Genomic DNA, 57671 nt, shown 5'->3' with positions numbered 1-57671 from the left:
CTAACAACGGGTCAAGACCGGAAGAAGCCACATCCGGATACTCTTCTAAATACCATATTGATTGGAAATAAGGGTTGGGGTTCTTCCCTTCCTTAATGCCATATTGCATATAGTGCAGCAGTGGGTCAATACCGATACTGGTAACTTCTTTATACTCATCGATATACCAACACGTTTCAAAAAACGGTCCGGGATTTCTCTTCTCGATAATTCCAAACTCCATATAATGAAGGAGGGGAGGTAAACCGCTTGCCTTGACTTCCGGATATTTATTGGTATACCAATTTGCATCGAAATACGGGTTGGGATTCCTTCCCTCTGCAATACCGTACCTTATGTAATGTACCAAGGGGTTCATATCGCTATTGGCAACATCCGGATACTCAAATAGATACCAATGGGTATGAAAATACGGATTGGGATTTCTTGCTTCCTGTGCGCCATAAAGCATAAAATGCATGAGTGGATTAATTCCACTACGAGCGACATCGGAATACTGACTTAAATACCAGCGAGTGTCGAAATATGGATTAGGATTTCTCTCTTCTTCTATTCCAAAAAAAAAGTAGTGATAAACTGGCGAGATATTTGATTCCTTAACATCAGGATATTGTAGTAAATACCAGCTTGCATCAAGTAAAGGTTGTTCCTTGAGACATTGGTGAAACTTAACATACCCAATCCATTTTTGAATATTTAAAATGTGCGCAAACTTTAACAAAGAAGAATTCGAAATATATCCATACAACTTGTTTGTTTTCATCTCTTTTTCTAACAAGTTGTGTTGCAGCACAACAACCTGCCAATCCCTCTGAACAATGTCCTTCTGAAAATTGTCTATTATTTCATGGCACCGTGCAATTTCCTTCTGCTGGCTTTCTATCTGCCACGTTGATTCACGTACATAATCATTTTCACTGAGTGGCTGCTCAAAAAGCCCACCCTCGAGCAAAGGCAACTCCCCATCGGATGCGACAGCAATTAAATACAATGGACGAGAAATACCGGAAATCTTATGATCCGTTGTCGCATTAGTTTCATAACTTCTTACTCTGCTAATACTGTTTTCCTGGAAAATTGCCGATCCATATACCATCTTTTGGCCACACATGAGATGCCGCTTGAAGAATCCCGCAAGTAATCCATCAAACTCGTCGCGATATAATTCTTTTACATGATATTTATTTTGAGTTTTTGTATTGTCGGTATATTCCAATTTGTCTGGAGTAGATATAACCAGTACTCCTCCAGGAATTAAGACTCGCTTTATTTCACGCATCATTAACTCATGCTCGGCATGGTGCTCAAGAGTCTCAAAACTAACTACTATATCGACACTTTGGTCATCTAGCGGTATAGATGCGCACGAACCAATTTTGAACTCTAGATTGCTAATGCGATATTTAGAATTAGCATGTAAAACAGCTTCTGCATCGATATCTACACCAACGACAGTGCTCGACTTAACTGCTAATAATGCAGCTCCATAACCTTCTCCGCTCGCAATATCTAAGACTCTTTTTCCTTCGGTAAATTGCATTGCAAAAAGATAACGATGGAGATGCTCAGCTTCTATGTTTCCATGTACTTCTGGAAGGTATCGTTCACCGGTCCAAGATAACTGTTGGTTTAATATCATATTAGCATTACTCATTGTAAGGATACCTCTATTGCAATCCCAGCTGGATAATCAAAGCAATGGAGTTTTACATTTTTAAAACCAGCATGAGCTACATAACACCATATGTCAGCTCAAAACTCCGTATAAACAAGACAATCATACGCTTTCAAATCAGGCAACCCATGGTAGCAATTTTTTAATCCCTCACGTTGACGAGGCATTCGGCCAACCACGGTTGGAACCGTGAAAATACATTTTCCATCAAATTTTAAAACTCGCCTGTACTCAGCTAGACCGACAATTGGCTGAGGCACATGTCCAAGAGTATCTGAGTAATTACCAAATCGAATATTCTGAATTCAACTGAAAGATTTGTCGTATAATACTCTAGATATCTAGCGAATTTGTGATCCTACAATTTACCGATTATTTTTTGTAACCAACCTGCTTTATTAATTTCTACGACGTTCAAAGAATTTGCCAGCTCTTTTTGAACGAACTGATTCGGTCTCTCTTTAAACTTATAAGCAAACACTGAGTGGATCGATGAACTCCGGAACCGCCTGGCAAAAAGCGAAAAATGAATTCTCTATGTGGATCCCTAACTCCACAAATATTCTTGGCCAAACATCCTGAACAACCCAGGCCACAAAAGGGCTATACCCTATTTAAGAAATTGGAAAACTTGAAGAGTTTGGGAAGAACTATGCTATCTCAAGTTGAGCATTGTAGTTCATACCTTGCCCATTTTAATATCTTTCATCGGCACACCGACAAGCCCTGTGCTGACGCTGCTACTATGCGATTTAAAGAGGATGGCCTCATGTATCCAATGGTGCTGCACATGGTCTTGCTGTGATCCTTCCGCCAAGGCAACGGTAACCGAATAGTCCCCCATAGGCAAGATCGGCATCATAAAGTCAAAAATGGCATAGAACGAACTTCCGGATGAAATGGTCAACGGTTTCCGCTGTGAAAAGTTGCACGTATTATCACCAAACAATGTTTGCCCTAACCGATCGTTAACGGAAAAGCCAATAATTGGGCTGAACAAGTCAATTTCTGCTCGACAGAAAACCTTTAATGCCACCATTTCTCCACCCACCACCCAGGTTAATGGATTTCCGTGCCGATCCTGGAGTTGAACCGAAATTATGTGCCCTCCGCCTTTGCCAAAAGCAGGGGAGTCAGACATAAAGGAAAACAACTCAATATCGTTGCGGTATGTGGTTGAATTTATATAATCTAACCGCATATCACGCGGCTGATCCTTGATCAACACAGCACGTGTGTCATTTTCTATTTCTGGGATTATTGCACCTTCACCCTGCTGGGATTCATAAAGCTCTTCAAGATAGAACTTGGCAATTTCCTTAGGATCTCCTTGGCGTTTTGCCACGCCTTTATCGAGCCAGATAGCACTCCGGCAGAGATTAATCACTGCCCCGGTATCATGACTGACAAACAACACTGTGCCCTTCTCCATAAACTTTCTCAGAAATCGCATACATTTCTGAGTGAAGAAGGCATCCCCCACGGAGAGAGCCTCATCGATCACCAGAATATCGGCATCCACATGGGCAATTACAGCAAAGGCCAGGCGGACCATCATACCGCTGGAATAGGTTTTCACAGGCTGTTCAATAAAGTCACCGATATCGGCAAAAGAAACTATCTCATCAAAACGACGATTGATAAGTTCATGACTGAGGCCAAGTACCGAGGCATTCATATAGACGTTTTCTCGCCCGGTGAATTCCGGATTGAAACCCGAACCAAGTTCCAATAAGGCGGCAATTCGACCGTTTGTCTGAATACTGCCGCAGGTCGGATTGAGTGTCCCGCAAACCAGCTGGAGCAACGTTGACTTACCGCTACCATTACGGCCAATAATTCCTACGGTCTCACCCTTTTTGATCTCAAAGGAGACATCCTTTAGTGCCCAGAATTCCCGGTAATACTGCTTACGGCCGCGCCGCAGCATTTGCAGGAGCCTGTCGCGTGGTCTGTCATACAGTTGGTAGCACTTACTCAGTTTGTCTACCTTGATGGCAATATCAGAGGACATCCGCGAACCCTTTTCTTGTCTTCTGGAACCAGGCAAAACCAAGCCAAGCGAAAACGAGCGAGCAGCAGTAATACACAAGCAATATTTTCAGATCAGGGACCTTGCCCCAAAACAAAACATCTCTCGTCTGTTCGATAACCGGCGTCAAGGGATTGAGTTGAAAGAGTATTTGATATGTTTCCGGGAGACTTGCGGCTGAGTAAAAAATCGGCGAAAGAAAGAGAAGAGCTGTGGTAAAGATACCAATTACCTGCGAAACATCACGCAAATAGACACCGAGCGCCGCCAACCACCAAGACACCCCGGCAGTGAAAAACAACAGTGGCAGAATGACAAAAGGCAGCAACAAAACAGTCAAATGCGGCATTCCAAACAAAATGAAATAGGCGATAAGCCATACGAAAAAACTGACGATTGCATGAAATAATGCCCCGCCCAGGGTCACCAGCGGCAGTATTTCCAGCGGGAATATGACCTTTTTGACGTAATTGGTATTGGATAGAATCAAGCCCGGCGCCCTGTTGACGCATTCGGCAAAAAGGTTAAAGACCATCAATCCGGCAAAGAGGATAAGCGCGAATTCAACCTTTGAGCCACTCCCCGCATGCCACCTTGCCTTGAAGACCACGCTGAAAACAAAGGTATAAACCGTCAGCATGAACAATGGATTGAAAAACGACCAGAGAATCCCCATAAAGGACCCCCGGTAACGGCCCACAACCTCCCGTTGCACGGATGTTTTTATGAGATAACGGTTGCGCCACACACTGGCCACCATTTCTCTTGGGGCAAGAGAGAAGTACTGCATCAGAAAGATACCCCCTGCGAATACATAAAAATTGCCAGCCGCATTACCTGCCGAATCGACAGTGTTTTGACAATCAAACGGTGCTGCCTTTGCCGTTCAGAAGGCCATTGACACGGCAAATCGTCACGCCTTGGTGAAAAATCAACGATATGTCCTCAAGAAACATGATCCGGGAGAGCTCCTGGCCCGACCCTCAACGAAAAAACTCCCATGACGGGAAGACATTTCCAGGTACACCCTATACATCAAAGGACTCCCCGGCTCAAGGATATTATCAGATATTGCCCTGGGCACAATAGGGAAGTGGCTGTGTTCACCTGCAGTCCCGGCAGACCCTTTGATAATCCTGGGGAAAATCGATTTCATGCCAGGGCTGGCCGGAGGTAGGTACTACCTTGATTCACTGCAAATCGATTATCGGACCATAGGCTGCCCGGGGAAACCTGCCGATATAGCCCTGATTGACCTGAGACACTCGTTCTTCTTTGAGAATATTTGCCGATATCCTGTTTAATTTGCAGACCTGGGCACTGTCCCCTTGGGCAGCCGCGGTGGGAATATCCTTGCCCTATCCGGGCGACAAAACCCTGGCACACCTCAACGTTCATCTCGCCATCCTTACGGTCTCTTGTCCAATTCGACAAACAGGGCATTGGGGGTGGCCCTCGTCCAGAATTTTTTGCAGCAATGAATCGCCGATGATGCCATCGGAATTGAGGAGGAGGAAATCCATATCCAGGCAATGCCTTGCCATATACAGCGAATACAGGCTGTTCATGGTCAGGTAGCCGGGGTTATGAATATAGCGGACGATCGTCGTCTTCCCTTAGGGCAGCAGACATTTCAGAATCTCCCATGACAAGGGAAGCATCCTCAACCTCCTGCCTGCCGCTAAAATTATTGCTCGCATACCGCCTGCCTCTTCTGAGTGGAAATATTTGTAATTACACGGAAATAATGCAATAACCACCCGGCTCCAGTAATCCCCATGAAGGCCCGTCACATCATGCGACCATCGCCAGGGGGGCAGCCGGGATTTATCGAGACGCTGTAGGTGATGTCCCTGGCCATACCCTTTTCGGTGTTGGCGACGGAGATCATCGCCGTCACTTGCTCGGCATCGGTCTCCCACAGTGGAAGGAGCTGATCGTTCATATAGAGTATTGCAAACTCATACCTCGCGAGCATAGGTTTCGTTTGAGCAGGTATGCCGCTCAACTCGGCTTTATCAATATTCATCGGCCACGACACCGGCGGAAGCTGCAGACGGTTGTTTGCCATGCCTATCCCGGAAAATCCTGCTGAAAAAACCGGATGGCTGCATGGGCAATGATAGTGAACAACCACTATAAAAGGATAGACAACCAGCCGTAAAGATTATACTACCTTTTTTACCGACAAACGTGCCGACGGAGGAACTGACTCCGGAGGAGATTTCGGCCGCCCTTCGGGGCTGTCGAAAACAACCCAGTAATAATTCCTCAGGCTTACCGATCTATGAAGAAATTGCTCGTGCTCATCGGACTGGCGCTGCTCGCCTACACCTTCCAGGGAAATATCACCGAGGTCTGGCACAGCCTGTCGCCGGACGGCAAGCCCAGTACGACGGTTGAAACCTTACCAGCGGAGCTGCGAACGACCCTTGATCTCGTCAAAAAGGGCGGCCCCTATCCCTTCAGCCGTGACGGCGTTGTCTTCGAGAACCGGGAAAGACTCCTGCCGGAAATGTCGCGAGGCTACTACCGGGAATACACGGTGCCGACGCCAGGGGCAAACAACCGTGGCGCCCGCCGTCTGGTGTCCGGCGGTAAGCCGCCGGAGGTCTTTTATTACACCGCCGACCACTACCGGTCTTTTACCAAGCTGAGCACAGAATGACCATGCAGCCGTTTATCACCCAGCTGCGGCAGCAGGAGCCGGGCGTGTATCATTTGCCGAGCCGGCCGGACATCTCCGGTGGTGCGGCGGATGCCGGGTCTCTTCGCTATTTTGCCCTGCCGCCTCTTCCACATGTCAGCAAGGAAGGGCTGCTTGAGGCCCTGCGGCTAGGCCTCGATTTCCCAGAGTATTTTGGTGGCAACTGGGACGCTGCCTTTGATTGCCTCACCGATCGTTCCTGGCATAAAGGCACGACGGTGGTCATCGAACTGCCCATCGCCGCGAATGCGACCGTCGAGGCGGATACCCTGGCGGTCTTTGCCGAGGTCCTGCGCGACGCCTGCACCTTCTGGATCGATCAGGGGGTGCAGCTCTACTGTCTGCTGCCGGGTCTTGCGGCAAGCCAGGCGGCGCCTGCCGCAATCCCTGCCCTGTGGCCGGTGTGAACGTAGCAACCATCGGCCTCTTTTCAATCGACCTCCCGTTCCGGACATTCCGCCATGCGGCCGGGTCACCTCTTCCCGCTGCGAGCCAGCCGCGTCGTCGCCACACCGCTGCCGACAATCAGGGAGATACCCAGCCAGGCGGCAGGCGAGAGATTTTCGTTCCAGAGGATCATCCCGAAGAGGCTGGCAAAAACCACGGTACAATAGGCAAGGTTGGCGATCGTCAGGGTCTCGCCGAGTTTGTAGGCGGCGGTCATGCACAGCTGGGCAGTAGCCCCGAAGGCCCCGACGCCAATGACCAGCAGCCAGCCGGTGAGATCGTGGGCAAGGCTGCCGTCGATCAGCAACCAGGGCAGGCCGACCAGACTGGTGACGGCTGAAAACCAGAACACCGTCCGCCATTCGGGCTCGCCGAGTTCTCCCAGCTTGCGGACATTGAGGTAGGCGATAGCGGCGATCATCCCGCTGGCAAGACCCAGCACACCACCGAGCCATTGCGCCGGATTGAAGGTCGGCTTAAGGAGCAGGACGATGCCGAGAAAGCCGGTGCCGAGCGCCACATACATGCCCCGCCGCGACGGCTGGCCGACCCAGAAAACCAGCAGCAGCGCGAGAAACAGCGGCGAGGTGTAGTTGAGGGTCACCGCCGTTGCAAGGGGTATCATGGTGATCGCCAGGAAGTAGGCGAACAGCGATACCGTCCCGGCAAGGCTGCGGCTGACATGGGTGCGCAAGTGCGGGGTCCGGGGCGACAGCCGCCGCCAGGACATCCATGCGGCAACAAGGAGCAGGGAGATAAAGCCGCGATAAAAGATGATCTCCGCCGCCGAGAAGCGGCCGCTCGCCAGCTTGACGCAGACGCCCATGCAGGCGAACATCAGGCTCGCCAGAAGGATGTAGATGATGCTCATCAGTTTTCTCTTGTCACAATATGGGCAATGACTTTGCACCGTTCACCGGCGCTAGGCCAGGTTTCGCCCTTTCTCCGACAACCGGTACTTTTTGCAGTTTGCTTCTTGGTTTTTTCGGGAATGGCCATTTCGAATAAAGCCACCCTGCAAGATAGAGGTGAGATATTCTTTGCCAAAATTCACTCTGTCTTTTAATTCAAGTAGTTCCATAATGGTTCCCCGGGTCATTTCATCCTGCAGAACCACAAGAAGTCTGGCGGCATGCTGGGTAACATACAAAGTCTTGTTCGCGGATAACGGTCTTGCCTTTCAGTCCTGGGTCTCCACATAGGTTGGCCTGGGGAAATCCAAAGTAAACATGGTGTTATAACTAATGCGTACCTCCGGACAATTCTCCATGGCCAGGGCCACCAGTTCCTTAGGTAGGTCCGAGTTGGCGGCACTCTTGAATTCCAGGGTACAGCCCTCACCTTCTTCGAGGGCCAGGGCCAATTCTTCATCGGTGATAGTGCGGTATCTCATGCGGGAAGTCTCTCGCTGAATTGGAAAATCACCTCGGTTTTGGGGTTGCCATCAAGCCAAGGGCAGTTGCCTTGAGAGAGTAAAGGATTTTGCCGTCGGTGTGGTAGTGCGAACGAGGGCTTCCATCAATGATGACAAAATTGAAAAAATGGCGGGAGACAGACGGTCGGACTGGTCGAATACTCTTCAAAAATGTCCTTATCCAGGAAGAGCCATCCGATCCAATGCAACAAAGCTACCTTTTCCCAAAAGCTTTAGCAATTATTTTAAACCTGTGTTGAGCAGCTAGTCTACTCAAACGATACGCAGTCTGCGATATAAGATTGAAGCCGACAACCAACATTGCCAGCCTAGAAAAAATAAAAAAAAGCCACTTAGAAGTTTTATCAACTAAGTGGCTTTTCTGATATTCTTGGTACGCCCGGTAGGATTCGAACCTACGACCTACGGCTTAGAAGGCCGTTGCTCTATCCAACTGAGCTACGAGCGCATATTTGCTGGGAAGGGAGAGGAGAATTACGGACGACATAATACTCAAAGATGTTTAAAATGCAACTCCATTCTTGCCCTCATTCGCCGTCGTGCGCCCTTTTCCAGACCGGGCCGTTCACTGTATCGATTACCACGATGCCCTTCCTGGCCAGCTCCAGCCTGGCCTCGTCGGCGGCCTGCCAGTTTTTTTCATTCCTCGCCTGCTCGCGGCGCTGGATCAGCGCATTGACATCAGGGGCCAGCGGACAGCCCTGAAGGCGGAAGACGTTGAGCACCTCGTTCATCTTGTTGAGGGTTTCGAGAATGTAGTTCTTCTGGTCATTATCAAGATTGTTGACCTGGAGAATGGGGTAGACCTTGCGGATGAAATTATAAATCGCCCCCATACCGCTGGAGACGTTGAGATCATCGTCCATCGCCGCGAAAAACTGCTCCTCCATCGCCGTGACAAAGGCGGTGACCTCGGGGTGCGGCCTGCCGACGGGAAGGCAATTCAGTTTACAGGTGAATTCATCGAGACGCCGCAGGGCGGTACGGACATTATCCAGCCGCTTAAAGGAAAAGTTCAGCGGCTTGCGGTAATGCACCGACAGCAGCATAAAGCGAATCTCCCGGCCAGTGTAGCCGCGCGCCAGGAGCTCTTTGAGGGTGACATTGTTGCCGGCATCGGCGGACATGTTCTTGCCGTCGACCAGCACCAGTTCGGAATGCAGCCAGTAATTGGCCAGCGGCTTGCCGGTCAGCGCCTCAGCGATGGCGATCTCATTTTCGTGATGGGGAAAGATGAGGTGCCTGCTGGAGGTGTGGATGTCCATGGTCGGCCCGAGATTTCTGGTGGCCATGGCCGAACATTCCACATGCCAGCTGGGCCGGACATTGCCCCATTCGCTTTCAAAGAAGATCCCTTTTTTCAGCTCGCCGAGGGTAGAACGCTTGAGAAGGGTAAAATCGCGGGGATTGTCCTTCTCATAATCATCAAGGTCGACGGTCTTGCCGAGCTGGATCTTGCTCAGATCAATTCCCGACAACCGCCCGTATTTTTTGAACTTTGATATATCAAAATAAATCGACCCATGCTTTTCGTAGGCATAACCCTTCTGCAGCAGCTCCTTGGCGATGTCGATCATCGAACCGACATTTTCCGAGGCCTTCGGATAACCTTTGGCGCGCTTCACCCCGAGTACGTCCATATCCTCCATGAAACCGGCGATGAATTCCTCGGTATACTGCTTCAGCGGCTTGCCCGCCTTCTCCGCCCCGGAGATGGTGTTGTCGTCGATATCGGTGAAGTTCATGTAGGCGTCAACCTGCATCCCCTTGACCTGCAGGGCGCGGGTGATCAGATCGGAGACGATAAACCGGCGGCAGAGGGCCAGGTTGGCGATTTCAAAGGCAGTTGGGCCGCAGGAATAAAAGGTGACCTGTCCCTCCTTTTGGGGGACAAAGACCTCTTTTTTCTTGGACATGGTATTGAAAAACCATAACTGTTTTTTCTTTGCATCGGTCTTCTTGGGGGGCGTGAAGAGGGGGGTGCTGAGATACCGTTCGCCGCCGTCCGGAAGAATCACCACCACCAGGCCGCTCTCCAGGTCTCTTGCGTAATCGATGGCCGCGGCCATGGCTCCACCGCTGCTCATGCCCACCAGGAGACCTTCCTTGCTCGCCAGCATTCTGGCGGTACTGAAGGCGTTTTCGTCGTCAACGAGGACGATTTTATCGGGGACCGACTTATCAAAGATTCCCGGCTTATACGACTCTTTCATGTTCTTCAGGCCCTGGATCTTATGATCCAGATGCGGCTCGACGGCGATGACCTTGACATGGGGCTGAAACTCGTGGAACCAGGCGCACAGCCCCATGACTGTCCCCGAGGTGCCAAGCGTCGCCACCAGATGGGTGACCCGCCCTTCCGTCTGCTGCCAGATCTCCGGCGCGGTGTTGCGGTAGTGGGCCCGCCAGTTGGCCTCGTTATTATATTGATCGGTGAGAAAATAGCGGTCCGGAAACTCCCGGACCATGACATAGGATTTTTCGATTGCCCCATCCGTTGCCCGGGAGGCAGGAGTCAGGAGGATCTCGGCACCGTAGGCCTGCATGATCTTACGCCGTTCGATACTCGCCGACTCCGGCATCACCAATACACACCGATAACCCTTGGCGGCACAGACCATCGCCAGGCCGATCCCGGTATTGCCGCTGGTGGCCTCAAGAACGATTTTGTCCTTGGTAAGTTCGCCGCTGGCCTCCCCCGCCTCGATCATGGAAAGGGCAATACGCTCTTTCACCGAGCCGCCCGGATTGCGCGATTCTAATTTCCCATAGATCTGTACCGTTTCACTCTTGAAAAGGCGGTTGATCCGAACGAGGGGGGTGTTGCCGATAGCACTTAAGACGTTGTCGTATAACATTTCCTGGCCTGATAAATCTGAGTCACAAGCCCCTGCCCGCCATGCAACCGGACCAAGGCCTTATTTCGTTTCCCTTTTGCATGCCTCGGCAAGATACCAGAACTGCATGAGCGCTTCCCGGCATCCTTCATCGGCAATACATTCCACCTGCCGTTGAAAGGCGTCGACCTTCTCCGAATTGGGCCGGACAAAGGTCACTGCCGGACCCGGTTTTTCCTGCCTGCGGAAGATATCGCCTTTCGGCAGAACCATTTTGATGTCCTTGATGCTGTTCAGCCTCAGGCATCTATTGAGCCGTTCGACAAGCTCGATCTTGACATACTGCAGCTGCTGCAACCAGGAGGAATTTTCGACCTCCAACCACAGCACTTCCCGCTCGACCTTTTGCGGTTGGGCGTGCGCGGCAATTTCTTCGCCGACCAGCTCATCCCATCTGACGAAGATAGAATGCAGGTCGAGCTGCTTATCCCAGCCCATGTTCCTGGTGAGCCAGGGCAGAACCCCGGAGATGGTCGCCTGCTGCTTTTTCGTTCCTGGTTTTACCATGGTGTCGTTTTACTCTTTCGCGGAGATTGCTCACCCATCTTTACTGGCAAAAATCATAATTGGCAAGCTCTGCCGGAGCCAATGAAAACGAAAAAACCCGCATTCCTCAATTTGCGGAATGCGGGCTACGGGCCTAAGGCGGGCCGTCAGGCGGGTTATCAGTACACACTCAGGTACTCTTCAAGCTCCCATTCGGTGACGGCCGTGCGGAAGCGGTCCCACTCCTTTTCCTTGGCCTCGACGTACTTTTCAAAAATATGCTCGCCCAGGGTGGGAATGGCGATGGCATTGGTCTTCAGCTCCTCAATGGCCTCCTTCAGGTTAGCCGGCATAACCGCAATTCCGACCTCTTCCATCTCCATGTTGGTCATTTTGAAGATGTCGCGCTTTACCTCCGCTGGAGGGGTGAGGCCATTTTTCACCCCGTCCAGGCCGGAGTTGAGCATCATGGCGAAGGCAAGGTAGGGGTTACAGGTCGGATCCGGGCAGCGTACCTCGGTCCTGGTGGACAATCCCCGCGCCGCCGGAATGCGGATAAGTGCCGAGCGGTTAGAGGCCGACCAGGCGCAGTAAACCGGGGCTTCATAGCCGGGGACCAGGCGCTTGTAGGAGTTTACCAAGGGGTTGGTGACCGCGGAGAAGGCCCGGGCATTTTTGAGAATGCCAGCGATATACGCATAGGCGATCTTCGACAGCTTCAGCGGACCGTTTTCATCGAAGAAGGCGTTGGTGCCGTCGGCGTTGAACAGCGACTGGTTGGTGTGCATCCCCGAGCCGTTTATACCGAAAATCGGTTTCGGCATAAAGGTGGCATACAGTCCATACTTGGAGGCAATCGACTTAACAACCCATTTAAAGGTCACGGTGTTGTCGGCGGCGGTGAGGGCATCGGCATATTTGAAATTGATCTCATGCTGTCCTTCGGCTACCTCATGATGCGAGGCCTCAATCTCAAAGCCCATCTTCTCAAGGGTCTCGATGATTTCCCGGCGACAGTCCCCGCCTTTATCCTCGGGATCGAGGGAGAAGTATCCGGCAACATCACTGGTTACCGTGGTAGGCAGGCCGTCCTCGTCTTTTTCAAAGAGGAAAAACTCCGCCTCGGTACCGACATTCATGGTATAGCCGAGCTTCTTGGCCTCGGCCAGGACCCGCTTCAGGTTGACGCGCGGGCATCCGGCAAAGGGAGTTCCGTCGGATTTATAGACATCACAGATAATACGCGCCGCGGCAATGCCCGACTTGTTGCGCCACGGCATAATGGTGAAGGTATTGTAGTCCGGCTTGAGATACATGTCCGATTCATTGATGCGCACAAAGCCGTCAATGGAGGAACCGTCGAACATCATGTCCCCGTCCAGGGCTTTTTCTATCTGGCTTTTCGGAATCGCCACATTCTTCATAAATCCGAATATATCCACAAATTGGAGGCGAAAGAACTGAATGTTCTCATCCTCGATGATCTGCATAATTTCTTCTCTGGTCATCTCTACGTTCTCCTTTATCGATAAAATAGCTGCTTATGCAGCAAGGGCATGCGTTTCGTTTGAGAAGGCAAGCTGCTCAACAGAGCACTACTTGCTTGCCCGGCTGATGGAATGGAGAATTCCCTGGGTAACTTCCTGGCGGAAATCCTCGTCGATCAATTTTTGTCCTTGGGAGTCGAGTACATAAAAAACATCTATCAACTGCTCCACCTCGGTGGCGATGTAGGCCTTATGAATATTCAGGCCGAAGTCGGCCATCGACTGGGTGATATGGTAGAGCTGGCCGGGCAGATCGCCTGCGTACACCTCTATCACCGAATAGTTTTCCGAACTCTTGTTGTCGATGATCACCTTGGAGGCAATCTTCCCTACTGCCGGGGTCCGGCCGGCATGCCCCAACGACAGTTTGCGATACAGGCGGTGACTGAGGCCCATACGGTGTTCGATGGCCAGATCGAGCTGCTGGTTGAGCAGCGGCCAATCCTTTTCAGCAAAGCTGAGCCCATCCGTCGAACGGACATCGATAACGTCAACGACCGTGCCATCGGCCCAGGTAAAGATCTGCGCCCGTACCACGGTGAGGCTGTTAAGCGCCATGACTCCGCAGATCTTGGCGAGCAATCCGGGACGATCAACGGTCATGATGAGCAGCTGCCAGGCATCCTCACCCTCCTCGGCGACAATCAGGGCCCTTTGCCGCAGCAGCTGATAATTGTCCCGTTGGGTCAGGACATGCCTGGCGACATCCTCTGGCGAAAACGACAGTATATAATCGGCGCCGAGGGTGCCGATATCGACGCGCAAATCGCCGGCCCCCCGCAACAGCATCCGCACCTGATCGCGCAGCCACTCCACCCCTTGCTCCTCGTGGGCCGCCACGTCGTGCACCCCGTGCCGCCCCATATCGAGGTAGGGATAGATCTTGAGATACATCTCCTCAAGGAGGGCTCCCTTCCAATCGCTCCAGGCCGACGGCCCGGTGGCCTTCGAGTCGGCTACCGACAGCAGGTAGAGCATACTCAGCCGGTCGAGATTGCCGATAGTTTCAGCGCATCTCTTGATAAAAACCCCATCGTTGAGATCGCGGCGCAGGGCACTCTCCGGCATAAAGAGGTGGTACCGCACCAGAAATACCAGGGCCTCGCGTTCCTCCTCGGAAAGGAGAAAGCGCTCACCGATCAGTGCTACCTGGCCGGCACCCTCAAGGGAATGATCCCGGCCCGACTTCTTGCCAATATCATGAAGCAGAGCGGCAAAATAGAGTACCCGCAAGCTCTTGATATTCTGGGCGACAACGGCCTTGGTTACAACCAGCTGCTGTACCTCGGCCACCGCCTGCAGGGAATGGCGATCAACGGTGTAGATATGATAGAGATCATGCTGGGCAAGGCTTGTAATCCTTGCAAACTCCGGGATACAAGCGGTGAGCACGCCGGTTTCCAGCATCCCTTCAAGGACCAGGGCGATATCTTTTGCCTCAAGGAGGATGGCAAAGAAGGTTTTTGACAAACGCGGCGAAAGACGCACCTTCTCGGTAATACAACCAGCCAGCCCGGCGATCAGTTTGCGGGTCCGGTGATGGAGGGGCAGGCCAGTTCGCGCCATGGCCAAAAACACCCTGACAAGGGTCTGCGGTTTTGCCTCGATCTGGGTCTTGGAAGCGGTCAGGTGGACGTGCCCCAGCTTTAGCTCGATTCCCGCCTCAACCACCTTGTCGGCCACCAGCCCGCCTTTTCCGGCCAGGCCGAGGACCTCGTCGACATGGTCAAAAAACAGGTCGGTGATCAACCGCACCTTATGCAGGGCGCCGTACAAGTCGCGCATGAAATGCTCGACACCGAGGATGCCGTTTTGCGTCTTATAGCCGAAGGCCTCGGCGACATCATTTTGTTGCTCGAAATACAGTTGGTCGTTTTTTCGCTTGCTGAAATAGTGCAAGAAACTGCGGAGTCGAACAAGCAGTTCCCGGGCCTCACGAAAGTCCCGCTTCTCGTCTTCGAGGAGGAGTCCCGCCTCATTTATGCCATCAAGACCATGCAGACCGAAGACCATACTGGCGGTCCACATCATCGCCTGGATATCCCGCAGCCCGCCTCGCCCTTCCTTGATGTGAGGTTCGAGCAGGTAGCTGTGGCTGCCGAATCGTTCGCGGCGGCTTTGACGATGAACCTTCATTTTTTCGACAAAATCCTCCCGCCGACCTTCGATGAACCGCCTGCGGTAGGCGGCAAGGAGCTCATCGTATAGCGCCCGCGAGCCGTGGACCAGCCTGGCATCAAGCAAGGCGACGAGAAAGAAGAAATCCTTTTCGGCCTGGGCAAGAGATTCATCGATGGTGCGTACCCCGTGACCAATCTCCAGACCGGTATCCCACAGCGGATACAAAACGGCATCGGCGACGCGATCGATCCGGTCGTGCAATGCCGGCCGGTACAAAATCATCAGATCGATATCGGAATACGGGAACAGCTCCCGCCGGCCATAGCCACCCAGGGCGACAAGGGCCACATCCTCTGCACAATCGCTGACCTCCGACTGTTGGAAACAGCCGATGATATAGTCATCAACCACCCGGCTATGACTACGCAGTTCGACGACGCCGCTTTTCGCCCTGGCCCAGACCTCTTCAAGGGCCTTGCGCTGTTCCCGAAACGCGGCAATCATACCTTACACCGCGTCACGATTCTCCTCACCGGTTCGCACCCTGACCACCCGTTCAATCGGCATGACGAAGATCTTGCCGTCACCAATCTTGCCGGTGTTCGCCGCTGCCCGGATCTTATCGACGACCTGATTGGCCTGTTCGGCGGCAACAACGATCTCAATCTTCACCTTGGGAATGAAATCGACGACATACTCAGCACCGCGATAGATCTCCGTATGTCCCTTCTGTCGCCCATAGCCCTTCACCTCGGTTATGGTCATCCCGGTGATGCCGATGCTGTTCAAGGCATCCTTTACCTCATCGAGTTTAAATGGCTTAATTATCGCCTCTATCTTTCTCATCCTCGCCACCTCATCCTTGTCCTTTTATGTTTTCCGGCCCGGCAAAATCCTTCCTGCCACCTGTCGTTCAGTATACCCGCAGGACATGTACCTTATATCAAGTTCTCCCTACCGGCAAGCGCCACTTGGGAACCGCCGTGAAATTCATGCAGATTCCCCAAGGCAACCCTTCCATTCAAGCAGGCAAGCTCATCAACTCAGCTATAAAACCAGAGTTGAGAGATTCCAAGGTGCTGAGATTCAGCTCCTTAATTATTGTAGGCGGTCTCCGAATGTTCGGCGGAATCCAGACCCTCCACCTCCGCATCATCGGCGAGGCGCATTCCGAGAAAACTATGCACTATCTTAAAGAGGATCCAGCTGACCAGAAAGGCATAACCCACTACAACCACCACGCCAATCGCCTGAATCCCCAGTTGTGCCGCATTGCCGAACAGCAGACCGTTGACTCCGCCGGGATTGACCGCCGTCGAGGCGAAGACCCCAAGGCAGAGGGTGCCGACGATGCCGCCGACACCATGAATGCCGACGACGTCCAGGGAATCGTCAACCCCCAGTCTTGCCTTGGCGTTGACGGCGAGAAAGCAGATTACCCCAGCCAGCCCCCCAATAATCACCGCCGAATTCGGTCCAACAAAGCCGGCGGTGGGGGTGATGGTGGCAAGACCGGCGATGGCTCCGGAGGCAGCTCCGAGGGTCGTCACCTTTTTCCTGGTCAACCACTCCATGACCACCCACAGCAGCATGCCGGCCATCCCTCCCAGATGAGTGGCGACGAAGGCGGTGGCGGCAATTTCATCGGCCGCCAGAGCCGAACCGCCGTTAAAGCCAAACCAGCCGAACCACAGCAAACCGGTACCGAGCATGGTCATCGGCAGATTATGCGGCATAAAGCTGCTCCGGCCAAAACCCTTGCGCGGCCCGAGCACCATGATCCCCGCCAGGGCCGCCGCTCCGCAGGTCGCATGGACGACGAGACCGCCGGCGAAATCGAGGACGCCGATGGCGCCGAGCCACCCACCTTTCCCCCATATCCAGTGGCATACCGGGTTATAGACCAGTATCGCCCAGCACAGGGAGAACACGAGAAAGGGCACAAAGCGCACCCGCTCGGCAAAGGCCCCGGTGATAAGCGCCGGGGTGATAATCGCGAACATGCATTGGTAGATCATAAAAACGGTCTGGGGAATGGTCTTGGCGTAGTCAGGACTGGGGGCGTTGCCTACACCATTCAGGGCAAACCACGATAGATCGCCGATAACCCCACCGACATCAGGACCAAAGGACATTGAATAGCCGAGATACACCCACTCAATCGAGATAAGAGAGATGAGAATCAAACTCTGCAGTATTGTGCCAAGCACATTCTTTTTCCTGACCATGCCCCCGTAAAAAAGGGCCAAACCTGGAGTCATCAACAGCACCAATCCGGCCGAGGCCAGGATAAATGCGGTGTCTGCCTTATTCATGCTGTAATCTCCTTTCTGTGTAAGCTGCTTTTGCCGCCGGCCACCGCCGTCCACTTTGGCCGAACGAAATTTCTGGTAATGACAGTAATGTAATAAACTGCATACCGCGACCGCTCCAATTCCCATAGTGTTACAACTGCTATGCCAAGACAGCAAATCATTGAATATCATCATGATTTAATACACTATTCAGCAAACATTCAAGCTTATAGCCAATCTCAAAAAACAACATTTCTGTAATAATTTTCCGTTTATCCTACAATTCTGTGAGAACACTACGCCCGTCACCCAACATCCCGGTCCCATTCAATTTTCAGGGTGACAAGCGAGGTTTACAAGTGACAGTCAAAGAGGTATGCTGACAGGTTACAGCTCCAATATATTTAGCTGAGTTGAGCAGCTTGTCTGCTCATACGAAACTTATGCCCTTGGGGTATAATGAACACTTTTCCCCAAGCCTGCCCAACACCACAACCATGAAATACAACGGCGCACACTACCGGACCATTTGGCCTGACCCGCAAAACAACCGGCGGATCCTTATCATTGACCAGAGAAGACTCCCCCATGAATTCGCCGTTGAAGCAGTCGAATCGACCGAGGAGATGGTTACCGCCATTCGCGATATGCATGTTCGCGGCGCTGGGCTTATCGGGGCGGCTGCTGGTTTCGGCATGTATCTTGCCACCTTGCAGGCGCCTGACCCATCCTTCGACACTTTTATGGACGCCGCCGCCAGGAGCCTTGATGCCAGCCGGCCGACGGCGCGCAACCTCATGTGGGCGGTTGAGCGAATCCTCCGGGCAATGTCCCAGTCCTCGGCCCCCAGCGAGAAAAGGACCCTGGCCTATGCCACCGCCTGTGCCATAGCCGACGAAGACGCCCTTTTCTGCCGGGATATCGGCAAACACGGCCTGAAGATCATAGAGGAAATCAGCAGAAGAAAAAACGGCGCCCCGGTCAACATACTCACCCACTGCAATGCCGGATGGCTGGCCTTTGTCGACCACGGCAGTGCCACCGCCCCGATCTATGCCGCCCGTGATGCCGGCATCCCAGTGCACGTTTGGGTCGATGAGACCAGGCCATGGAACCAGGGCGCGCGGCTCACCACCTGGGAGCTGCAGCATGAAAACATAGCCAACACCCTGATTTGCGACAACACCGGCGGCCTCCTCATGCAACTCGGTCTCGTCGACATGGTTATCGTCGGCGCCGACCGGGTGACCCATACCGGCGATGTCGTCAACAAAATTGGCACATACCTTAAGGCACTTGCGGCCAAGGATAACGATATTCCGTTTTATGTCGCCCTTCCTTCATCTACTTTTGACTGGAAACTTGACAATGGCATGGAAATTCCGATAGAACAAAGGTCAGAACAAGAAATTACCACCATTACCGGCAAGGATTCTCTCGGTGAGGTGCGGACAGTGCTTCTGGCAGGCGAGGGAACGAAAGCGGCGAACTACGGTTTTGACGTGACTCCGGCCAGGCTCATCACCGGCCTCATTACCGAAAGAGGAAGGGTTAGACCGGAACGGGACGCCATTCATCGGCTCTTTCCGGAAAGGGTATCTTGAACAGCCCAGCTTCAGATTCAGGAAGCACGGCCTGAGGACATTCCATGAAACAACGAGAACACAGAAAGTTTATCCGTTACGACGCCTTACACCTTCTTGATTATCTTGTTTTGGATGAGGATGGCGAGCCGGGCGTGTATTCGATGGGCCGAACCATTGATGTCAGTATAGACGGAATCAAACTGGAAACAATCTACCCCCTCAAGCCGGGCAGCCGTTTGGTAATCACCGTTGGCTTGGAAGACGATCTCGTCGATCTCGAAGGGCAGATACCCTACACCGCCCCCTGTGATGGCCGCTTTGTCTCCGGAGTCACCTTTCTTAAAATCACCAAGGATGGCAGGCGGGTCTTTGCCAAATACGTCGAGGCCTTCCGCAGACGTAAGTTGGAACTGGCTCAGCAGCCAGGAATACCCGCCGAAGGACAATCCTGAGACCATCTTGAAAAATCTGCGTTTTTTCAAGATGGTTGCAAGTCCATCCCGCAGCATTTCTCAACCCGGGTCCTGCCTCCCATAGACATCCTCAAAGCGGACGATATCGTCTTCACCCAGATAGCTGCCGATCTGCACCTCTATCAGCTCAAGGGGAATGACCCCCGGGTTCTCCAGCCGGTGCCTGTTGCCGGCCGGGATATAGGTTGATTGGTTCTCATAATACAGGTTTTCTGCAGTGCCATTGGTGATCTTGGCGGTTCCGGAAACAACCACCCAGTGCTCATGGCGGTGGTGGTGCATCTGCAGCGACAGCTTAGCCCCGGGATTGACGGTAATCCGTTTGATCTGAAAACGCGGCAACTCCTCCAGTACCGTGTAACTCCCCCACGGCCGAAAGACCGTGGTGTGACTGCTGAATTCCTTACGGCCCTCCGCCTTCAACCGCGTCACCACCTTTTTCACATCCTGGGACCGGGAAAGCGGTGCAACAAGAATCGCATCGGCGGTCTCGACCACCAGGGTGTCCTCCATGCCAACCGCCGCCACCAGCACCGTCTCCGACTTTACCAGGCAGTTTTTGGTGTCTTCGAGAAGGACATCGCCTTGGGCAACATTGCCGTCGGCATCCTTGTCGAGAACATCCCAAAGGGCCTGCCAGGAACCGATATCGCTCCACCCCAAATCGGCGGCGACAACGGCACCAGCCCCGGTCTTCTCCATCAGTGCATAATCGATGGAATCACTTGGGCAGACAGCCATCGCCCCGGCATCAAGACGAAAGAAACGCCCATCGGCAACACCCTTGTGCACCGCCTGTCGCATGCAGGCCACCATCTCTGGGGCATGCTTGTCCATTTCCGCAGTAAAGGTTCGGGCAGAAAAAGCGAACATGCCGCTGTTCCACAGGTAGTTGCCAGCCTTTATATAGGTCTTGGCGAGATCCTTATCGGGTTTTTCCTTGAAGGAGGCTATCCGTGTTCCCTCGCCTTGCTCGATATAGCCATAGCCGGTCTCCGGCCCGGTAGGTTTGATACCAAAGGTCACCACCGCCCCGGCATCGGCCAGAACCGCCGCCTTGGCCACTGCCTCGACGAAGCCCTCCCGGCGAAGGACGATATGGTCAGCGGGCAGGACGAGAAAGATGATATCTTCACCGAGTTTTTTACAAAATTCGGCGGCGGCACAGATGGCCGGGGCGGTATTGCGGCCGATCGGCTCAAGAAGGATGGCCGCTTGCTCAAAGCCGCCCAGTTCTTCAATCTGGGTCAGGGTGATAAAGCGGTGCACCTCACCGACGACAACGAGCGGCGGTAAGACCCCGGGCAGGCCGGCGACGCGGAGGAGGGTCGTCTGCAACAGTGAGGTATGGTTGGTCAGGCGCAGCAACTGCTTGGGATACAGCTCCCGGGATAAGGGCCAGAGACGTGAGCCGGTGCCGCCGGCCAGGATAATCGGTTGTATCTTTGCCGCCATGTCTTTTCTCTCTTTGTCTGATTCCTTGGATAAATACGGCTTTGTCGAACAAAACAGTTCTCAGCGAATCATGTCCAGCAGTTCCGCAGTTTTGTCGCGCATAAGCTGAGCATCGCCCCGGCTTTCCACATTCAAGCGCAGCAGGGGTTCGGTGTTTGACTTGCGGACATTGAAGCGATAGGTATCATAGGCCACCGACAGACCATCGGTATAGTCCTTTTCACCGTCCGCGTATCTTGCCTCTATCCGGGCGATGACCGCATCGGCATCAGCAACACGGCTGTTGATCTCGCCGGAAACCGGATAAGCTGCCATTCGGTCCTCTACCAATTTCGATAAGGTCATCCCCTCCCGGCTGAGAAGTGCAGCCACCAGCAGCCAGGGAACCATCCCCGAATCACAGTAGCCAAAGTCACGGAAATAGTGATGGGCGGACATCTCGCCGCCGTAAGCGGCATCTTCCCGGCGCATCCGCTCCTTGATGAAGGCGTGGCCGGTCCTGGTCATGATCGGCATGCCCCCGGCCTCCTGTACCTGCTCGATGGTATTCCAGGTCAAGCGCGGGTCAAAGAGGATCTTCGCTCCCGGCTCTTTTTTCAAGATCTCTCGAGCCAGGAGACCAACGATGTAATATCCTTCAATAAAATTACCATTTTCATCCCAGAAGAAACACCGGTCGAAGTCGCCATCCCAGGCAAGCCCTAGATCAGCGCCGTTTTCCACGACAGCCCGCGCCGTCTCCGCCCTGTTTTCGGGAAGCAGCGGGTTCGGCACCCCATGGGGAAAGCTGCCGTCGGGCTCATGGTGTACCTTGATAAAATTTAAGGGCAGAAACCTCTCCAAACGGTCGATGACCGCCCCGGCACAGCCGTTGCCGCTGTTGACGACGACCCTCAGCGGCCGCAGTTTTTCAACATCAGCAAAGCCAAGGAGATGGCTAACATAGGCCTCCTTATTATCGAGCATATCAAGCCTGCCGGGCGCCGCTGCCGGCTTCGGCAGCAATCCACCCTGGATGAGCCTGGCCATTTCCCGTAGACCGGATTCACCGGTAACCGGCCTTGCCCCTCTGACGACGAACTTCATGCCGTTGTAGTCGGCTGGATTGTGGCTGGCGGTGACGATGACTCCACCATCAACCCCTGCCGATTCCATGCTGAAGGCGGCATGATAGATTTCTTCCGTGCCGCACAAACCGAGATCGAGGACATCAGCACCCATCATCCGCAAGCCGCTGATCAGCGCCTGGGCAAGGGCCGGGCTGCTTTGGCGGATATCTCTGCCGACCACGACCTTTTGCAGGCCGTACACTGCCACGAAGGCCCGGCCGATCTGCATCGCCAGCTCCGGATTCAACTCGTCCGGAACCCTGCCCCGGATGTCGTAGGCCTTAAATGAGGCGAGGGGGGTATTTGTCATTTTTTATTTTCCTTTTTCCTGGCCCTTCGGTATATAGCTGAGCTGAGCAGCTTATCTGCGCATGGGAATCGCATGCCCTTGCGGTAATTCTGCGGCTGCCCGGCGAAGGATTGTAAAAGAATTTCCGCCTGACAGCAACAACCAACCCCGGCGGGCCGGAAATATGTCGGTTTCTCTGCCACGCGTGGGTACCGCAATCAGCAAAAGGGATCCTTGCAACACAAACTATTCACCCCTGGGCCTTCACCGCTAATCCAGCACCTCAATCTCTGCTTCCCCGATATCCCATGAAAGGCATCATCCTCGCCGGCGGCTCCGGCACCCGGCTTTACCCGCTTACCAAGGTCGTCAGCAAACAGATGCTGCCGGTCTATGACAAACCGATGATCTACTACCCCCTGTCGGTATTGATGATCGCCGGAATCCGCGACATCCTCATCATCTCCACCCCCCACGATCTTCCCGGCTTCCGGGAACTTTTCGGTGACGGCTCGCAACTCGGGCTTGCCATCAGCTACGCCGTGCAGCCACGCCCGGAAGGTCTGGCCCAGGCCTTTCTCATCGGTAAGGAGTTTATCGGTAACGACACGGTTTCCCTGATCCTCGGCGACAACATCTTCTTCGGCCAGGGCTTCTCGAAGATTCTCCGGGAATGCGCCAAGCTCGACCACGGCGGCCTGATCTTCGGCTACCTGGTCAAGGACCCGGAGCGTTACGGAGTCGTGGAGTTCGACCGGGACAACAAGGTCATCGGCATCGTTGAAAAACCAGCAAAGCCAAAATCAAAGTATGCGGTACCCGGCCTGTATTTTTACGATAACGACGTCGTCGCCATCGCCGAGGAGGTCAAACCCTCGCCAAGAGGCGAGTTGGAGATTACCGACATCAACAACGCCTACCTGCAACGCGGCACGCTGCGGGTGGAACCGCTCGGCCGGGGTTTCTGCTGGCTCGACACCGGCACCCACGAATCCCTGCAGCAGGCCTCAAGCTATGTCCAGGCGGTTCAGGAGCGGCAGGGTCTGAAAATCGCCTGTATCGAGGAGATTGCCTACCAGCTGGGATATATCGACGCCAATCAGCTGGAACGGCTCGCCGCCGACATGCTCAAAAACCAATACGGCCAATACATCGCCGAATTTGTCGCCGTGGAAAAAAACAACCAGAGGATGCATTCATGAAAATCGTCATCATCGGCGCCGGCGGCCAGCTTGGCTCCGACTGCTGCAATCTGCTCGCCGCCGAACATCAAACCGTCGGCTGCGATCTACCACGGGTCGACATCGGCAACCAGGCGAGCGTCGACAGTTATATCAGTGAAACCCGGCCCGACGTCATCGTCAACTGCGCCGCCTACACGGCAGTTGACGCCTGTGAAACCGAACTGGAACTTTCCTGGAGAATCAACGCCCTGGGACCGAAATTCCTCGCCCAGGCAGCGGAGCGGGCCGGCAGCCGGCTCATCCATATCTCGACCGACTATGTCTTTGACGGCGCCAAACCGCCACCCCAGGCCTATTTCGAAACCGACAGCCCAAACCCGCTTTCCCAATACGGCCGGAGCAAACTGGCGGGAGAGCAGGCGGTAGCAGATCATTGCACCAACCACGTCATTCTCCGCACCGCCTGGCTGTATTCGGCCTACGGCAAGAACTTTCTCAAGACCATGCTGCGCCTGGCGGTGAGCAACCCAAGCCGCGAAATGAAGGTCGTTGACGACCAATACGGCTCGCTGACCTGGTCGTTGACCCTCACCGAGCAGATCCGCCGTCTGCTGCGCTCCGACCTCACCGGGATCATGCACGCCACCTCCGAGGGCTATTCCACCTGGTATGCCGCCGCCCGGTATTTCCTCGATGCCATGGGTGTTGCCTATGCGATGCGGCCATGCACCACCGCCGAATATCCGACCCCGGCCCATAGACCGGCCAATTCAATCCTTGAGAACAAGGTGCTGAAAGACGCCGGCCTCGCCGTCTTTGGCAGCTGGCAGGAAGACATTGATAAATTTGTCGCGCAGAACCGGGAACAACTGCTCGCCGAGGCCAGAGGCTGACACCGGCGGCATATCGAGGGGAGACGTTTCCTTTGCAGAGACCAGCTGCTCAACTCAGGTATAATTCCTCCCCTCTATATAGCCAAAATCCCGCAACAAGGTGGAGATAAGGTTCCTGGCCGGTGGCTCCAGATCGTGCATCTGAAAGCCGACCAGGTAAAAATCGGGGTTCTCGTCGCTTTTACACCACCGGCTGGTCGCGGCAAGGACAATCTCCCCACGGTCCTTCATCTGCGCCGGCAGACGCATGCGCAGACGATAGTCTTCATTGACTGGTACCGGGTGGTCGCTAATCAGCATCATCCCCTTTTCCGAAAGATCGACCAGATGGCCGATGATCTTATTGCTCATGCCATCATAGATCCGCAGATAGAAGACCAAATACCTGCGGTCCACCTGGCGCAATTCTTGTCTCCTCTCCTTCTCTTCCGTAGTGTCCATGCCAACCTCTCAGCTCAGCTTGACCAGTTCGACATCTCCCACCGCGCCAATTTTCTCTCCCCGAATGACCACCGCCCCCTGAACACCTGCAATGGTCATGGCCACCTGCAAGGCCCGTTTGATTCCTTCATCGCTATTGGTGGCGTTCCCGGCTTCATTGCCAACCCGGGTGGCCGCGGCATCGGCAAGAGAGGTCGAGCCGGCGATGACGACGACGGCATCGGCCAGGCCAAAGCTCAAGGAATGCCCCACCGTACCGGAGGAGGTACAGACCCCCACCGGCATTCTCGCCGCCGCCAGTTTGATGCCAACCTTCATGCTCAAAGGCGACTCACCGGCAAAGATCGCCGCCGTGCACTCTTTGGTCCGGCAAAAAAAAATATCTCCGCCGTTTTCGACTATCACCTCCCGGCAACCCCCTTGGAGCAGGGCCTTGCCGACATATTCGGCAATCGCCCCGGCCACCGCCGCCATTGGTCCGACATCGGCCATCCGCCCGGCCGCCAGCATATCTTTCACAATCGGCGGGGCCAGGATATCCGGAGCAAGAGGCGACAAAGCGCCAAGAAACTCCGGACGCCCCTTGATATAGTGTTCGATCTGCAAACGGTACCGCAGCACCAACTCCAGGGCCGAGGCCGACACATCCTTGTCGGCGAGGATATGCAGGTCCGAATCCTTCACCTTGGCAAAACAAGAGATCAAATCATGCTCAGCCAGGGCGCGATAGCTGCGATCTACATACGATTCAGGCTTTCTTCCCTTCGTTCGTTTCATGAATGACCAAGAATCCGCCGGAAATGGTTGGTGATGTACAAACGGCCCATGCTGCAATGAGCCTATCAGGAATCCGGGGACAAGGCAACCCGGCAAAAGCCCCGGCAAGCATGGCCGGGGAAAAGATTCAATTCCGCCGGAAGCGGCCTAAGGTTTAGCGGCCGGGGGCGGCGATTTCTTGGCCTCGTCGGGGGCGAGATATTCTTTCATCGCATTGATGGCGATGGCCGGTTTTTGCTGCATGAGGGTTTTTCTGAGTTCCTCGTTGCGGATCAGTTCCCTGGTCAGGTCAGCGGCACCGTTAAGGGCTTCGCAGGTGACGCATGATTTCAGCATCTGGCTTTCCGGGGCAAGTACCGCACCGAGGATCATATGCAGCAAAACCACGAGAATAACCGCCTTGGCAAAACCGACCAAAGCGCCGAGCAGGCTGTCAAACCACGAGGTGATTGTCAGTTTCAGGACATAGCTGAGGGCCTTGCCGCAGAGCATGACCACGACATAGGTGGCAATAAAAAGGACCACATAGCTGGCGAGAAAGATGACCTTCGGGTCCGCTGATATATCTCGCAAAACTGGTAAGATTCTGTCATGATAGCGGCTGGCGGCAAAAAAGGCGAGATAAAGGGCCAGGAGGCCTGTTACCTGTTTTATAAGACCCAGCCAAAGCCCCCGACCGACCAAAAGCACAAACAGGCCGATTACTACCAGGTCATACGCTGTCGTACCGGAAATACCTTTCATACGCTCTCGATCCGATTATCTTCAGTCACTGTTTTCTGCCGCTGTTCCTGGCAAAGTTAGCAGAAACTGTTAGAACTGCAAGCTTTTTCTGAAACGCTCCCAGCCGGCCAGCAGAATGGAACAATTCCCACGCAACCTCTTTCCATCCGACATCCTCTTGGCAGCCTCAGCTGCCTTCGGTACCTCCGCCCTGACCGCGACCCTTCTCGACCAAACTGAGGCTGCCACCGGTCCCACCGGACTTCCAGCTGACTCCCCGCTGCAAACCACCCTACTCCACCCGCGGGAAGCAGCCAGGCTCGCCACCTTCAAACTGGCAAAAAGGCGGTCGGAATTTCACTCCGGCAGGATATCGGCAAAGATGGCCATGGTAAGTTATTGGGCACGAGAGGGGTCCGGCCCCATTCCGCCTTTCGACAGAATTGCCATAGTCAACGACAACACCGGCCGGCCCTTTGTCTGCATCGATAGCCCTGTAAACATTGCGCCGCCCGAGATATCCATTACCCACGGCGGGGAATATGCCGCTGCCCTGGCCGCCGCATCGCCCTGCGGCATTGACATCCAGCTGCAAAGAGACAATCTTTTCCGGGTCCGGGAGAAATACTCTCTCCCCGACGAATTACGCCTCTTAAAAGAACTGCTGCCGGACACAGCGGCACTGGCCCGGTTGTCCATGCTCTGGACAGCCAAAGAGGCGGCTAAGAAAGCCCTCAGCTTCTGGCAAATGCCCGGATTCCTGGAATTGGCCCTCATCTCCCCAGCCGATATCCTTCCCAGCGGCATAACCCTTCGCTTTGCCGTCAGGATAGTGGACAATCTGCGCATGCCGGAGACCGTAACTGTCCTGGCCACCACCTTTGCCAATTATGGGCTGGCCATCTGTGTCATCGAAAAGGAGAAATGCCATGCCTGAACTGCCGGAAGTTGAGGTCATCTGCCGAGGAATCCGCCCCCACCTGCTCGAACGGAAAGTGACGGCGATTCACCACAGTGGCAAACAGCTCCGCCTCCCGGTACCACTGCAACTTCTGCAGAAGGAGATGGTCGGTCGACAGATCAAGGAGGTAAGTCGCCGCGCCAAGTACCTGCAGATCACCTTGGACAGCGGGGCCATGCTGATCATCCACCTCGGGATGACCGGTAACCTCGGCTTCTTTGCCCCAAACTCCGACCCGGCAAAACACGACCACCTCCGCTGGACCCTCGATAACGGTACCGAACTGCGCTACAACGACAGCCGCAGGTTCGGCTCCATCCAGATCCTTGCCGCCCGGGACACCGCCGACCTTGAAGCGACCGTCTTCAAGACCGCCGGTCCCGAGCCCTTCAGCGACGAGTTTTCCGCCGAATACCTGCTTCGCCTGGCAAAGGGCAGAGACCTGCCGGTCAAGGTCTTCATCATGACCACCCAGGTGGTGGCAGGGGTCGGCAATATCTACGCCAACGAGAGTCTGTTTCGGGCCGGCATTCTGCCGACGCGAAAGATCAGCAGCATTAGAAAGAAGGACTGGCAAAGACTGATCACGGCAATCCGTGAAATCCTCCAGCACGCCATACACTGCGGTGGCTCAACCATCAGCAACTTTATCAACGCCCGCCAGGAAAAGGGCTACTTTCAGGTCAACTTCCAGGTGTACGGCAAGGAAGGCGAGACCTGCCCAGCCTGCCGGCAGGCAAAGCTCGAAAAGGTCCGTCTGGCCGGCAGGGCCAGCTATTTCTGCCCCTGCTGTCAGAGGTGAAAGAGGAGACCATCGATGCTGGTCGGTGAGAGATGCACCTGCACCAATTCACCCTTGGCAAAGTCTCGGCGCCCGGCGGCAAAAAGGATAAAGCAGGAGGTGGGATCGAGACGACCGGCGATGCGCACCGCACAGCCCCCATCCATGGTGAGCACACCGCCCCGCACCTGGAGAAGATCGCTCTCCCGCACCCAATAATCGTGCAGCAGCCTGGCTTGCACGGCCAGCGGCCAACAGCGTTTCGCCCCCTGCATCATGAGGAGTACCGGCCCGACAAACTCGTTTATCAAAGTGCGTACGGCGTTCGGTGGTCCTGGCAGGGCAATAAAGACCGTGCCGGCCAGGGTGCCAAGGAGGATCGACCGGCCGGGGTGCATCGGCAAGGCCTCCAGGATGACCGTGCCTCCTGCGGCGCAAAAGGCATTTTTCACCAGGTCGTATTTCCCCGGCCCCATGCCGCCGGTGCTGACCACGAGATCGCAATGCCCATCGGTCAAGGTACCGAAGATCTTGGCGATGGCCTGATGATTGTCGGAGATTAACCCCTGTTCGCAGATGACGCCGCCATAGCAGGGCACGAGGTTTTGCAGCAGCAGGCTATTGAGCGACAGTTTTTGCCCAGTTTCCAGTCGTCCGCCGACGGCCACCAACTCGCTCCCCGTGCAAAAGCAGGCGACTTTTGGCCGGCGGATCACCGGCACCTGATACACACCGGCCGAGGCAAAGAGGGCAAGATGATCGACCTCCAGCCTGGTGCCCTGCGCGACAACGACCTCGCCACAGGGAATTTCACTACCGGCCATGTTGATGAATAGACGTTCCCTCCTTTGCGCGTCGGCAGCGACCCAGACTCCCTGCCCTTCTTCGCGGCATTCCTCCTGGACGACAACCCGCTCACCGCCTTCGGGGATCATGCCGCCGGTGAAAATGCGGCAGGCATTTCCTGCTGTAAGAAAGGGAACACTCCGCGTCCCGGCGGCTATCTCGCCGACCACCGGATAAAAATACCCGCCATCCCTTTCAATACCGGGCGATGCCAGCACGTACCCATCACGCAACGACTCTGAATGAGGCGGACAGGCCGACAATGCCGCGATATCCGCAGCGGCAATTCGCCCAACGGCGGCGGTCACATCGACTCGTTCACTACCCAGGACATCAATGGTAAAGGGAACATGGATCCCATTCAGCGCAAAACCCGTCATACTTTAGCCTTCTTGACAATTTCGTTACGATAAACTACTTGCTCTTCATTTCACCCAACTGACACGGTCTTTCAATCGGCGCCTCCATCGGAGACGACCTGCTCCGCTCAACCGGGCAAGGCGCATGCAGTCGGTATCGGCCGATCGCGGCACAAACCGGACAGGAGGAAAAGATCTCGCCATGCTGCAGCCCGCCATGGTATGAAAACCTGAACGGCAAAAGGCCGCTCCACCAGAAACGCAGAGACAAACCACCGCGCCGCCCGGCCCGGTGCACCCGGAACTAGCTATTAATACAATGAAACACCCATCCATTACCACAAAACTTGTTGTTCTCCTCGGCGACCCCCTGGGGCATTCGGTTTCTCCCGCCATGCACAACCGGCTATTTGAAAAGCTGGGCCTCGATTACTGCTATATGCCAGTGCAGGTGACGCCGGAAAACCTCCGGACGGTCTTTGCCGGCCTCACCAAGATGAACGTTGCCGGCTTCAATGTCACCATCCCCCATAAAATCGCCATCATCGACTATCTGGACGCCCTCGATCCTCTGGCCGCTACCATCGGCGCCGTCAACACCATCTGCATCAAAGACGGCAGAACCATCGGTTACAATACCGATGGGGAGGGATTCATCCGTTCCCTGCATGAGGCAGCCGGGACAATCGTCCATGGCAAACGGGTGCTGATCCTCGGCTGCGGCGGTGCCGTTCGCGCCATCGCCATGACCCTGGCCTTCCAGGGCGCGGAGAAAATTGTCATCGCCAATCGCACCATGGCCAAGGCGGAGGCCCTTGCCGCGGAAATAAACACCAGGATCGGCAACTGCGCAGTGGCCATTGCCGCAGAGCCAGAAAGTCAGGCAGAGGCTATAAAGTCCTGCGATATCCTCGTCAACGGCACCAGTATCGGCATGTACCCGCGCCAGGAAGATTCACCTATCGACCTCACACTTCTTGAAAGTCATCTGGTGGTCGCCGATATCGTCTACAACCCGCACACCACCAAGCTCCTGGCCGCCGCCCAGGCCAAGGGCTGCCGGATTGTCCATGGCATCGGCATGCTTATCCATCAAGGTGCGGCAGGCTTCAAACTGTGGACCGGCATCGATCCCCTCATCGAAGAAATGACCGAGGCGGCCTGCTCCCTATTGACCAGCAGACAATAGACGGGGGGTGCTTGTTGTCCTATCTGCCATTCGCTACCGCCAAGGCCCGATTCAGCTCCAGCAATTGGTAAGGCTTGGTAACGGCGTGCAAAAAGCCGTACCGGGCAAAATCCTGAGTTACAGCAGCCTCCGCGGCGTCACTGGCGGCAATTACCTTGACCTTGGGATCAACCTGGAGAAGATCGGCCATCGTCGCCAGACCACCTCCCTCGCCGGGAATAGCCAGGTCGAGGAGCACCGCGACAAACGGCCTGCCAGCTGCCATTGCCGCCCGGTACAACTCCACAGCGGCCTTGCCCTCATGAACCAAGCGGGTGGTATAACCCATATGCTGCAGCATGTCTCCTGCCTCTCCACCCCCTTCCCCGTCCCTGTCAATTACCAATACAGTGCCCTTGCCAGTTGGTAAAATGACAGATTTTTCCAACTGGGGCTTTTGGTCTATCGCCAATACCGGCAGATAGAGGGTGAAGGTCGTGCCTCGGCCGGGAACGGAGTCGACGGTAATCTTCCCTTCATGCCTGGTGATAATCGAATGGACAATGGCAAGTCCGAGGCCCGAGCCCTTGTTACTGTCTTTCTCCCTCGTGGAGAAATAGGGATCAAAGATCTTGTCGAGATAGGGGGCCTCAATGCCCTGCCCTTCATCGCTCAGACTGATCTGTACGTATTTACCGGGCGTTAAGCCGGCAATCTGGTCCGCCACCAATTCCCGGTTGGCAAGGCCGATGGTTATCGTCCCGCCCTCCGGCATGGCCTGATCGGCGTTCTGCACCAGAGAGACGATGACCTGGCCGATCTGCTCCTTATCCATGGAGACACCCCAGAGATCCTCGGGAATCTCCAATCGGCATTGCACCTTGCTCTTCCTACCCGCCAGGACCAATCCGGTAATGTCCCGGATCATCTCCGGCAGCGACACAGTTGCCTTCACCGGCTCTGCACCTCGCGCAAAATTGAGGAGCTTGGCCGTTAGTTCTTTGGCACGAATCGAGGCCTTCTGGGCGGCCAGGATGTGTTCATGCATCGGCCCCCCCGGTTCGGCCAGCCTCTCGGCAAGAGAGAGATTTCCGAGGACGGCAAAGAGAATATTATTGAAATCATGGGCAATACCACCTGCAAGGACACTGATTGATTCCTGCTTCTTGGTCTTTAGCAGTTCGTTTTCCATACGCACCCGCTGGGTGATGTCTTCGACGCTCCAGACAACGCCTTCAATGCCCTTGTCATTGGGCACCACCCGGCCGTGCAGCTGGCAGATGATCTCGGTACCGTCTTTGCGCTGCAGGGCAGCCTGTTTTTCGTAGTAGCCGTTTCGCAACAGCTGCGGCCTGACCTTCGCCATCATGGTGTTGTACGCCTCGGTAGTGGCGTAGAGAATCCTGCCGGTATTGCCGACAAGCTCAGCGAAGCTGTAGCCGGTTATCTTGGCTAGTTCCAGGTTGGCCCTTTTAATCGTGCCGTTGCTATCGAGAAACAAGATGCCCACTGGTGAATTATCCAGCAGGGCCTGCAGCTCGGCCCCGGTCACCGCCAGATGGCGGCTGGTCTCTTCGGCGGCAAGCTTTGCTTGCGACAGATCAGCGGTACGATCGCGGACCTTCTGCTCCAACTGTTCAAAGTTCTCCTGTAGACGCCTGGTCATGATCCGGAGATTCGTGGCCAGCTTGCCGATCTCGTCATTGGTATCGATATCGATTCGCGTCTCAAGGTGGCCGTCGGCGATCTGTTGCGCCGATTTCTCAAGTATCGCCAGCGGCCGGAAGACGGAATGCCGGAGTATCGCCAAAGACGTACTGAGAATGGCAATGATCAGCAGGAATAACAGACCGATGACGCTCAGGGTGGAGGCGAAAAGGTCCTTGTAGATCTCCGCCTTGGACATCACCAGCTGCAGTACCCCGACCGAATGGCCTTCGCGGTGGATAGGAGCGCCACTCACCAGGTAGGCCGCCATATCCTGAAAATCAGCAGGACCCTTGACCGGCAGATCCCGTTTCATCTGCTCGGCGACGACCTGGTCATCCACCAGAACCCTGGCAAAAACCACGGCATCGTTGGCAAGAATGGCCCGCAGGATATCGTTGATCGAGCGGTCATCAAGCTTCCACACCGCCTCTGGCAGCGAGGTCTCCGCCAGTTTCATCGCCTGACCCAGTTGCCGGTGCAATTCCGCCTCTTTGCGCGCGTAATTGTACCAACCGACCACCACCGAAAACACCACCAGGATGACCGCAACCACGCTGACCAGGGTCAATCCGAAACGGCGGCTGAGGCTTTTATCCGGGGACGATTTCAACAGTGCTTCTCTCTGTTTTGCTTGTACCATCTTACTGCCACTTCCTTTCAATCATCGACAACATCCCGTTGACTTCAATGCTATTTTTGCCGGAATCAAAGGCATCGAGGACCAGCAGGCCGTTCCGGTCATTTTTCCGGACCATCAGATACTCGGCTACCGTATCGAAATGACCTATGATTTTAAATTGATCGGTGCGTTTGGTCCGCATCAGCTCATAATCGTAGGGCAGTTGGTACCCCGCCACCCCGGCCAACCGGCCCTTCGCCAGCAGATCAAAACCCTGGGCAATGGTGTCGGTGGGCTCCTTTATAATCTTTTCCATGGCCTCCCAGTTTTTACCGTAGGACCAGCCCCGGACAAAACCGACCTGCAGACCGTCAAGAGACTCCAGACCCCGCCAGACTATCGTGCTGTCGGCTCGGGTGTAGATAACCATCTTGATCTCATCGACATAATTTTTGGAAAAGGCATAGGCCTTTTCCCGCTCAAGGGTATGGTTGGCTGGGAATATGCCGTCGACTTTGTGCCCGGCCAGGTAGTGCATTCCGCGTTCCCAGGGGACGACATAGAGGCGGATGGAATAGCCCATGGCATGAAAACTCTCCCGGACGACATCCCAGCCATAGCCTTGAAGCTGTTTGGAATCGGTGCCCGGAGGAATATCTTCGACCGCTATGTTCGGGGCATTTTCCTTGGGAAAACAAAGGGGGGCAAAATCGGTTAAGGTGGCCAGGCTTACTGTCTTTTCACCGCTGTAACATACCCCGGCGACGAGCAACAGAAGAAAGATGCTCGAAAGAATATGTCTGATCATTCTACCCTCCAGAAGCAAACAGGTTCCCAGCAGGCTCCGTGCCTTTCCAGGACAGCCGGACTCGGACAAAAGTTACAAATATGTAGCGTGACTCCTTAAGATCTAGCATGAAAAACGGCGGAAAACAAATTTTCCCCGCCGAAACTTCCCAGATGACAAAGGCATTTCAAGGTACCCCATCACCTGCGAAAACGGCAAGCCGGTACTTGCGGATCTTGCCCCGCAGCTGATCATAGGTCAAGCCCAGCTGTCCTGCCGCCTGTCGCTGATTATAGCGGCAGGCGGCAAGGGCCTGCCGCAACAGGGAAATCTCCAGATCTTCCACCAGCTGCTGCATGGTTCCGGGCGATGAAGGTCTGGAGGCAGGTGTATTTTGTCCCTTGTCTTCTTCCTGCGGACAACCAGCGGGCAGCGCCCCATATGGCGAGACAAAAGGATCGAAGGTGATATCGGCGATGCTTCCTCCCTCGGCACGGTAGACCGCCCGCTCGACGACATTTTTTAATTCGCGGATATTGCCCTTCCAGCTGTAATTGGTGAGCTGGCCGGCAGCCGTTGACGTGAAAACGGGAATACCGGTCCTGCCGAGCTCATAGGCCATCCTGGTTGCGAAGTGGTTGGCAAGGAGCATGATGTCTTCACCTCGATAGCGCAAGGGGGGCAGAAACAGCACCTCAAAGGACAGGCGATCAAGGAGATCCCTTTTAAAATCTTCCCGTTCAGCGAGCATCGCCAGGTCGACATTGGTGGCCCCAACGATGCGCACATCGACTTCAACCGGCAAAGAGCTGCCCACCCGTTCGAAGGCGCCGTACTCAACGACGCGGAGGATCTTTTCCTGGGCCTCCATAGGGATCGAGCCAATCTCATCGAGAAACAGGGTACCGCCGTCGGCCGCCTCAAATCGCCCGGTCTTGCGCTTGTCGGCGCCGGTGAAAGCGCCCCTTTCGTGACCGAAGAGTTCGGCCTCGATCAGCGAGGGAGAAAGCGTCGCGCAATTCAGGGTGACAAACGGCCCCTGCCAGCGCTTGGAAAGGAAATGCAAACGGTTGGCCGCCAGCTCCTTGCCGGTGCCCCGCTCACCAATGAGCAGCACTGGCCGGTCGACCGGAGCCACGCGCGAGAGCTTCTCCTGAAAATCGAGAAAGACCTCGGATTGCCCGAGGGCCTCGGTTCGGGTGGCACTGAAAACCTTGTCGTTATCCATCACCTCTCACATAGTTGGCTATTTTGACCGCCTATTAGTATTTTTAACTATTTTCTTGCCATATTTACCATATACACCAAGGATGTCAACGCGCCAAGGGCATGATTTTCCATTATTTTAATTTTCCGTCAATCCAGGCATGGTTCCTGCTTTAGTAATGGCAAAGACCAACAATCTACCCACATGGAGGACATCATGGGAATTTTTACCCGCTTTAGAGACATAGTCAGCGCCAACATCAATTCAATGCTCGACACCGCGGAAGATCCGGAAAAAATGATCAAGCTGATGATCCACGAGATGGAGGATACCCTCATCGAGCTGAAAACCTCTTGCGCAGGGGTCATTGCCGGCCAAAAAAAGGTTGAAAGAAAGCTGGAAGAGATCAATGCCAAGACCGAGCTGTGGAAAGATCGTGCTGCCCTGGCGGTCGCCAAAGGTCGCGATAATCTGGCCCGCGAGGCCCTTGTCGAAAAACGGCGGTTTGCCCATATCGGCGAATCCCTCGAAAGCGAACTGAGCGAGTACCGCGGCCTGATTGAGAAATACCAGGAAGACATCGTCGAGCTGGAAAATAAGCTGAACAGTGCCAAGGAGAAGAAGCGGGTGCTGGTGCAGCGGCATAAAAGTGCCACCGGCAAGAAACGCGCCCAGGAAGAGATCCGCCGAAGTACCAGCAGTGACACCATCGCCCGTTTCGACAAGCTGGAGAGCCGGATCGAACAGATGGAGGCCGAGGCGGAACTGGTCAATGCCGGCAGGAAACCGACCATCGACGAGGAGTTCGACAATCTCGCCGGTGACACCGAGATTGAAAATGAGCTTGCCAAGATGAAGGCCGCTCAATACAGTAATAAACAAGAAACCGCCTAAGCTCAATACCATACAACACAGCACCACCCAACGGAGAAACCATCATGCTGAGTATTATTACCGTCTCCATAGTCTTCGGCTCAATCGTCGCCCTGGCTGCCCTGATCTGCGGGACTGTGTTGATCATCCTCAAGGCGCGAAAAGGCTGCCAGGGAGCCGGTGACAGCGAGGAAACCCGGATCATCCAGGAAATCTACCAGAGCCTGGAACGCATGGAAGAACGGATCGAATCCCTTGAAACCATTCTGACGGAAGGTCAGAAAAAGGATGGATACACTAAATGACAGACTATTACTTTAAACAGGGCGGAATATATCGCGCCAGAGACGGGGTCTTTCTCGGGGTATGCAAAGGGGTAGCCAACTACTTTGATTTCTCGGTGTTCTGGGTACGCATGGCGCTGGTTGTGGTCTTTATCTTCAGCGGCTTCTGGCCGGTCATCGGCGTCTACCTGGTGGCGGCCTTCTTTATGCGGCCGGAACCGGTGCGACCCATCACCAGCGACGATGAGCAGGCATTTTACGACAGCTACGTCCACTCACCGCGCAGCGCCGCCCAGCGGCTGAAGAAGAAATTTCACGAACTGGACCGGCGAATCCGCCGCATGGAAGACAAGGTCACCGGCAAGGAATACGAATGGGAGCGGCGTTTTAACTCTTAGGACCGGCCGCTGCTAACCGGGAAAAAAGGGGCGCTCGCTGAAAAGCGGCCGCCCCTTTTGTCTTTCGGGAGGTTTATTCCATTTCTAAATCAAGATGAGAACGAAGCTGCAAGCGAGCAGCGACGAGACAGTACAGTTTGGTACGGCGAGAAGCCGCACAGCGCCACAGCTGAAGTAATTGCTTGATTTAGAATTGGAATTATTCCCTACTCCCCCACCCCCAACAGAATCTCGACGATACGCCGCGCGGCCTTGCCATCGCCGTATGGATTGTGCGCCTGGCTCATGTTCTCATAGGCCTGTCTGTCGGTCAGTAACAGGCTGGCTTCCTTGACTATTTTTTCTTTATCGGTGCCGACGAGCTTGACGGTGCCGGCCGTTACCGCCTCCGGCCGCTCGGTGGTTTGGCGCATCACCAGCACCGGCTTGCCAAGGGACGGCGCCTCTTCCTGCACCCCGCCTGAGTCGGTAATGATCAGATGCGACCGGCTCATCAGATACACAAAGGGCAGGTAATCGATCGGTTCAATCAGGTGAATGTTGGGTATGCGACCGGCCCCGAGATTTCTCCGCACCGGCTCCTGTACCCGGGGATTAAGGTGCACCGGATACAAAATTTCGACGTCTGGGTGCTTGCCGGCAATATCGGCCAGGGCCAGGCAGATGTTTTCAAACCCTTCACCAAAATTCTCCCGCCTATGGCCGGTGACCAGAACAAGCTTTTTATTCGGGTCAAGAAAGGCAAACTGCCCTTCAATAACGGTACGCAAGTCACCCGGACCCCGTAGCTTTTCGACCACTCCAAGAAGGGCGTCGATGACCGTGTTGCCCGTCACAAATACCGATGATTCCGGCACACCTTCAGCCAGCAGATTGTCCCTGGCGGCACCGGTCGGGGCAAAATGGAAATCTGCCAGGCCGCCGGCGATCTTCCGGTTCATCTCCTCCGGAAAAGGTGCGAATTTATCAAAGGTCCGCAATCCAGCCTCAACATGACCAACCTTGATGCGGCAATAATAGGCGGCAAGGCTTGCCGCCATGGTAGTGGTGGTGTCGCCATGAACAAGGACGATATCCGGCCGCTCTTGCTCCAGCACCGGCTTCAGTCCCTTCAGGACACTTGCGGTAACGTCAAACAGATCCTGCCCGGGCTGCATGATATCGAGATCATAATCGGGAACAATGGCAAAGAGTTCCAGCACCTGATCAAGCATCTGTCGGTGTTGTGCGGTAACACAGACACGGCTTTGTATGGCACCCGGAAACTTTTCAAGCTCCTTGACAACCGGGGCCATCTTTATGGCCTCCGGTCGCGTGCCGAAGATGGAGAGGACTTTTATTGTCAATTGAATTTCCTGTTTTTATACCGCAAGGGCATACGTTTCGTTTAAACAGACAAACTGCTCAGCTCAGCTTTAACTACACCATTGTCAAAAGCTGTATCCCTCAGACTCGCCCCGCAGGATTCGAGCCACATTTTCACACTCACCTCGAACAAGGTCGCTCAAAAATGGCCAAAAAGACCCATTCTCAATAGTCTGTTTAACGATTTGCGCAGGTAGAAATCGTCGCATCTCACCTCTAAAGTCTTCGCCGATCGCTGAGTCTTTTTCCAGAAGTGCTGCCCGTTCGTCTAAAACGTGCAGAAAATCAGCTACACTCGTCTGTCGATCCAGAATCTTTTTCTCAATTAAATCATTGGGCAAAACGACCCCCTGCTGCTTGAGCCAAGCGATATCCCAAAGATCACGATTTTTTAGACGGTTGGGCCTCAGAGCAAAGGCTATCATTTTATCCGCCAATATTTCTTCGCGACTTTCCGCCTGCAAAATAAGGCCCGATGTGCCCATTTCCACCTGATATATATTTCGCAACATCAGAGGCCGGCGATCATAACTGGGAAGTGCGCAGATATCGATATTGATCCCCTGAACCGGCAGCATTTTTCTGGCAGGCTGGGTAACAATTCTCATCTTCCAGGTATCAACATTTCCAGTTTCTTTTTCCGGCTCCTCTACCGTTACATCAAGACCATACTTTGCCTCCAAGCGCTGCACCAACACCCTACCAAGATCGCACAACATTTCACGCTTGAAGTTTTTTCCGCCGGTAAAGTCAAGGTCTTCGCTTAAACGGTTAGATCCATAACAAGCGCGCAGACACGTGTCACCAATAAAAGTCAAATTGTCTAGCAATCCACAGGATGACATCTCCCGCAAAATATCGTGATGCAGAAGTTCCTTTTCAACGACCGTGCGGAGAGCAACAAGGTCACTCTGGTTTCTCAGCGCCTCATTGACAAGCTGATCAAACAGATTCATTCACAGCCTCCCAATCTACAAGATCGGTATTCCTTCCAGTTGCCCGCATGTCTTTCATTGCAAGATTGACCGATGCCCGCCATAAGCGACAACGGGAGTCATAGATCAGGTGGTCGACTAAATCCGCCGGTTTTTTCTTGGTGTGGATATACTCGATTTGGCCAAAGGTACCACAATTGATGGTCTGACTGCGACCGGAAGACATGAGGGTGATCCAGCTAATCGGCACCTGAGAAATAACCCCGGCATCACTGAGCACAGTTTCCAGACTGAGATAATTAAAACAGTGGGCGCGTAGCCGAGCAGCCGCATGAAACAGAAGCAACCCGCCGCTCTGGCCGACCTGTGGATACAAATAGAGGCCGTAACAGACTCGCTGGAGCAAGCCTACCTGCACACAGCGGCTCAATAATGCTTTGAACGCCCCGGAACTCTGCCCCGGGATAACGCACCGCAAGTCGGCGAGAGTAAAAAGGCAGTGTTGGTCATCCGCCAGCAAGGCCAGCGTATTGGCAAGTTGTTTAATAGGTTGCATAGGGCTGTATTGGTACTCGAAAGGTTACACTTATTGTTACTTTACGAGTACCAACGACCATTACATATGTCAAATGAAAACCTGCTCAGCCGGATCAGAAACTGGTCGACAGGCCTGGCTATAGCGCTACTGCAACAATTGACATTTGCATTCAACTCCCGGCCATGCCGGCCGTTTTTACCGAGCGCCCTTTCCGCAGAGGACGGTCTTAACGGTATTGAAAACAATGACGAAATCGAGGGCGATGGAGAAATTCTTGAGGTAGTACAGGTCGTACTCAAGTTTTCTGAGGGCGTCTTCCTTCGAAGCGCCATAGGGATAGCAGATCTGTGCCCAGCCGGTGAGGCCAGGCTTGATGACATGGCGGATGCCGTAATAGGGGATCTCTTTCACCAGTTGCTCGACGAAGACCGGCCGTTCCGGCCGAGGTCCGACAAAACTCATCTCGCCCTTGATGACATTCCAGATCTGCGGCAATTCATCAATCCGCAACTTGCGGAGAATCGAACCAAAGCGGGTGACCCGGGCATCATTTTTCGAAGCCCATACCGCCCCATCCTTTTCGGCATCCTGGCGCATGGAGCGAAGTTTTATCAACTGAAACGAGGTACCGTACTGGCCAACACGCTCCTGCGTGTAAAAGGCAGGTCCCGGTGATTCAAGCTTGATGATCATTGCCGAAAGCAACAGGATAGGAATACTCAGCGGCAACAGCAGGCAGGAGAGGCAGATATCCGCCACCCGTTTCAGCGAACGCTTCAACCGCGAAAGGCCAAACCCGCCGGAGAAGATAATCCAGCTTGGATCAACACGCTCAACCAGGATCTTGCCGGCAATACGTTCGTAAAAGCTTACCCCCTGTTCAACAATTATCCCTCGTAATTTACATTGCAAAAGTGTCTGCACGGGCGTCGAACCTCGTCTATCCTCCGGTGCCACAACGATTCGATCCAGACTTTTTAAAGATAAAGCATCACTCATGTCTTCAAGCTCTGGAAAGACAGGAACCTTATTAGGATTATACTGCGGCTCCTCCTTGCCGACAAAGCCGAGGATTTTATAGCCGGAATCCCTCCTGCCCTCGACCTCTCTGGCAATAGCACAGGCCAGTTTGCCGGTCCCGATGACAATAGTAGTTTGGACAAAAAGTCTTTTGCGCAAGATGTAGTAATAGAATGACCGCCAGAGGAAGACCGTCACGCAAATCATCAAATAGCCGGTCCAAAATACCCGGGTGGATATCAATAAATCCGGCAGAAAATAATACAGAACAGCGAGAACGATGCATCCAACACCGAAAGCTTGGGTGATTCTTGTCACCGTCTCCGGCATTGATATGCCTGAGTTCAAGTCATAGAGATCAAAAAAATACAGACAGAGCTGAAAGATAATGGTGACCGCCATGGCCTGCCTGAAACAGTCAAACAGGTCGATCCAAAAGATGACGTTGCCTTTGAAAACCCAGTTGACCAACATGATCGACAGGAAGATGAGACAACCTTCACCTAAGAAAAAGCTCAGGTTTCTATTGGAGTAATATCTATTAAAAAGAGTCGGCATTGCAGGATCTCAAGTTCCTCATCGGTAAATACGGCCCTGATGAGAAGGCCAGCACACATCTAGGAACAATACGTACCCGGATAAAGGCGGCATCATTCTCCCTCCACCCCACTTCGGCTATTCCCAAACTCATGCTGCAAAAATTTCTCAAACCCCTCCGCCAGCGGCACCGGTGGATGAAAATCATAGCTCAGCAATGCCTCGATGGGAATGACTGTGTCGGCGCAAAATTTTTTCACTCGAATAGAACTTATCGGAAATTTCCTGCCGGTAATCCGCCCCAACAAATCAAAACATGCGCCACCGGCCAAGCCAGCCAGATACGGAATGCGCACAGGCAGGGAAGCATCCTTGCCCAGATAGGTACGAACCAATCCGACAAGCTGGTTCATCGAGAGATCAGGTTTATCGGCGTAGTTGAATACATGCAGGCCATTGCTCGCCTCCTCTCCGACCTGCTGCAAGAACGATGAAATATTGGCAATATACGCCATTGATTTTTTATTCTTGCCATCGCCGACCATAATGAAGCGGCCAGAGGTGATCTGCTTTACCAGATTGTAGACATTACCACGATTTCCTTCACCAAAGACGACCGTAGGGCGCACGATCGTCAGGGAACATGCAGGATTCCCTTCAAGCCATGTCTGCAAAGCCTTTTCGCCCTGGAGCTTGCTGTGACCATAGTCATTGAACGGCCTGGGCGGTGAGGTTTCACTGGGTTGCCCGGCGTTCAGGCCATAGATGGCGACACTGCTGGTAAAAACCAATCGGCAAACGCCGTGAGCCTGGCAAGCTGCCGCAAGATTTTCCGTCCCTCCGACATTTACATCGTAATAGAGTGACACTGGTCGCACATCATCACGATGCTCGGCTGCTAGATGATATACCAATTCGACTCCCTGAACTGCTGACAGCAGCGCCTGGCGATCACGAATATCGCCAACAAGGCATAACTCAGGGTATTTTGTACTCGGAACCTTATCAAAAATGCGCACCTGATGGCCACTCTTGAGCAGATCGCCTACAAGATGTGTTCCGATAAAGCCGCTACCGCCAACAACTAAAATTCTCATAACCAATAAACCTTCGTCAACATATCTGCCATCCGTTGCCACACGCACCAGCAGCCACTATTGAACCCCTTGTACTAAGTCAATGCTTCCTGATGGGTTCCCATCGGGAAAAATCCTCACCTCTGATAATTTCCATAGCTGCCAGCATGGGTGAAAACACTGCGAATACCAGCCGGGAAAACCTCTTCTTCCCGAGACCAACTATGAGCAGGGCTGCTACGCCGAGATAAACAGCGGCAAACCAAGGCCAGATCCAGGCAAAGGCAGCCATAATCATAACGATCCAGAGAGGCAGCGCCCAGCGATTAACCTTGTGCGCAAACACTAGAACAAATAAGGAGGGCGATTTGACAAGCCTCGGCAGCAGACGCTTGACGACATCCATGCCACCGACAATAACACGCTTCCGACGCAATATTTCGGTCTCTTCGTCAGTCTTCTCAGAAGAAACCAAAAGAGTATCCACCTGCATAGACTTCGATCCCTGCAAGAGGATATTCAGCGGAATCCACAGGTCATCAGCCATGACTCCCTCTGGAATCTTTGTATATAGTTCTTTTCTAAAGGCGTACAACATACCGGTAACGACAATCAGCTTGCCAAGACTGGACTCAGCTCGCCGGATCTGATCCTCAAGGTTCCAGTAATACTTCTGGTTGCCTATCTCCTGTCCATAGAAGTTTGGGACACATGACAAACAACCGAGCTGACTATCGAACCGAAAGGCCTCGACAACAAGATTAATGGCATTCTCAGGAAGCAGGATATCAGCATCGGTGGAAATGATGACCTCACCGCGAGCAAGGGCAACGAGCTTATTAAGTGTCTGACACTTGCCTTCGTTGGCAAAGGTGACCATGCGCCAACGCGGATCGCCGATTGCCCGCAACGCTACCTCGGCAATTTCCACCGTTCTGTCAGTACTGCCGTCTGCGCCGATGATTACTTCGTAATCAACCTTGATATGTTGCAGGGCCTGGCGTAGATTCTCGATTTTTTCGGCAATATTCTTTTCCTCATTATATGCCGAAACGATGACCGAGATGCTCAGATTCGGTAATACTTCCCCGGTTTTCTTAGTTCTGGAAAGGTACGATAACACCCGGAGAAGCGGTGCCAAGAAGAAATTCCCGGAAAGAGAAAATATCCCTAAAAAAATCAAAATGATGCAAACAATTGTCAACAGCTTGGCTTCCAAACGTGTCCCCTAATCATTTTTTCACCCTACAAGCAATATACACCTTCTTGATTCTTTCTAATTCAATAACAAAAAATCCCCGTTCAGGACAATAATTTACTGAAATACCCAAGCATTTTCTCTCCAATACGGCGCCATCCATACAAGCTTCCAGCAAGTTGAACGGCATTCTCACCCAATTCCCGACGCAACGATTCGTTGCGCAACAGGCAAATGACTTTTTCGGCAAAATCGCTTGCTTCATCGGCAACCAGCAATTCCTTGCCATGCCTGCAGATAATCCCCTCACATCCCAATGTCGTCGAAACCACGGCTTTTCTCATAGCGAACGCCTCAAGAATTTTCAGTCGAGTTCCACCGCCAAATCGCAGGGGAACAACATAAACCTGAGCGTCCCAAACATATGGCCGCACGTCATCTACCGTGCCAGTGACACGTACCCCGGGTCTTTCCTTTAATCTTATCACATCAGCGGGAGGATTCTTACCAACAATATCAAGGCAGATTGACGGAAACTCATTTTGTATTTGCGGAAAGATTTCAGTGACAAAATACAAAATCCCATCACTATTCGGTTTCCAGCCCATCATGCCGACAAATACCAGCCGTAACTTTTCCAAGTGCTCTGCCGGAGCCATATGGAAATACTCAAGATCAACGCCATTTTCCAAAACCACGGCGTTCTTTGCCCTATACTTGTCGGTATAAAAAGCCCTATCCTGCTCTGAGACGGCCAGGATTAAATCAAACTTTCGCGTAATTCTCCCCTCATACCGAAGCATTTGGCGAAAATTCCAGAACAGCAGGAGCTTCTTTAGCCGATGACTTTCGACATTCATCAGCCGTTCAGCAATCTGAGCCTCGACATTGTGCGCGTCAAGTACCTTGGGTTTTCGCTGTCCGGATGAAACACACTGGGCCATATGCATATGCTCGCAGTAAATGACATCATGTTCCGGCACCAAGGAATCGATCGCCCTGCGCATTCTCCTGTCTCGATACTTAGCGACCGTCACCGGCAAACCAAACAAGACGCCAAGGATAAAATCCCGCAAGCCAACGGAATTATCAATACGAGGTAAAAGGATAGGAACGAGCTTAACTCCCAGATCGGTTATACACTTGAAGTACTGCTCTTCACCCTCAGCACCATAGAAGGTGGCAAGCGTAACCTCATGTTTTTCCGCCAAAGCCCGCATCAATTGAAACGCCCTGATTTTGGCGCCGGTATCCTGGGGGTACGGCAGCCTTGTCGAAAGAATCAGGATCTTCATACCCGCAAACCCTTTTCCCGGCAGAGGTCCATGTACAGTTCTTCGGTCTCCCGAATTTGACGTTCGATGGAAAACCTCTCAAGCATCAGACGACGGCCATTTTCTCCCATCCGGCGCATTGTATCCCTATTCTCGATAGCAAAGAGCATGGCATTCGCAAGCTCTTCAGGATTTTTGGCCCTTACCAGCAGGCCAGTACTTCCAGGAATCACCAATTCCGGAGTCCCGTCAACCGCTGTGGCAATGACCGGCTTTTCCATTGCCAAGGATTCGATAACGCACAGCGGCAGCCCTTCGTACAATGAAGGCAGAACCATAACATCTACCATGGACAAATACCCCGGCATGTCCTTCTGAAAACCGACAAAAAAGACCTGATCGGCAATAGCATAGTCATGGCACTGGCGGCAAAGTGGTTCTTGCAACTCCCCATCACCGACGCATACAATTATTGTCCTTACCCCCCGATCCTTGAGAAGCTTAACAGCCTGTATCAGATACACATGGCCTTTCTGATGGTTGAGCCTGGCAAAAACACCGAATACATATTCCTCCGCCCCAATGCCTATTGCTTGCCGTATCTCGCCCCTTCGGTTTATCTTTGCAGGCTTGAAATTGGCGAGATCCCTTCCGTTCTGCACGACTACAATCTTTTCCGGAGTAATGCTCTTTATGGAGACGAGGTCACGTTTGCAGGCATTCGATACGGCAAGTACCTTATTGAGCAATCTATAGAAGATCCTGTCTATGATAAAAGAATGCCTGCGCAAAAACCCCTTGCCTAAGCGCCATTTTTCGAGAAGATGCGTGGTTTCGAGCAGGACCGGCACCCCTGCCAATTTCCCGAGCGGCGCATAGTAGAACGTGGCGATAAACATATGGGTGTTAACGATATGGATCTGAAACCTTTTCAGGAACCGATAAAAGTCAACTGCCCCGCGCCAATCGCGCATATTGTGAATTCGTAATGGAATCTTTGTTGTATCAACCGATTGCAGATCATCTTCGAGGGCGGCAAGTAGCTTTGGAGGGGCAACGATGAATGTCTGAAACCTTCTCGCATCGACGCCTTTCACCAATGACAACACATGCTCTTCAACGCCGCCTCGCACTTCAGTAGGAAGTATATAGGCGATACGAATCCGTTCCGGCATATGCTTTGAGAACATAGCCATTCTACCGCGACCTTACTCGATCAACTTCACTCCGCATGACATGATATAGATCGACAATCGATTCGGGTTGGTAATCGGCCACCGAGGCAAGGTAGGAACCGTTGGAATGCCTGTCATCAGGATGGAAGCCATGCATACCAGCAGGGCAGTGCGAGCCAAATAAATTCGGGAAAATCAGTGTCCCCGGATGCATGAGAAAGATTAACTGTCCATACCGGCCATCCGGGAAGTACGTTCGCATCGCCTGGAGTTCTTCCCTGCTGAGGAGTTTTCCCTCGGGACAGTCCTTCAGGGTCGCGGCGATCTTTTCCAGGGCGAGCGGATTGTCACTCCAGAATCGTGCCATGGTGGAATCAAAGACTGCGAGGCAATCATTTTCCAGATCGATTTCATTGTTTCGCAGTATTCCTATGAGATCAAATTGCTTAACAATGGGAGCCATGCCATGGTCAGAAAAGACAAAAACGCGTACATCTTCGGAAATAGCCTTCGCGTCATCAATGATTTTCCGGATTCTTTCTTCATACCAGGTGATTCTATCGGCAACTTCACCAGGCCGGTCAGCATACCTATGAAGAAAGGCATCAAGCTCAGGCAGATAGGCAAAGTATACGAGGCTTCTATCATCATGCAGGTCACGCTGCAGGCAGTCAAAGGCCTGTTCGTCGGTATAATCATGGTAGGAGTAAATCTTATGCGGGGTGTGGGTTTCTTCAAGGTAGTCGATAATCGTCGAACAACCATCGATGCCGCCCTTGCGGTAAATATTGTACTTTTCACAAATGTCGAACAGCCAGAGCTTTCTGGTAGCCACATACCCTGAGAAGTATCCATCGGCCTTGACCAATCTTTTAGTAATCAGAGTTATCAGCTTTCGGGTCACTCTGTTTTCAAGCAGTGTATCAGGAAGAAAGTGCAGGTATTTTGTCCAGCGAAAAGGCGAAGTGAGCGGTGACAGAAAGAGCAGGTTCCATCTGCCATGCTCATCAGGATATTTACCGGTTAAAATTGTGGGAATTGCAGAGGAACTGAAACCGAAAATGGTCTTAACAGGCTGACGATGTCTAAAGTGATCATTTAAAAAAGGTTTATCGGCGAGCCATTCCCAACCCATCGCATCGATGAGAAAAAATAAAACAATCGGCCGCCCTCCCATTATACGCTCCTGATGAATTTGTCCCATGCATCAACCACGGCAGCTATCGCTTCGTTTTGATCGGTTGCATACGCTTTCGTCGGAAGATAATCCATCACCTTCTTTAAATCACAACCTTTCTCCTGGTCCAGGCTGAAGTATATCTGAGCGGCAGCACAATAGATGAGCATCTGCGGAGGCCCGAAAAAAAGCAATTTGAAAATCTTCAAGAACGATATTGGTTCACCTATTCTCCATGCAATTCGGAAGAATTTGAGCCATCCACGTATGCTGGCTTTTAGTGAAAAGTTATTCAAAATAACTGAATAACTTTCGCTTATTGATTTCATTTCAGTATTCCTTGAAAGAAAACGGATCTCCCACCGCCATAACTGACGCACATATTCCACAGAGCTACGGAACAGGCCATTTATTTGGGCATGAGACATTCCGGACATGCTAAGCTCTTTCGTTGGCTGCAGCTTAAAACGGGTCATTTCGCCCAGGCGCTCCAAAAAAATGGTCAACATGCTACCTTCAATAAAGCAATCTTTACCGCTCATTTTGGAAAATTTTTCATGTCGCAGGAAATAAGAGGGTTCATACTCTCCGGTAATGACGAGAAAAGACCCAGCCATGTCCATATACAATTTCACAAATGGATAATATGCATTCAGGCCGGTTAGGTCACCGGAAGAGAGTTTTGTTATAAAGAACAATTGCTCAACTATTCTATTACAAAGAAGATAGAAAGCATCTATCTCAGGAATTTTAGACGTTGTAAGTACAGGGATTTCACAGAGGATACCTGGATCTCCATACACGACCTTACCATTAAGAAAAAGCTCGTAATTGAAGATGGTCGGCCTCGCCCTTCTCAGGAAATTTCGGGCGACAGGTGAGAATTCGATAGCACAATGGATATTTTGTTCCCGCAATGAGGCCTCCACCTCCCTCGCAATCGTATCAAGTATAATTGCCGTATTACCCAGATCTGTTCCCTGCTTTGTGACAACAATAAATTCCATATCACCCAAGACAAAGACTCCGACAGAATCCTCGATGAAGACAGAGCCCTCACCTCGGGAAAAACTACCTGTCAGGATAACCGATATAACAGATCCATACTTTTCTGTTAAATTTTCAAGAGAAGAAATACAATTCAAAAGTATTTTTTTTGCAAATTCATTTTCGACAACTTCAATACACAGAGAATAGATAGGCGTAATTTGCATTTGAATTATAATAAGAGATTAATTATGAGGAGACTATTTGTGCTCAAACTGTTGATAAATTACATGAATGTTTTGTACATTCATTTTTTAAAGGCGGTGGATAAGTATAAACATCCAAGTAATGCTAAATGTCTCTTAGTTTGTTCTCCGGACTTTATTCAAGAAGATCTAAAATCTTATTTCTAAACACTTGGGGACTAGCTTGAATCCAAGCTCGCTTTTTTGCTTCCAATCCTATTCTATTACGTAGCTCTTTATCACTCATTACTTGTTCAACACAACATCTCAGAGATTCTACATCTGCATAATTTAAAACAAAACCAGAGAGTTCATGTACCATATAGTCAGGAGCGCCTAGCGGCTCGGTAACAATTACAGTTTTCCCCATAGCCATGGCAGTCGTCCAAGTCATCATTCCTGTAATTCTCATGGGTTCAGGTTTTATTGGAACCACAACACAAGAAGCATTAGCCATCGCTCGATAATATTCTTCGGAACTTGAATGCTCAATAGATACATTTGAATTCCAGGGTATTATGATTTCTTTCGTGAATATTTTCACAATATAAGGTGTGTCTTTTAGTGCAGCAATTAATGTATCCCAATCACGAGATTGGTATCCGCCTGCAAAGATATATCCACCATCTTTTGTTTTAAACAAATTCCTTTCATCAAAAGGAGCATGTACCAACTTAAATTTATCAATTTTAATTTTATATTGAAGTGAATATCGACGAATCTCTTCAGTAGTAAAACAACATAAATATCTACTCCCTTGTGCGGCAAGTCTATTTAAATATCCATGCTTTACCTTTGGCCATTCAACATCAGTTAGTACAATATTTCGTTTCAATCTTAGTATTTTCGACAACACAGGAACCCACAATCCATATCGACCAACTGCAATGCTACTGAATTTTGGTGTCTGCAACAACATTTTACAAGCAAACCAAAACTGAAACCAACGACGGATTATATTTTGCAGGAAAATTGGAAAACGAGCAACGCGAGAATTTACGAACCCACGCTCATTTATAATTTTGACATCGTCACCCCATGAGCTTTCTGAATCAAAAGTAACGGTACGACAGACATATTTATTCATAGAAATAACAAGGGAACAATTAAATTTTTATGAATTTTCACTGAATATTTTTCTATTTGAAATTATCAAATATATTTCTCTTTCTAATTCCCATTTTGTAGCTATACCGTGAACAAGTATACACAAAAGAGGCGATATAAATAATTTTGAAAAAAAAGTGAAAATGCTAACATTCAAAAATTTATCAAAATATATTATGGAGATTATTGGCAAAACCGCTATTACAGGCAACAGAGTCATAATTAGATTTTTAAATGATAAAATTAAATCTTTTAAAATAGTATTAAGGTAGACGCAATATTGTACCAAGCAAGCTAAAGTGACTGATATTGCGACACCTTTGAGTCCATAAAGATTTATTGCTGGATAAATTAATGCGATTTGTAATATTACTGCTGCAATATTTGCCCTTAATACTATATTGGGTTTACCCATTGCCATACAAGTGGTAACAAATCCTTCTTGAATCATTCTTAATAAACCATATAGACAAAATATTCTTAAAACCGAAAGTGATTCAATCCATTTCTCAGTACCCGATCCAAGAATTACAACTATGAAATCTCTAGATATGACAAATAAGGTTACATAAGCCACTGCACCAATAAATGCACAATATTTTAGGACTTTCAAATATCCCTGCCTTATAAGAACAATATCATTATTAATTCTCGAGAAAAGAGGAAACACTACGGTTTGTATTGTAGAATAAGCAAGTCCACATAGTATTGACGACCAATTAAATGCTAATGAGTAGAAACCTAGACTTGCTGATCCAAGGACATATCCAACGACAAAATTATCAGAACTAACTAAAACCTGTATTAAAACCTTTGAAAAAAAAACACTGCCCCCAAAGGAATAAATATAAGAAGCAAAGTTCTTTTCGAATGTGAATATAATTGGTATTGGCTTTGCGAAATTATATAAAATAATGTTTAAAATGTTATTAATAATAGTTGCTAAAACTAAACTCCAATAACCAAAACCGCAAAAAGCCAATATTACTGTGATAACAGTAGTAATTATCGTTGAAATAGTGTTGATTTTATTAATCGTCTTGAATTCGACATTTCTTACTAATAGCACATTTGGCAGAAGCCAGAACGCAGATATTATAAAACTAATGGAACTGATCTTGATTACATTTATTATAGCTTCGTTATTCATAAGAAAAACAGAGAATGGTGCCAAAAAAAATGCTGTTCCTGATATTAAAAGGCCCAAACCGAGTTTGATAAATAGTGCAGTAGATAACTCTTTATTATTCAATGTCTTTTTTTGAATTAGCGCAGAATTTACCCCAAAATCATTGAAGCTTAAAAGCAAATTGCTTATAATATTAGCAAAACTAAATATTCCAAAATCGCTCGCAGTGAGTAAACGTGTTAAAACTATGTTGCCAAATGCCTGAACAATAGAACCAACTGTTTTGCCTATAAAGTTATATGAAATATTCTTAACTGCCTTTTGCTTTATTTCAATTATTTGAGCTTTTGTATTCATGTCTTGAGTAAAATTCTATCGGGTTTTCAACAAACAATTAAGCAATTTAAAAGAGATTAATTACAAAAGTCCTGTTTATTATCAGAATCGAGAATTAAATCACGTGATATTGAGTAGACATCTCTTGAGAACCTATCAACCGGATACATCTGTGCTTTTATTTTTGCATTTATTCCAATCGTTTTACAGAATTCAAAATTATTCATTACTGAACTAATCGCTACCCTCATTTCACTCACATTCTCAGGTTGAATAATTATTCCATCAACTCCATTATTTATATATTCATCCGCACCGTTATCATCTGCCACAATTACTGTCTTACCCAGAGCCATTGCGTTTAAAAAAGTTTGTTGTCCTCCCGCTTGTAGTTTTCTTCCAAATAGTGGCAAAATCATTGCCTTGCACCCTGCTAGTAATCTAATAAACTCTTCGGAGTTAACCGTAGTTATAATTACATTGCCAGGGATATCAATGCCGTCAAAATGATATCGTTGCAGTGCAGCAATGACAACCTTACAAGAAAGTCCCCGAACAGCTTCTATCAGCGTTTTGTAGTCTCTTCCCGTATCACCGCCAGAAAATAAATAGTCACCAGTACACAACTCTGATGGATAAAATGGCAGAGTTAAATGGTAATAAACAACAGGAAACTTATTTTGGGATTCATTGAATGCATTAGCATGGAGAGCTTGTTGTTTATAACTAAAAACAATTACTTTTGAAATTGCTTTCAAAATAATCTTATACTTGAATAATTGAATGTATTTCCTAAATCCCTTGTCCGAAATATTCCATAATGCGAACAACAAAATGTGATGTTTGGGATTTCTTCTGAAGACCAACTGAAATATCGAAAACAATAAAAAACATTTTTCTGCATTTGTTACAATTACATCATATTCTCTACTCTTTCGAAAAAGTTTAATCGCCCATTTTATATTAAACAATATTGAATCAGCTTTTTTTGTTCGCCACCTCGGGGAAAGATCTTTCAGGTATTCTTCATATAAGCAAACATTTTCCTTCCAGTAAGAACAATTGTTTTTTGAGTTGGTCGCAAGTACTTTTATAGGTTTCATATTAGAATTATTTTTCAAACAACCAACCTCAAAAAGGGTTGACTAATTTTGTTGACTCTCTGTCATTCGAATTGTCAGGAAAATAAGAATCCAAAATATTTTAGTGTATTCTCCGCTTAAAAAAGCACAGGAAAATAAAAATCCTGTTAACGTGACAATTAATGTATTAGCTAGAAAAAATCCCCTTTCATCTAGGTTATAAATTTTTCTTAAAAAGAATAATTCTCGAAAGGTAAATACAAGGACAGATAAAAAGAAAAGTATTGAAGGTACCCCCATTTCTGCCATAATTTCAATATAAGTACTGTGAGCTATTCCAGGGTGCCCTAGTTTTGGATAATAATCCATAGAATTATCTTTGAATTTTCCAAGGCCAACACCTGTTAATGGTTTGTCCTTAATCATTTCTATTCCAGCAAGAAACAGATGCCAACGTCTGGTTGTAGATGCTTCATCGCCGCTTACCGCCTTTTCTTCTGAAACTTTAGTTTCCGTGATTCTTTTTTTTAAATTATCCGGCATAGCGAAAATGCCTATACAAACAATAATTGAGACAACCACAAGCGTTTTAATTTTTCTATTTGAAATAATTGAACCAACAAACAACATCATCAATAAGCCAACAAGTGCCCCTCGTGATTGGGTAACAAGAAGACCGATAAAAAATATAATCATCATAACAACAAGTGCTGCCTTTAGAAGTTTTCCTCCTATTAATTTAAATAAGTAATAGATAAATGGAACAACAAGAATTGCAGAGAGAGCATAGTAATTTGGATCTCCAAATGTTGCACCAAACGTTCTAAATCCTGCTCCCATTACTTCCCTGTAAGTCAAATATTCTTTGATTATATATATCGAGCCGAGAAACATGCTAACCACTAGCGCCCAAATAACCTGATCAATTTTCTCCCTAGTATTCACCAGTTTCATTGTCGCATAGAAAAACAGGAAAAATGAAAGGAAAGATTGATGTGCTGGCCCAACTACTCCGCCTCCTTTTCCAAGCCAGTCAATAAACGCCATTAGGCAATATAAGCCAAATGACTTAGCAATTGGAGACGCGAACAGTTTTATTTTTTCTCCATTGGGTTGTTCATAAAAAAAAGCAGCAATCAATGCACAGATTCCAACCAATTTAATAACTGACAGCCCCAAAATGTTGGATGAAAATATTGAATGTGTTTGATATGGTATAAGGAATATAAGAAACAAATAAGCATACATTAGATGAAGTATTTGATGGAATTAAGAATAGTTAGTCTTTTAAAATTTTTCTATAGCTCGTCATAAATAATTGTTCACGTAACAGCACATTCAACTTTTCAGGCTTCATACCAGTTATTGAATCATCGCTAAACTTGAGCAGACACAAGGCTTTAACGCCTAGCAAACGGCAAAATAAATGGTTAATTTTATTTATTATTTTGCCAGTGATTGTGTTATTTCTCGACTTTATAGCTTGAATATTTTCAAGAATTCTTTTTACCTCCAATTCAGCCTCAGATTTCCCAACTATCATCTTTCTTTGCCCGTGAATTCTGTTGCTTGCTAATATTTTGTTCACATAAATGAACTTATATCCTCGATTGTACAACCTAAGCCAGAGCTCATAATCCATTGCAAAATGCAACTTTTCATCCAATAAATTGTCTACAACTACTTCTTTTAGAAAAAAGGTTGCTGGTTGAGAAATAATATTTTTCTTGAGCATTATTTGATAATCAAAATCTCTCATTGTCCTTTTAAACAAAAAATTTTTATTCTTATCAATCAGCACATCATCACCAAATATCACTCGTGCATTCTCATAGTTTGCAAACTGTTGTACTACATACGATATCGTTTCCGAACTAAAATAAACATCATCAGAATTTAGCCATCCGATAATTTGGCCATCAGCCATCCTAATTCCTTTGTTAATAGCGTTTGACTGGCCTTCATCTGGCTCTGATATCCACCGCATGTTATATGTCTTTTCATATTTTTTAATCACATTTAGCGTGTCGTCGTTTGACCCACCATCAATGATAAGATGTTCGATGTTGGGATAATTTTGATTTTTTATGCTTAAGATAGTGTCCTCAATAAAATGCCCTTGATTGAAAGATGGTGTTACAACAGTCACCTTTGGCATGCTAATTATTTGGTAGGAACTTTTATTATCCACTGTTTCATCCTAAATCTTAACTTAACTTGCTAGTACAACATACAGTTTAATAACCTTAAATTTCCTGCAACATGATTCTATCGACATATACAACCCCACTTCCCCAGAGACGCATAGCAAAGTATTCTGCCCGGCAATCTTCATCCGGTTCAAATTCAAGCCACACATACTTCCAATCTGATGTCCCGCTCATTTTTTCACTCATAACATCTGCTACCCCCCCATTTCGGACCGCTGCATAAAGCATAGCGTTGCGAGACACCTCATCTGTTTTCAGCCAGGCAGAGAGCCGATACTTAGTTCTTCCCTTGAGTATAATATTCGGTTTACTTAAAAAGATAGCCCCATTGTCGTCTTTACCATCGCTGGTAATAATTAACTTGAAAACCTTTCTTTGTTGGTAGTTCTTCTCGTTGTATTCACTTTTTCCACTCCCTTTCCAAAACTGCGGTTTCCATTCACTTAAAGCCCCCCCCCATCGGATATTTTCCAGCAAATCTGGTGAATTTTTTTGGGATTTAGGTGGAAGAAACCAATCTCTTTCAGAAAGTTTTCTTAAAATATCTAACTGTTGGGCACTATTCATTTTTCGAATTTCAGACAACGCGCTCTTTTGTTCATTGATCAACGTAAGAATTGAATTGATCGTTTCATTTCTGAACATCACAAGTTCTTCAGGAGAAACACCTACGGAATTGCTCTCTGGCACATCTGTACCACGTAGAAAATTCAGGTTGATTTTTTCGACTGTTTCATCTTGTTTTTTCTTAACTTTCTGAAATACAATGCTATTTTTTGTTTTTTCCGTAAAAATAAGCAGGGAAGAAAGAGTATAAATATACCTATAGTCGTCGATTCCTTCGCGAATCATTTCCAAACCGACTGTCGGTAAAAATCCTGTTTTTGTTTCAAGTGCGTAGTCCTGTCGCTCATCCCTGAACGGTTGAGAAAACGGGTTTCCTCGCCAGCTATAGACCCACTGCCCACCACCTTTTGCGCCAGTCTTCCAGAAGTACCAACCATAAAAAAATCTCTCTTTAATGGGCTGTTCATTGAGTGACGCACCATTATAAACCCAGTAGTCAGATTTATACTTTTCGATCCTACCTACAACCTCCTTGGTGAAATAATTTGTGCAGGTTACATCAAGGTTTGGGGTGAGCTTACCGACCTCGTCATAACCACGTTTCAGTCCTCCTCCAATAGTGACAAAGGTTTTAAGAGCAGGATATTTTTTTTTGAAGATTTCAAGATAATGCGCCGTCGGGTCAATGTTTTCGGGCCTCATGCCCCCAGGCTCATCAGCAATATAATGATAAAATTCCGGCCATTTACTGCTTGATTGGTTATCAATATATACCTTTCTATATGTTTCTAGAAATTCGTCATCCAACTCCCGAGTGATAGGCCAATACTTGAACCATTTAATGTCCTTGTCCCAGTAATGGGTAATCTGGTGACCAGTAATTCCGCCGATTGGATTGTCCCTAAAACCCACTCTGTGATAATACCCGAGATGCTTCTCAATATTCTTGATAATATGATCAATATCTTCAGGGCCTACATGTTGATCTCTTGTTTTCACTTCACCGTGGATCAACATAGACGTCATCCCATGCTCGGCAAGGTCCTGGTACATCTTGAGCTCGTTTGCCTCAGTAATGGCACTGGGTGCACTCCACATAAAACGAACGACAGGAGGGTCAAGGAGAGTGAAAGGCATGACATCCATTGCAACCGGTATTGTTGCCTTTTGGAAATTCTTTCCTTCAAAATGAATTGCTCCACGATATGATGCCGCTCTTGCGGTCGGTGGCACATAGACAGTCAGCCAATATCGGCGTGAGGTTTTTTCGCCTATCCAATCCGGCCCCTTACCGAGAGTAAGTGGCATCATATAATAGGTTTTCTTTTCTTTATTTTTGATTTTGCGGATAAAATTTACCGTTCGGATATCAACGTTTTTTTTATCAATGACCTCGCCATCAGCTGACTTGAGATCAGTTATGCTAACCCGAATCCCTTCTAAGTCCTTGGCGGCATAAACCGAAAATGTCACCGGTTCGTATTCCCCTGGCGTAGCCTGAACATTGAGGTTGGTTATCAACTCCTTTTCTTTGGGTACCGACTCGAGATAGACCGGAGTTACAGCTGGTCTTGTGTAAAGAAGATAGCCTGTGTCTTTAAGGCGGGGAACCAACGAATGTTCGATTTCCGCTCGCTCCATCGGTACCTGCCGCCAGCCAATTGGCGGAGGAGGGAACTGATCCTCCTGCATCCCCCAAATCCTGAACTGGAGAGGTGCATCGTCTTCCGGCAGAGGCAGGGAGGGCACATACGGTAAGAAGACCTTCTCCAAACGTTTTGAGCCGCGATTTTTAATTTGATCGGCCAACAATCCCTTACTCTGTTCAAACTCCTCTTTCGTTAATTCAGTTAAATAGAAGGGTTTTGCGTAGATCTTCCCCTTTCCATTCAATCTAAGCGCTATGTATTTCGGAGTTTCATCCTCCAACGGATTAATGAGCAGTGTCAGTGTTTCCCAATTTTCTGTCCCTCCTGTGTACTGCTGATGAACATCTTTATTACTGCCAAGGCGTAAGGCAGTAATAAAGTCAAAATAGTTTTCAACAGAGCTGGAAAGAACTTCGACCTTGAGGGCATAGTAGTGTTGCGATCGGAGCTGAAAATCAATTTTGTCGGTCACGATAACAGTTTGCGAATCATCTTCAGTGCTTTCAGCAAACAAAACCTGGTCAGATGTTAATTTTTCAAATTCACTGGTTGCTCCACCGCCGCCCTTGCCTTTCCAGGCTTGGACTTTCAAACTTTTCTGAATTATTGACCTATTAGAAGCGGTCTTCTCCTTCATATTCGAATCTATCGGCCAGCAGTATGAATTTCTCAAAACGCATACTAAGAAAAATGCTGCAAGCAATATGGGGAATACAAAACGGCTGGATTTGGTCATATGATTACCTTCAACTTTCCTAGCAGCAGCTCCATCAGCCCCAAGAACATGCTATCAAAATTTTCTTCTGTAATCGTCATGTGCGATTTTTCTTTGCTTGGTTGGACATACCGAACATCCATCGGTCGTACTGAGTCTAGATATTGCCGGACGACACCATCTACGCTGCGGCCACGTTCTCTTACATCGCGAACCAGCCTGCGTATAAAACGAATGTCCATATCCACATCCAGATAGACTTTGTGATCAATAACTTCGAGCAATTGCTCGTGATACAAGACATGAAGACCTTCAATGATGATTATGGGCGATGATGCGACTGGTACAGTCCTATGCTTTCTTGTGTGAGTGGTAAAATCATACTGTGGCTTTTGAATAGGATAGCCAGTCGCCAGGCTGTTAAGATCCCTGGCAAACAAGTCGATCTCTATTGAGTCAGGCAAATCAAAGTCTACCAACTCTCTCACGTTTTCCGGTAAATCTGAAAGATCCTTGTAATAAGAATCTTGATCAAGGACTGAAACGCTTCCATGGGGAAGCTGCTGTACAATTTTATTTACAATATATGTTTTTCCAGACCCGGACCCACCGCAAATGCCAAGAACAAAACGTTTTTTCATTATAGTGACTTAATTAAGACTAAATAATGAAGCAGCAAAGCCACCATTGCTCTCGAACGAACTCGAAGCTGTTTCGAAGAAGATGCAACAGCTACTTTCGACCGGGGTTTTCACTGCACTTGAGGTCTTTTTTTGCCAAGCACA

At 50.4% G+C, this 57671-nt stretch carries 51 protein-coding genes and 1 tRNA gene (2 of these 52 cut by a window edge); 12 read left to right on the top strand and 40 right to left on the bottom strand.

Features of this window, described 5'->3' with window-relative positions:
* The 4 genes from OEL83_02820 to OEL83_02805 form a co-directional block, all read right to left on the bottom strand.
* Positions 1–1654 carry the 5' portion of a glycosyltransferase gene (locus OEL83_02820; protein ID MDK9705961.1) on the bottom strand. Its footprint begins 2093 nt before the window's first position, so 1654 of the gene's 3747 nt are visible here — the first part of the coding sequence; its start codon is at positions 1652–1654; the stop codon falls past the left edge of the window.
* 700 nt (positions 1655–2354) lie between these two features.
* Positions 2355–3689: an ABC transporter ATP-binding protein gene (locus OEL83_02815; protein MDK9705960.1), complete on the bottom strand. Its 1335-nt coding sequence runs from the start codon at positions 3687–3689 to the stop codon at positions 2355–2357.
* Positions 3679–4497: an ABC transporter permease gene (locus OEL83_02810; protein MDK9705959.1), complete on the bottom strand. Its 819-nt coding sequence runs from the start codon at positions 4495–4497 to the stop codon at positions 3679–3681. Before OEL83_02810 ends, OEL83_02815 begins: the two co-directional genes overlap by 11 nt.
* 999 nt (positions 4498–5496) lie before the next feature.
* Complete coding sequence (locus tag OEL83_02805) at positions 5497–5778, bottom strand: hypothetical protein (GenBank protein ID MDK9705958.1); 282 nt, start codon at positions 5776–5778, stop codon at positions 5497–5499.
* A gap of 216 nt (positions 5779–5994) precedes the next feature.
* Here OEL83_02805 and OEL83_02800 point away from each other — a divergent pair, with 216 nt between their 5' ends.
* Both OEL83_02800 and OEL83_02795 read left to right on the top strand, forming a co-directional pair.
* Entirely contained in the window at positions 5995–6375 is a 381-nt protein-coding gene (locus OEL83_02800; protein ID MDK9705957.1) for a hypothetical protein, read from the top strand.
* Complete coding sequence (locus OEL83_02795; protein ID MDK9705956.1) at positions 6372–6821, top strand: barstar family protein; 450 nt, start codon at positions 6372–6374, stop codon at positions 6819–6821. The genes OEL83_02800 and OEL83_02795 overlap by 4 nt, the downstream gene beginning before the upstream one ends.
* A 65-nt stretch (positions 6822–6886) precedes the next feature.
* On the opposite strand, the gene OEL83_02790 is transcribed toward OEL83_02795, so the two are convergent.
* The 9 genes from OEL83_02790 to OEL83_02750 all read right to left on the bottom strand — a co-directional run bounded on the left by OEL83_02790 (position 6887) and on the right by OEL83_02750 (position 17662).
* Positions 6887–7732: a DMT family transporter gene (locus OEL83_02790; protein MDK9705955.1), complete on the bottom strand. Its 846-nt coding sequence runs from the start codon at positions 7730–7732 to the stop codon at positions 6887–6889.
* A 309-nt stretch (positions 7733–8041) separates the two neighbouring features.
* Positions 8042–8254 carry a hypothetical protein gene (locus OEL83_02785; protein ID MDK9705954.1) on the bottom strand — a complete coding sequence of 71 codons (213 nt, stop codon included), beginning with the start codon at positions 8252–8254 and terminating at the stop codon, positions 8042–8044.
* Positions 8255–8667: 413 nt separating this feature from the next.
* A tRNA-Arg gene (locus tag OEL83_02780) sits at positions 8668–8744 on the bottom strand.
* A 79-nt stretch (positions 8745–8823) separates the two neighbouring features.
* Positions 8824–11154, bottom strand: coding sequence for a cysteine--tRNA ligase (gene cysS / locus OEL83_02775; protein MDK9705953.1), 2331 nt, complete (start codon positions 11152–11154; stop codon positions 8824–8826).
* A 60-nt stretch (positions 11155–11214) separates the two neighbouring features.
* Positions 11215–11700, bottom strand: coding sequence for a DUF721 domain-containing protein (locus OEL83_02770; GenBank protein MDK9705952.1), 486 nt, complete (start codon positions 11698–11700; stop codon positions 11215–11217).
* Positions 11701–11858: 158 nt separating this feature from the next.
* Positions 11859–13187 (bottom strand): type I glutamate--ammonia ligase, encoded by a 1329-nt coding sequence (gene glnA, locus OEL83_02765; protein ID MDK9705951.1) that lies wholly within the window; start codon positions 13185–13187, stop codon positions 11859–11861.
* An 87-nt stretch (positions 13188–13274) separates the two neighbouring features.
* Positions 13275–15851: a [protein-PII] uridylyltransferase gene (glnD, locus tag OEL83_02760; GenBank protein MDK9705950.1), complete on the bottom strand. Its 2577-nt coding sequence runs from the start codon at positions 15849–15851 to the stop codon at positions 13275–13277.
* Positions 15852–15854: 3 nt separating this feature from the next.
* Complete coding sequence (locus OEL83_02755; protein MDK9705949.1) at positions 15855–16193, bottom strand: P-II family nitrogen regulator; 339 nt, start codon at positions 16191–16193, stop codon at positions 15855–15857.
* A 248-nt stretch (positions 16194–16441) separates the two neighbouring features.
* Positions 16442–17662 (bottom strand): ammonium transporter, encoded by a 1221-nt coding sequence (locus OEL83_02750; protein ID MDK9705948.1) that lies wholly within the window; start codon positions 17660–17662, stop codon positions 16442–16444.
* A 476-nt stretch (positions 17663–18138) separates the two neighbouring features.
* Between OEL83_02750 and mtnA the strand changes: the two genes are divergently transcribed.
* A complete protein-coding gene (gene mtnA, locus OEL83_02745; protein ID MDK9705947.1) occupies positions 18139–19245 on the top strand; it encodes an S-methyl-5-thioribose-1-phosphate isomerase in 1107 nt (368 codons plus the stop codon).
* 44 nt (positions 19246–19289) lie between these two features.
* Complete coding sequence (locus tag OEL83_02740) at positions 19290–19679, top strand: PilZ domain-containing protein (GenBank protein MDK9705946.1); 390 nt, start codon at positions 19290–19292, stop codon at positions 19677–19679.
* 60 nt (positions 19680–19739) lie between these two features.
* Here OEL83_02740 and OEL83_02735 read toward each other — a convergent pair whose 3' ends face one another.
* Together OEL83_02735 and OEL83_02730 are read right to left on the bottom strand one after the other, a co-directional pair.
* Positions 19740–21155, bottom strand: coding sequence for a mannose-1-phosphate guanylyltransferase/mannose-6-phosphate isomerase (locus tag OEL83_02735; GenBank protein ID MDK9705945.1), 1416 nt, complete (start codon positions 21153–21155; stop codon positions 19740–19742).
* Between the two features lie 60 nt (positions 21156–21215).
* Complete coding sequence (locus tag OEL83_02730) at positions 21216–22574, bottom strand: phosphomannomutase (GenBank protein MDK9705944.1); 1359 nt, start codon at positions 22572–22574, stop codon at positions 21216–21218.
* Between the two features lie 287 nt (positions 22575–22861).
* Here OEL83_02730 and rfbA point away from each other — a divergent pair, with 287 nt between their 5' ends.
* Positions 22862–23755, top strand: a complete 894-nt coding sequence (gene rfbA, locus OEL83_02725) for a glucose-1-phosphate thymidylyltransferase RfbA (GenBank protein ID MDK9705943.1) — start codon at positions 22862–22864, stop codon at positions 23753–23755.
* A complete protein-coding gene (gene rfbD / locus OEL83_02720; protein ID MDK9705942.1) occupies positions 23752–24630 on the top strand; it encodes a dTDP-4-dehydrorhamnose reductase in 879 nt (292 codons plus the stop codon). Before rfbA ends, rfbD begins: the two co-directional genes overlap by 4 nt.
* Before the next feature lie 54 nt (positions 24631–24684).
* Here rfbD and OEL83_02715 read toward each other — a convergent pair whose 3' ends face one another.
* The 3 genes from OEL83_02715 to OEL83_02705 all read right to left on the bottom strand — a co-directional run bounded on the left by OEL83_02715 (position 24685) and on the right by OEL83_02705 (position 26592).
* On the bottom strand, positions 24685–25071 hold the full coding sequence (locus OEL83_02715) for a PilZ domain-containing protein (GenBank protein MDK9705941.1): 387 nt from the start codon (positions 25069–25071) through the stop codon (positions 24685–24687).
* A 9-nt stretch (positions 25072–25080) separates the two neighbouring features.
* Complete coding sequence (locus OEL83_02710; protein ID MDK9705940.1) at positions 25081–25848, bottom strand: UPF0280 family protein; 768 nt, start codon at positions 25846–25848, stop codon at positions 25081–25083.
* Between the two features lie 147 nt (positions 25849–25995).
* Positions 25996–26592, bottom strand: coding sequence for a CvpA family protein (locus OEL83_02705; GenBank protein ID MDK9705939.1), 597 nt, complete (start codon positions 26590–26592; stop codon positions 25996–25998).
* A 115-nt stretch (positions 26593–26707) separates the two neighbouring features.
* On the opposite strand from OEL83_02705, the gene OEL83_02700 reads away from it, so the two are divergent.
* Together OEL83_02700 and mutM are read left to right on the top strand one after the other, a co-directional pair.
* Positions 26708–27508: a 4'-phosphopantetheinyl transferase superfamily protein gene (locus OEL83_02700; protein ID MDK9705938.1), complete on the top strand. Its 801-nt coding sequence runs from the start codon at positions 26708–26710 to the stop codon at positions 27506–27508.
* Complete coding sequence (mutM, locus tag OEL83_02695) at positions 27501–28334, top strand: bifunctional DNA-formamidopyrimidine glycosylase/DNA-(apurinic or apyrimidinic site) lyase (protein ID MDK9705937.1); 834 nt, start codon at positions 27501–27503, stop codon at positions 28332–28334. Before OEL83_02700 ends, mutM begins: the two co-directional genes overlap by 8 nt.
* On the opposite strand, the gene OEL83_02690 is transcribed toward mutM, so the two are convergent.
* Positions 28325–29539, bottom strand: coding sequence for a molybdopterin molybdotransferase MoeA (locus OEL83_02690; protein MDK9705936.1), 1215 nt, complete (start codon positions 29537–29539; stop codon positions 28325–28327). The two genes, mutM and OEL83_02690, sit on opposite strands and share 10 nt — an antisense overlap.
* A 298-nt stretch (positions 29540–29837) precedes the next feature.
* On the opposite strand from OEL83_02690, the gene OEL83_02685 reads away from it, so the two are divergent.
* Positions 29838–30707 (top strand): shikimate dehydrogenase, encoded by an 870-nt coding sequence (locus tag OEL83_02685; protein MDK9705935.1) that lies wholly within the window; start codon positions 29838–29840, stop codon positions 30705–30707.
* 19 nt (positions 30708–30726) lie between these two features.
* Here OEL83_02685 and OEL83_02680 read toward each other — a convergent pair whose 3' ends face one another.
* The 3 genes from OEL83_02680 to pspF all read right to left on the bottom strand — a co-directional run bounded on the left by OEL83_02680 (position 30727) and on the right by pspF (position 35030).
* Positions 30727–33036 (bottom strand): ATP-binding protein, encoded by a 2310-nt coding sequence (locus OEL83_02680; protein MDK9705934.1) that lies wholly within the window; start codon positions 33034–33036, stop codon positions 30727–30729.
* 1 nt (position 33037) lies between these two features.
* A complete protein-coding gene (locus OEL83_02675) occupies positions 33038–33823 on the bottom strand; it encodes a transporter substrate-binding domain-containing protein (protein ID MDK9705933.1) in 786 nt (261 codons plus the stop codon).
* A 166-nt stretch (positions 33824–33989) separates the two neighbouring features.
* A complete protein-coding gene (gene pspF / locus OEL83_02670) occupies positions 33990–35030 on the bottom strand; it encodes a phage shock protein operon transcriptional activator (protein MDK9705932.1) in 1041 nt (346 codons plus the stop codon).
* A 195-nt stretch (positions 35031–35225) separates the two neighbouring features.
* Between pspF and pspA the strand changes: the two genes are divergently transcribed.
* From pspA to pspC, 3 genes are read left to right on the top strand one after another with little or no spacing between them, the layout of a single operon-like run.
* Positions 35226–35903 (top strand): phage shock protein PspA, encoded by a 678-nt coding sequence (pspA, locus tag OEL83_02665; protein MDK9705931.1) that lies wholly within the window; start codon positions 35226–35228, stop codon positions 35901–35903.
* Between the two features lie 44 nt (positions 35904–35947).
* Complete coding sequence (locus OEL83_02660) at positions 35948–36187, top strand: phage-shock protein (protein ID MDK9705930.1); 240 nt, start codon at positions 35948–35950, stop codon at positions 36185–36187.
* Positions 36184–36564, top strand: coding sequence for an envelope stress response membrane protein PspC (gene pspC, locus OEL83_02655; protein MDK9705929.1), 381 nt, complete (start codon positions 36184–36186; stop codon positions 36562–36564). Before OEL83_02660 ends, pspC begins: the two co-directional genes overlap by 4 nt.
* 206 nt (positions 36565–36770) lie before the next feature.
* Here the strand turns inward: pspC and wecB are convergent, their stop codons facing one another.
* From wecB to OEL83_02565, 18 genes are all read right to left on the bottom strand, one after another.
* Positions 36771–37904, bottom strand: coding sequence for a UDP-N-acetylglucosamine 2-epimerase (non-hydrolyzing) (wecB, locus tag OEL83_02650; protein MDK9705928.1), 1134 nt, complete (start codon positions 37902–37904; stop codon positions 36771–36773).
* Between the two features lie 90 nt (positions 37905–37994).
* Entirely contained in the window at positions 37995–38885 is an 891-nt protein-coding gene (locus OEL83_02645; protein ID MDK9705927.1) for a nucleotidyl transferase AbiEii/AbiGii toxin family protein, read from the bottom strand.
* Positions 38872–39420 (bottom strand): hypothetical protein, encoded by a 549-nt coding sequence (locus OEL83_02640; GenBank protein MDK9705926.1) that lies wholly within the window; start codon positions 39418–39420, stop codon positions 38872–38874. The genes OEL83_02645 and OEL83_02640 overlap by 14 nt, the downstream gene beginning before the upstream one ends.
* Before the next feature lie 177 nt (positions 39421–39597).
* Positions 39598–40980: a TIGR03013 family PEP-CTERM/XrtA system glycosyltransferase gene (locus OEL83_02635; protein ID MDK9705925.1), complete on the bottom strand. Its 1383-nt coding sequence runs from the start codon at positions 40978–40980 to the stop codon at positions 39598–39600.
* Positions 40981–41072: 92 nt separating this feature from the next.
* Positions 41073–42056, bottom strand: coding sequence for an NAD(P)-dependent oxidoreductase (locus OEL83_02630; protein MDK9705924.1), 984 nt, complete (start codon positions 42054–42056; stop codon positions 41073–41075).
* A 79-nt stretch (positions 42057–42135) separates the two neighbouring features.
* Positions 42136–43176 (bottom strand): glycosyltransferase, encoded by a 1041-nt coding sequence (locus OEL83_02625; GenBank protein ID MDK9705923.1) that lies wholly within the window; start codon positions 43174–43176, stop codon positions 42136–42138.
* Positions 43177–43337: 161 nt separating this feature from the next.
* Positions 43338–44528, bottom strand: a complete 1191-nt coding sequence (locus OEL83_02620) for a glycosyltransferase family 4 protein (GenBank protein MDK9705922.1) — start codon at positions 44526–44528, stop codon at positions 43338–43340.
* Entirely contained in the window at positions 44525–45703 is a 1179-nt protein-coding gene (locus OEL83_02615) for a glycosyltransferase family 4 protein (protein MDK9705921.1), read from the bottom strand. Before OEL83_02615 ends, OEL83_02620 begins: the two co-directional genes overlap by 4 nt.
* 1 nt (position 45704) lies before the next feature.
* Positions 45705–46886, bottom strand: coding sequence for an alkaline phosphatase family protein (locus OEL83_02610; GenBank protein MDK9705920.1), 1182 nt, complete (start codon positions 46884–46886; stop codon positions 45705–45707).
* Complete coding sequence (locus OEL83_02605) at positions 46859–48073, bottom strand: hypothetical protein (GenBank protein MDK9705919.1); 1215 nt, start codon at positions 48071–48073, stop codon at positions 46859–46861. Before OEL83_02605 ends, OEL83_02610 begins: the two co-directional genes overlap by 28 nt.
* Positions 48074–48227: 154 nt before the next feature.
* Positions 48228–49178, bottom strand: a complete 951-nt coding sequence (locus OEL83_02600; GenBank protein MDK9705918.1) for a glycosyltransferase — start codon at positions 49176–49178, stop codon at positions 48228–48230.
* Between the two features lie 27 nt (positions 49179–49205).
* Complete coding sequence (locus OEL83_02595; protein ID MDK9705917.1) at positions 49206–50684, bottom strand: oligosaccharide flippase family protein; 1479 nt, start codon at positions 50682–50684, stop codon at positions 49206–49208.
* 56 nt (positions 50685–50740) lie between these two features.
* Positions 50741–51784: a glycosyltransferase gene (locus tag OEL83_02590; protein MDK9705916.1), complete on the bottom strand. Its 1044-nt coding sequence runs from the start codon at positions 51782–51784 to the stop codon at positions 50741–50743.
* Positions 51785–51808: 24 nt separating this feature from the next.
* Entirely contained in the window at positions 51809–52885 is a 1077-nt protein-coding gene (locus OEL83_02585; protein ID MDK9705915.1) for an O-antigen ligase family protein, read from the bottom strand.
* 139 nt (positions 52886–53024) lie between these two features.
* Positions 53025–53936, bottom strand: a complete 912-nt coding sequence (locus tag OEL83_02580; protein MDK9705914.1) for a glycosyltransferase — start codon at positions 53934–53936, stop codon at positions 53025–53027.
* 55 nt (positions 53937–53991) lie between these two features.
* On the bottom strand, positions 53992–56907 hold the full coding sequence (locus OEL83_02575; GenBank protein ID MDK9705913.1) for a DUF6067 family protein: 2916 nt from the start codon (positions 56905–56907) through the stop codon (positions 53992–53994).
* Positions 56904–57527 carry a uridine kinase gene (udk, locus tag OEL83_02570; protein ID MDK9705912.1) on the bottom strand — a complete coding sequence of 208 codons (624 nt, stop codon included), beginning with the start codon at positions 57525–57527 and terminating at the stop codon, positions 56904–56906. Before udk ends, OEL83_02575 begins: the two co-directional genes overlap by 4 nt.
* 110 nt (positions 57528–57637) lie before the next feature.
* On the bottom strand, positions 57638–57671 hold the 3' portion of the coding sequence (locus OEL83_02565) for an exosortase/archaeosortase family protein (GenBank protein ID MDK9705911.1). Its footprint extends 818 nt past the window's final position; only the last 34 of its 852 coding nucleotides appear in the window; its start codon lies off the right edge, out of view; its stop codon occupies positions 57638–57640.

Origin of the sequence: Desulforhopalus sp., assembly GCA_030247675.1 — a bacterium.
Classification (GTDB): domain Bacteria; phylum Desulfobacterota; class Desulfobulbia; order Desulfobulbales; family Desulfocapsaceae; genus Desulforhopalus_A.
The sequence above is the reverse complement of the archived record's forward strand: the minus strand, read 5'-3'. Positions and strand labels throughout refer to the sequence as shown.

Excerpts from the sequence above, each read along its gene's own strand:
- OEL83_02600 (MDK9705918.1), bottom strand. The coding sequence starts at position 49,178 with ATGAATAAATATGTCTGTCGTACCGTTACTTTTGATTCAGAAAGCTCA.
- mutM (MDK9705937.1), top strand. The coding sequence starts at position 27,501 with ATGCCTGAACTGCCGGAAGTTGAGGTCATCTGCCGAGGAATCCGCCCC.
- cysS (MDK9705953.1), bottom strand. The coding sequence starts at position 11,154 with ATGTTATACGACAACGTCTTAAGTGCTATCGGCAACACCCCCCTCGTT.
- OEL83_02635 (MDK9705925.1), bottom strand. The coding sequence starts at position 40,980 with ATGCCGACTCTTTTTAATAGATATTACTCCAATAGAAACCTGAGCTTT.
- OEL83_02680 (MDK9705934.1), bottom strand. The coding sequence starts at position 33,036 with ATGGTACAAGCAAAACAGAGAGAAGCACTGTTGAAATCGTCCCCGGAT.
- OEL83_02750 (MDK9705948.1), bottom strand. The coding sequence starts at position 17,662 with ATGAATAAGGCAGACACCGCATTTATCCTGGCCTCGGCCGGATTGGTG.
- glnD (MDK9705950.1), bottom strand. The coding sequence starts at position 15,851 with ATGATTGCCGCGTTTCGGGAACAGCGCAAGGCCCTTGAAGAGGTCTGG.
- OEL83_02700 (MDK9705938.1), top strand. The coding sequence starts at position 26,708 with ATGGAACAATTCCCACGCAACCTCTTTCCATCCGACATCCTCTTGGCA.
- pspA (MDK9705931.1), top strand. The coding sequence starts at position 35,226 with ATGGGAATTTTTACCCGCTTTAGAGACATAGTCAGCGCCAACATCAAT.
- OEL83_02705 (MDK9705939.1), bottom strand. The coding sequence starts at position 26,592 with ATGAAAGGTATTTCCGGTACGACAGCGTATGACCTGGTAGTAATCGGC.
- OEL83_02805 (MDK9705958.1), bottom strand. The coding sequence starts at position 5,778 with ATGGCAAACAACCGTCTGCAGCTTCCGCCGGTGTCGTGGCCGATGAAT.
- OEL83_02740 (MDK9705946.1), top strand. The coding sequence starts at position 19,290 with ATGAAACAACGAGAACACAGAAAGTTTATCCGTTACGACGCCTTACAC.
- OEL83_02785 (MDK9705954.1), bottom strand. The coding sequence starts at position 8,254 with ATGAGATACCGCACTATCACCGATGAAGAATTGGCCCTGGCCCTCGAA.
- OEL83_02575 (MDK9705913.1), bottom strand. The coding sequence starts at position 56,907 with ATGACCAAATCCAGCCGTTTTGTATTCCCCATATTGCTTGCAGCATTT.
- rfbD (MDK9705942.1), top strand. The coding sequence starts at position 23,752 with ATGAAAATCGTCATCATCGGCGCCGGCGGCCAGCTTGGCTCCGACTGC.
- OEL83_02795 (MDK9705956.1), top strand. The coding sequence starts at position 6,372 with ATGACCATGCAGCCGTTTATCACCCAGCTGCGGCAGCAGGAGCCGGGC.
- OEL83_02620 (MDK9705922.1), bottom strand. The coding sequence starts at position 44,528 with ATGAAGATCCTGATTCTTTCGACAAGGCTGCCGTACCCCCAGGATACC.
- OEL83_02660 (MDK9705930.1), top strand. The coding sequence starts at position 35,948 with ATGCTGAGTATTATTACCGTCTCCATAGTCTTCGGCTCAATCGTCGCC.
- pspC (MDK9705929.1), top strand. The coding sequence starts at position 36,184 with ATGACAGACTATTACTTTAAACAGGGCGGAATATATCGCGCCAGAGAC.
- OEL83_02645 (MDK9705927.1), bottom strand. The coding sequence starts at position 38,885 with ATGAATCTGTTTGATCAGCTTGTCAATGAGGCGCTGAGAAACCAGAGT.
- rfbA (MDK9705943.1), top strand. The coding sequence starts at position 22,862 with ATGAAAGGCATCATCCTCGCCGGCGGCTCCGGCACCCGGCTTTACCCG.
- OEL83_02770 (MDK9705952.1), bottom strand. The coding sequence starts at position 11,700 with ATGGTAAAACCAGGAACGAAAAAGCAGCAGGCGACCATCTCCGGGGTT.
- OEL83_02610 (MDK9705920.1), bottom strand. The coding sequence starts at position 46,886 with ATGGGACAAATTCATCAGGAGCGTATAATGGGAGGGCGGCCGATTGTT.
- OEL83_02730 (MDK9705944.1), bottom strand. The coding sequence starts at position 22,574 with ATGACAAATACCCCCCTCGCCTCATTTAAGGCCTACGACATCCGGGGC.
- OEL83_02710 (MDK9705940.1), bottom strand. The coding sequence starts at position 25,848 with ATGAAACGAACGAAGGGAAGAAAGCCTGAATCGTATGTAGATCGCAGC.
- mtnA (MDK9705947.1), top strand. The coding sequence starts at position 18,139 with ATGAAATACAACGGCGCACACTACCGGACCATTTGGCCTGACCCGCAA.
- OEL83_02675 (MDK9705933.1), bottom strand. The coding sequence starts at position 33,823 with ATGATCAGACATATTCTTTCGAGCATCTTTCTTCTGTTGCTCGTCGCC.
- OEL83_02735 (MDK9705945.1), bottom strand. The coding sequence starts at position 21,155 with ATGGCGGCAAAGATACAACCGATTATCCTGGCCGGCGGCACCGGCTCA.
- OEL83_02790 (MDK9705955.1), bottom strand. The coding sequence starts at position 7,732 with ATGAGCATCATCTACATCCTTCTGGCGAGCCTGATGTTCGCCTGCATG.
- pspF (MDK9705932.1), bottom strand. The coding sequence starts at position 35,030 with ATGGATAACGACAAGGTTTTCAGTGCCACCCGAACCGAGGCCCTCGGG.
- OEL83_02685 (MDK9705935.1), top strand. The coding sequence starts at position 29,838 with ATGAAACACCCATCCATTACCACAAAACTTGTTGTTCTCCTCGGCGAC.
- OEL83_02715 (MDK9705941.1), bottom strand. The coding sequence starts at position 25,071 with ATGGACACTACGGAAGAGAAGGAGAGGAGACAAGAATTGCGCCAGGTG.
- OEL83_02630 (MDK9705924.1), bottom strand. The coding sequence starts at position 42,056 with ATGAGAATTTTAGTTGTTGGCGGTAGCGGCTTTATCGGAACACATCTT.
- OEL83_02755 (MDK9705949.1), bottom strand. The coding sequence starts at position 16,193 with ATGAGAAAGATAGAGGCGATAATTAAGCCATTTAAACTCGATGAGGTA.
- OEL83_02605 (MDK9705919.1), bottom strand. The coding sequence starts at position 48,073 with ATGCAAATTACGCCTATCTATTCTCTGTGTATTGAAGTTGTCGAAAAT.
- OEL83_02800 (MDK9705957.1), top strand. The coding sequence starts at position 5,995 with ATGAAGAAATTGCTCGTGCTCATCGGACTGGCGCTGCTCGCCTACACC.
- OEL83_02615 (MDK9705921.1), bottom strand. The coding sequence starts at position 45,703 with ATGGCTATGTTCTCAAAGCATATGCCGGAACGGATTCGTATCGCCTAT.
- udk (MDK9705912.1), bottom strand. The coding sequence starts at position 57,527 with ATGAAAAAACGTTTTGTTCTTGGCATTTGCGGTGGGTCCGGGTCTGGA.
- OEL83_02815 (MDK9705960.1), bottom strand. The coding sequence starts at position 3,689 with ATGTCCTCTGATATTGCCATCAAGGTAGACAAACTGAGTAAGTGCTAC.
- OEL83_02810 (MDK9705959.1), bottom strand. The coding sequence starts at position 4,497 with ATGCAGTACTTCTCTCTTGCCCCAAGAGAAATGGTGGCCAGTGTGTGG.
- OEL83_02640 (MDK9705926.1), bottom strand. The coding sequence starts at position 39,420 with ATGCAACCTATTAAACAACTTGCCAATACGCTGGCCTTGCTGGCGGAT.
- OEL83_02595 (MDK9705917.1), bottom strand. The coding sequence starts at position 50,684 with ATGAATACAAAAGCTCAAATAATTGAAATAAAGCAAAAGGCAGTTAAG.
- OEL83_02690 (MDK9705936.1), bottom strand. The coding sequence starts at position 29,539 with ATGACGGGTTTTGCGCTGAATGGGATCCATGTTCCCTTTACCATTGAT.
- glnA (MDK9705951.1), bottom strand. The coding sequence starts at position 13,187 with ATGACCAGAGAAGAAATTATGCAGATCATCGAGGATGAGAACATTCAG.